Annotated in this window: 49 protein-coding genes, 2 tRNA genes and 2 rRNA genes (1 of these 53 only partly in view); 1 reads left to right on the top strand and 52 read right to left on the bottom strand. The window is 36.5% G+C overall.

Annotated features, from left to right (window positions below):
- Window positions 1–3: 3 nt before the first annotated feature.
- The 41 genes from dusB to metG all read right to left on the bottom strand — a co-directional run bounded on the left by dusB (window position 4) and on the right by metG (window position 38,794).
- On the bottom strand, window positions 4–1,002 hold the full coding sequence (dusB, locus tag AC3EMB_RS00425) for a tRNA dihydrouridine synthase DusB (protein WP_000912249.1): 999 nt from the start codon (window positions 1,000–1,002) through the stop codon (window positions 4–6).
- A 23-nt stretch (window positions 1,003–1,025) separates the two neighbouring features.
- A complete protein-coding gene (locus AC3EMB_RS00420; protein ID WP_000387030.1) occupies window positions 1,026–1,229 on the bottom strand; it encodes a helix-turn-helix domain-containing protein in 204 nt (67 codons plus the stop codon).
- Window positions 1,181–1,696, bottom strand: coding sequence for a 2-amino-4-hydroxy-6-hydroxymethyldihydropteridine diphosphokinase (gene folK / locus AC3EMB_RS00415; protein WP_001059456.1), 516 nt, complete (start codon window positions 1,694–1,696; stop codon window positions 1,181–1,183). Before folK ends, AC3EMB_RS00420 begins: the two co-directional genes overlap by 49 nt.
- Window positions 1,693–2,055, bottom strand: a complete 363-nt coding sequence (folB, locus tag AC3EMB_RS00410) for a dihydroneopterin aldolase (RefSeq protein WP_000358070.1) — start codon at window positions 2,053–2,055, stop codon at window positions 1,693–1,695. The genes folK and folB overlap by 4 nt, the downstream gene beginning before the upstream one ends.
- A complete protein-coding gene (gene folP, locus AC3EMB_RS00405) occupies window positions 2,056–2,916 on the bottom strand; it encodes a dihydropteroate synthase (protein ID WP_002103948.1) in 861 nt (286 codons plus the stop codon).
- Window positions 2,891–3,763, bottom strand: a complete 873-nt coding sequence (gene pabC, locus AC3EMB_RS00400) for an aminodeoxychorismate lyase (protein WP_353810842.1) — start codon at window positions 3,761–3,763, stop codon at window positions 2,891–2,893. The genes folP and pabC overlap by 26 nt, the downstream gene beginning before the upstream one ends.
- Window positions 3,757–4,344 (bottom strand): aminodeoxychorismate/anthranilate synthase component II, encoded by a 588-nt coding sequence (gene pabA / locus AC3EMB_RS00395; protein ID WP_000602297.1) that lies wholly within the window; start codon window positions 4,342–4,344, stop codon window positions 3,757–3,759. Before pabA ends, pabC begins: the two co-directional genes overlap by 7 nt.
- A 5-nt stretch (window positions 4,345–4,349) precedes the next feature.
- Window positions 4,350–5,747 (bottom strand): aminodeoxychorismate synthase component I, encoded by a 1,398-nt coding sequence (gene pabB, locus AC3EMB_RS00390; protein WP_016513294.1) that lies wholly within the window; start codon window positions 5,745–5,747, stop codon window positions 4,350–4,352.
- Window positions 5,748–5,969: 222 nt separating this feature from the next.
- Window positions 5,970–6,893, bottom strand: coding sequence for a cysteine synthase A (cysK, locus tag AC3EMB_RS00385; protein ID WP_001261712.1), 924 nt, complete (start codon window positions 6,891–6,893; stop codon window positions 5,970–5,972).
- A gap of 104 nt (window positions 6,894–6,997) precedes the next feature.
- The gene (gene hslO / locus AC3EMB_RS00380) at window positions 6,998–7,873 is read right to left on the bottom strand and encodes a redox-regulated molecular chaperone HslO (RefSeq protein WP_000656367.1); all 876 of its coding nucleotides are present in this window, start codon (window positions 7,871–7,873) and stop codon (window positions 6,998–7,000) included.
- A 6-nt stretch (window positions 7,874–7,879) separates the two neighbouring features.
- Complete coding sequence (locus AC3EMB_RS00375; protein ID WP_000578365.1) at window positions 7,880–8,668, bottom strand: type III pantothenate kinase; 789 nt, start codon at window positions 8,666–8,668, stop codon at window positions 7,880–7,882.
- A 244-nt stretch (window positions 8,669–8,912) separates the two neighbouring features.
- Complete coding sequence (gene ftsH, locus AC3EMB_RS00370) at window positions 8,913–10,814, bottom strand: ATP-dependent zinc metalloprotease FtsH (RefSeq protein WP_001079669.1); 1,902 nt, start codon at window positions 10,812–10,814, stop codon at window positions 8,913–8,915.
- 85 nt (window positions 10,815–10,899) lie between these two features.
- Window positions 10,900–11,442: a hypoxanthine phosphoribosyltransferase gene (hpt, locus tag AC3EMB_RS00365; protein WP_000981846.1), complete on the bottom strand. Its 543-nt coding sequence runs from the start codon at window positions 11,440–11,442 to the stop codon at window positions 10,900–10,902.
- Window positions 11,439–12,869 carry a tRNA lysidine(34) synthetase TilS gene (gene tilS / locus AC3EMB_RS00360; protein WP_000655457.1) on the bottom strand — a complete coding sequence of 477 codons (1,431 nt, stop codon included), beginning with the start codon at window positions 12,867–12,869 and terminating at the stop codon, window positions 11,439–11,441. Before tilS ends, hpt begins: the two co-directional genes overlap by 4 nt.
- A gap of 230 nt (window positions 12,870–13,099) precedes the next feature.
- Complete coding sequence (gene spoIIE, locus AC3EMB_RS00355) at window positions 13,100–15,571, bottom strand: stage II sporulation protein E (RefSeq protein WP_488517397.1); 2,472 nt, start codon at window positions 15,569–15,571, stop codon at window positions 13,100–13,102.
- A 259-nt stretch (window positions 15,572–15,830) separates the two neighbouring features.
- Window positions 15,831–15,902: transfer RNA gene (locus AC3EMB_RS00350), tRNA-Glu, on the bottom strand.
- 13 nt (window positions 15,903–15,915) lie between these two features.
- Window positions 15,916–15,989: transfer RNA gene (locus tag AC3EMB_RS00345), tRNA-Met, on the bottom strand.
- A gap of 158 nt (window positions 15,990–16,147) precedes the next feature.
- Window positions 16,148–16,633: a S1 domain-containing RNA-binding protein gene (locus AC3EMB_RS00340; RefSeq protein ID WP_000021451.1), complete on the bottom strand. Its 486-nt coding sequence runs from the start codon at window positions 16,631–16,633 to the stop codon at window positions 16,148–16,150.
- An 87-nt stretch (window positions 16,634–16,720) separates the two neighbouring features.
- Complete coding sequence (gene divIC / locus AC3EMB_RS00335) at window positions 16,721–17,080, bottom strand: cell division protein DivIC (RefSeq protein ID WP_001208739.1); 360 nt, start codon at window positions 17,078–17,080, stop codon at window positions 16,721–16,723.
- Window positions 17,077–17,730 carry a spore cortex biosynthesis protein YabQ gene (gene yabQ / locus AC3EMB_RS00330; RefSeq protein WP_000059781.1) on the bottom strand — a complete coding sequence of 218 codons (654 nt, stop codon included), beginning with the start codon at window positions 17,728–17,730 and terminating at the stop codon, window positions 17,077–17,079. Before yabQ ends, divIC begins: the two co-directional genes overlap by 4 nt.
- A complete protein-coding gene (yabP, locus tag AC3EMB_RS00325) occupies window positions 17,727–18,035 on the bottom strand; it encodes a sporulation protein YabP (RefSeq protein ID WP_001059104.1) in 309 nt (102 codons plus the stop codon). The genes yabQ and yabP overlap by 4 nt, the downstream gene beginning before the upstream one ends.
- Window positions 18,036–18,093: 58 nt before the next feature.
- A complete protein-coding gene (locus tag AC3EMB_RS00320; protein WP_001234876.1) occupies window positions 18,094–18,369 on the bottom strand; it encodes an RNA-binding S4 domain-containing protein in 276 nt (91 codons plus the stop codon).
- 14 nt (window positions 18,370–18,383) lie between these two features.
- A complete protein-coding gene (yabN, locus tag AC3EMB_RS00315; RefSeq protein WP_000014278.1) occupies window positions 18,384–19,844 on the bottom strand; it encodes a bifunctional methyltransferase/pyrophosphohydrolase YabN in 1,461 nt (486 codons plus the stop codon).
- A 12-nt stretch (window positions 19,845–19,856) separates the two neighbouring features.
- Complete coding sequence (locus AC3EMB_RS00310; protein WP_488517396.1) at window positions 19,857–21,458, bottom strand: putative polysaccharide biosynthesis protein; 1,602 nt, start codon at window positions 21,456–21,458, stop codon at window positions 19,857–19,859.
- Between the two features lie 230 nt (window positions 21,459–21,688).
- On the bottom strand, window positions 21,689–22,225 hold the full coding sequence (spoVT, locus tag AC3EMB_RS00305) for a stage V sporulation protein T (protein WP_000648306.1): 537 nt from the start codon (window positions 22,223–22,225) through the stop codon (window positions 21,689–21,691).
- Between the two features lie 136 nt (window positions 22,226–22,361).
- Window positions 22,362–25,892, bottom strand: a complete 3,531-nt coding sequence (gene mfd, locus AC3EMB_RS00300; protein WP_000579684.1) for a transcription-repair coupling factor — start codon at window positions 25,890–25,892, stop codon at window positions 22,362–22,364.
- Window positions 25,893–25,997: 105 nt separating this feature from the next.
- Window positions 25,998–26,222: an anti-sigma-F factor Fin family protein gene (locus AC3EMB_RS00295; RefSeq protein ID WP_000399438.1), complete on the bottom strand. Its 225-nt coding sequence runs from the start codon at window positions 26,220–26,222 to the stop codon at window positions 25,998–26,000.
- Window positions 26,223–26,292: 70 nt separating this feature from the next.
- Window positions 26,293–26,853, bottom strand: a complete 561-nt coding sequence (gene pth, locus AC3EMB_RS00290) for an aminoacyl-tRNA hydrolase (protein ID WP_000767702.1) — start codon at window positions 26,851–26,853, stop codon at window positions 26,293–26,295.
- A 72-nt stretch (window positions 26,854–26,925) separates the two neighbouring features.
- Entirely contained in the window at window positions 26,926–27,879 is a 954-nt protein-coding gene (locus tag AC3EMB_RS00285) for a ribose-phosphate diphosphokinase (RefSeq protein ID WP_000107420.1), read from the bottom strand.
- Window positions 27,880–27,897: 18 nt separating this feature from the next.
- Window positions 27,898–29,277: a bifunctional UDP-N-acetylglucosamine diphosphorylase/glucosamine-1-phosphate N-acetyltransferase GlmU gene (glmU, locus tag AC3EMB_RS00280; RefSeq protein WP_053563253.1), complete on the bottom strand. Its 1,380-nt coding sequence runs from the start codon at window positions 29,275–29,277 to the stop codon at window positions 27,898–27,900.
- A gap of 311 nt (window positions 29,278–29,588) precedes the next feature.
- Window positions 29,589–29,882 carry a septation regulator SpoVG gene (spoVG, locus tag AC3EMB_RS00275; protein WP_000454041.1) on the bottom strand — a complete coding sequence of 98 codons (294 nt, stop codon included), beginning with the start codon at window positions 29,880–29,882 and terminating at the stop codon, window positions 29,589–29,591.
- Window positions 29,883–30,034: 152 nt separating this feature from the next.
- Window positions 30,035–30,409: a RidA family protein gene (locus AC3EMB_RS00270; protein WP_000869823.1), complete on the bottom strand. Its 375-nt coding sequence runs from the start codon at window positions 30,407–30,409 to the stop codon at window positions 30,035–30,037.
- A gap of 120 nt (window positions 30,410–30,529) precedes the next feature.
- Window positions 30,530–31,378, bottom strand: a complete 849-nt coding sequence (gene purR / locus AC3EMB_RS00265) for a pur operon repressor (RefSeq protein ID WP_000702467.1) — start codon at window positions 31,376–31,378, stop codon at window positions 30,530–30,532.
- A 54-nt stretch (window positions 31,379–31,432) separates the two neighbouring features.
- On the bottom strand, window positions 31,433–32,302 hold the full coding sequence (ispE, locus tag AC3EMB_RS00260) for a 4-(cytidine 5'-diphospho)-2-C-methyl-D-erythritol kinase (RefSeq protein ID WP_000772104.1): 870 nt from the start codon (window positions 32,300–32,302) through the stop codon (window positions 31,433–31,435).
- A 196-nt stretch (window positions 32,303–32,498) separates the two neighbouring features.
- Window positions 32,499–32,678 carry an acid-soluble spore protein SspF gene (gene sspF, locus AC3EMB_RS00255; RefSeq protein ID WP_002094215.1) on the bottom strand — a complete coding sequence of 60 codons (180 nt, stop codon included), beginning with the start codon at window positions 32,676–32,678 and terminating at the stop codon, window positions 32,499–32,501.
- A gap of 91 nt (window positions 32,679–32,769) precedes the next feature.
- Window positions 32,770–33,030: a biofilm formation stimulator Veg gene (gene veg, locus AC3EMB_RS00250; protein ID WP_000044349.1), complete on the bottom strand. Its 261-nt coding sequence runs from the start codon at window positions 33,028–33,030 to the stop codon at window positions 32,770–32,772.
- A gap of 226 nt (window positions 33,031–33,256) precedes the next feature.
- Window positions 33,257–34,120 (bottom strand): sporulation peptidase YabG, encoded by an 864-nt coding sequence (gene yabG / locus AC3EMB_RS00245; protein ID WP_001173734.1) that lies wholly within the window; start codon window positions 34,118–34,120, stop codon window positions 33,257–33,259.
- A gap of 110 nt (window positions 34,121–34,230) precedes the next feature.
- The gene (rsmA, locus tag AC3EMB_RS00240) at window positions 34,231–35,109 is read right to left on the bottom strand and encodes a 16S rRNA (adenine(1518)-N(6)/adenine(1519)-N(6))-dimethyltransferase RsmA (protein WP_000651548.1); all 879 of its coding nucleotides are present in this window, start codon (window positions 35,107–35,109) and stop codon (window positions 34,231–34,233) included.
- Window positions 35,106–35,663 carry a ribonuclease M5 gene (gene rnmV, locus AC3EMB_RS00235; RefSeq protein WP_000692837.1) on the bottom strand — a complete coding sequence of 186 codons (558 nt, stop codon included), beginning with the start codon at window positions 35,661–35,663 and terminating at the stop codon, window positions 35,106–35,108. The genes rsmA and rnmV overlap by 4 nt, the downstream gene beginning before the upstream one ends.
- A 214-nt stretch (window positions 35,664–35,877) precedes the next feature.
- Window positions 35,878–36,645, bottom strand: coding sequence for a TatD family hydrolase (locus AC3EMB_RS00230; protein WP_488517395.1), 768 nt, complete (start codon window positions 36,643–36,645; stop codon window positions 35,878–35,880).
- Between the two features lie 166 nt (window positions 36,646–36,811).
- Window positions 36,812–38,794 carry a methionine--tRNA ligase gene (metG, locus tag AC3EMB_RS00225; RefSeq protein WP_000134131.1) on the bottom strand — a complete coding sequence of 661 codons (1,983 nt, stop codon included), beginning with the start codon at window positions 38,792–38,794 and terminating at the stop codon, window positions 36,812–36,814.
- A gap of 487 nt (window positions 38,795–39,281) precedes the next feature.
- Here metG and abrB point away from each other — a divergent pair, with 487 nt between their 5' ends.
- Window positions 39,282–39,566, top strand: coding sequence for a transition state genes transcriptional regulator AbrB (abrB, locus tag AC3EMB_RS00220; protein WP_000843036.1), 285 nt, complete (start codon window positions 39,282–39,284; stop codon window positions 39,564–39,566).
- A 20-nt stretch (window positions 39,567–39,586) separates the two neighbouring features.
- Here the strand turns inward: abrB and rsmI are convergent, their stop codons facing one another.
- The 11 genes from rsmI to AC3EMB_RS00165 form a co-directional block, all read right to left on the bottom strand.
- Window positions 39,587–40,462 (bottom strand): 16S rRNA (cytidine(1402)-2'-O)-methyltransferase, encoded by an 876-nt coding sequence (rsmI, locus tag AC3EMB_RS00215; RefSeq protein WP_000267824.1) that lies wholly within the window; start codon window positions 40,460–40,462, stop codon window positions 39,587–39,589.
- Window positions 40,431–40,721, bottom strand: coding sequence for a GIY-YIG nuclease family protein (locus AC3EMB_RS00210; protein WP_000414350.1), 291 nt, complete (start codon window positions 40,719–40,721; stop codon window positions 40,431–40,433). Before AC3EMB_RS00210 ends, rsmI begins: the two co-directional genes overlap by 32 nt.
- Entirely contained in the window at window positions 40,708–41,448 is a 741-nt protein-coding gene (locus tag AC3EMB_RS00205) for a tRNA1(Val) (adenine(37)-N6)-methyltransferase (protein ID WP_001055355.1), read from the bottom strand. The genes AC3EMB_RS00210 and AC3EMB_RS00205 overlap by 14 nt, the downstream gene beginning before the upstream one ends.
- An 82-nt stretch (window positions 41,449–41,530) precedes the next feature.
- Window positions 41,531–41,881: a DNA replication initiation control protein YabA gene (yabA, locus tag AC3EMB_RS00200; protein WP_000412063.1), complete on the bottom strand. Its 351-nt coding sequence runs from the start codon at window positions 41,879–41,881 to the stop codon at window positions 41,531–41,533.
- Window positions 41,882–41,895: 14 nt separating this feature from the next.
- Window positions 41,896–42,723 carry a PSP1 domain-containing protein gene (locus AC3EMB_RS00195; protein WP_000272429.1) on the bottom strand — a complete coding sequence of 276 codons (828 nt, stop codon included), beginning with the start codon at window positions 42,721–42,723 and terminating at the stop codon, window positions 41,896–41,898.
- Between the two features lie 5 nt (window positions 42,724–42,728).
- Entirely contained in the window at window positions 42,729–43,712 is a 984-nt protein-coding gene (holB, locus tag AC3EMB_RS00190) for a DNA polymerase III subunit delta' (RefSeq protein WP_000978578.1), read from the bottom strand.
- A gap of 35 nt (window positions 43,713–43,747) precedes the next feature.
- Window positions 43,748–44,374, bottom strand: a complete 627-nt coding sequence (tmk, locus tag AC3EMB_RS00185) for a dTMP kinase (protein WP_000677220.1) — start codon at window positions 44,372–44,374, stop codon at window positions 43,748–43,750.
- Between the two features lies 1 nt (window position 44,375).
- Complete coding sequence (locus AC3EMB_RS00180; protein WP_488517394.1) at window positions 44,376–45,797, bottom strand: aminotransferase class I/II-fold pyridoxal phosphate-dependent enzyme; 1,422 nt, start codon at window positions 45,795–45,797, stop codon at window positions 44,376–44,378.
- A gap of 71 nt (window positions 45,798–45,868) precedes the next feature.
- The gene (locus AC3EMB_RS00175) at window positions 45,869–46,048 is read right to left on the bottom strand and encodes a sigma factor G inhibitor Gin (protein ID WP_000776279.1); all 180 of its coding nucleotides are present in this window, start codon (window positions 46,046–46,048) and stop codon (window positions 45,869–45,871) included.
- Window positions 46,049–46,237: 189 nt separating this feature from the next.
- A 5S ribosomal RNA gene (gene rrf, locus AC3EMB_RS00170) occupies window positions 46,238–46,353 on the bottom strand.
- Window positions 46,354–46,402: 49 nt separating this feature from the next.
- A 23S ribosomal RNA gene (locus AC3EMB_RS00165) occupies window positions 46,403–47,500 on the bottom strand; it runs 1,824 nt beyond the window's last position.

Raw genomic sequence — 47,500 nt, 5'->3', positions numbered from 1 at the left:
TTATTAACCAACGTAAATTGTTTGTTGTTTCGCCTCTACTTCTTCTACAAATGCACCTAATACATTCGCAAGGTCTTCACGCGTGTTGCAAGTATTGATACCATTACGCACACTCGCATTACCACGAACACCTTTTAAATACCAAGCCGCATGCTTTCTCATCTCTCTTACAGCAACATTTTCGTTCTTTAAATCGATAAGACGATCTAGATGCAACATACATACATCAATTTTCTCACGGACTGTTGGTTCCGGCATTAATTCACCTGTCTCTAAATACTTTACCGTACGATAAATCATCCATGGATCCCCAAGAGCTGCACGACCAATCATAACACCATCTACACCAATCTCATCAAGCATACGCTTCGCATCTTGCGGTGTTTCGACATCACCATTTCCGATAACCGGGATATTCACAGCTTGCTTTACTTGTTTAATGATATCCCAATCTGCTTTCCCTTCATACATTTGCACTCGCGTACGTCCGTGAACCGCCACAGCTTGTCCGCCAGCACGCTCAACAGCTCTAGCATTTTCTATTGCGAAAATATGTTCTTCATCCCAACCGATACGCATTTTAACCGTAACCGGCTTTTCAACAGCATCTACAACCGCTGCTACCATTTCGTATATTTTATTTGGATCTAGAAGCCACCTTGCCCCCGCATCACATTTAACGATTTTCGGTACTGGGCAACCCATATTAATATCAATAATGTCTGCTGTCGTATATTTATCTACGTATTTCGCAGCATCTACAAGCGTTTCTTTCTCTCCACCGAAAATTTGTAAACTTAATGGTTTTTCTCTCTCATCAATATATAACATATCTAATGTTCTTTTGTTATTCAGTAATATTGCCTTATCACTTACCATTTCAGCACAAACTAAACCTGCACCAAATTCTTTAACTGTTAAACGGAATGCAGAGTTACACACTCCCGCCATCGGTGCTAATACAACCGGATTTTTCATCTCAATATTTGCAATCTTTAACAATCAACCTACTCCTTCCTGCACAGTCACTTTGGCATTAATTCATCTATCGAAACATTTAACGCCTTAGCAACTTCTACTACAAAATCTTGAGAAGGCGATCGATTCCCTCTCTCAACTTCACCTAAAACAGATACTGATACCCCTAATTCTTTAGCAAAACCTTCTTGCGTGTAGCCTTTTAGCTTTCGAAAAGCACGAATGCGTCTTCCCCATTTTTCTGCTTCCATACCGTTACTCCCTCTCGCCTTTTCATTTCTTCTACTTGTGAACGTGAAATGTTTTGTTTTATATCTTGATTAATCTCTAACAACGGAACGATAACAAAAGCTCTTTCGAACATCCGCGGATGCGGAACAATAAGATTCTCTGCTTCAATATTCTCTTGATTATAAAGTAAAATGTCAAGGTCGATAGTCCTCGGCCCCCACCTAATTTCCCTTTTTCTTCCTAGGTCATTTTCTACTTTTTGTGTTACTTTCAATAATTCTTGCGGTGATAAATTGGTAGAAATTTTTATAACTAAATTTAAAAAACAACTTTGGTCAGTATAGCCAACTGGATCAGTTTCATACACTGACGAAACATCATCAACTTGAATATACGGACTTTTATTTAAAAACTGAATGGCTTCAGTTAAATACGTATAACGCTCTCCAATATTTGACCCTAATGCAATGTACGCTATATTATTCATGGACGTTCTCTCGTAATTTCTACTGCTACAGCGCGATAATGGCCCGGTATCGGCGGATCTGGTTTAATCACCTTAATTGTACACCGTGAAATACTTTTATATTGCTTTAATATATCTGCAGCAATATTTTCAGCGATACTCTCCACAAGCTTATACTTTCTATCCTCAACAACTTTTCTACATAATTCGAAAAGCTCTCCATAATTGACCGAATGCTCTAAGTCATCACTTTCCCCTGCACGCTTTAAATCCAACTCCACCGTTAAGTCAACTTTAAATCTCTGACCTAATCTATTCTCCTCTGGAAACACACCATGATAACCATAAAATTCCATATCATGGATATAAATTTTATCCAATTACCTTACCCCCTTACCAATCATCGCATCCATCATTTTAGCCATACGCGCCATTTCTTTCACATCATGGACACGAACAAACTCACAGCCCTTTTCAATACCAAGACAAACAGTAGCTCCCGTTCCCTCAAGGCGTTCCTCTACCGGCAAATCTAATACGTGCCCAATAAAGGACTTTCTCGAAGTACCTAAGAGAACCGGATAACCTAGCACATTTAACTGTTCTAAATTACGCATCGCCTCTAAGTTCTGCTCCGGTGTTTTAGCAAAACCGATACCTGGATCTAAAATAATATTCTCATCTCGCACACCAGCATTTTTAGCAATTTTAATACTGTCATACAAATCAGCAATCATATCCGCCATTAAATTACGATAATTCATATTATCACGGTTATGCATTAAAATGATGGGTACATCATAATGGGCTGCGACTTCAGCAATTTTCGGCTCCGCCTTCGCCCCCCAAATATCATTAATAATATGAGCACCAGCCTCAATTGCTTGTTTTGCAACTTCAGCTTTATATGTATCGATAGATATAGGTAATTTTACTTCTTTTGAAACTGCTTGAATCATCGGGACGACTCGCTTTATTTCTTCTTCTACTGATACTTTAGCAAAACCTGGGCGAGTAGATTCGCCACCAATATCAATAATATGAGCACCTTCACCTTGCATTTCTTTTGCGTGACGTACCGCAGCATCTACCTCGTTGTAACTCCCACCATCAGAAAACGAATCTGGTGTTACATTTAAAATCCCCATAATTAATGTCTTTTCATTTAAATTCAATGTATATTCGCCGCAGCGTAAATCATAATCCCACTTCAAACTACACATCTCCTCTTCGTAATTCATTTCTGCTCCATAATTTCTCTCTTTGCATTCCATAAAGGTACATTAAACTTTTTGTAACCACTCCTACTTTACCCGGGAAATCCTGCGCTTCTATACGATAAAGCGGAACAATTTCTTGAATGGAGTTTGTTACGAAGACTTCATCCGCTGAAAGTAGCTCATCTTTTGTAAAGAAACCTTCCTTTACTTCTATATTTAATTCTTCAGCACTCTTTATAATAAACGCACGAGTGATACCATTTAAAATACCTGTCTCTAACGAAGGTGTATATAAAACATCACCTTTCACAAAAAATAGATTCGAAACAATACCCTCTGCAACATAACCTGCTTCAGTAAGGAAAATACCTTCCTTGCTCACAACATTTCCAATTTCACGCTTACCTAAAATATTATTTAAATAGTGATGAGACTTCAGGCGAAATGTCCCTTCCGGTGTATTTCGCACTTGTTTTAAAATAACACCTTCTTTTTCTACTACATCTCCTGGAGCTGTTAAAGGTTTTATAAAAACAATAACCGAAGGCTCTTCGTATATTTCCGTTTGTAATCCTATTTCTTCTATACCCGCCGATACATTAAAACGTACATATGCATGCTTCAATTCATTCTTAGCGAGTAAATCTTTCAAAATAAGCATCACATCATTTTTTGTCATTGTCCATTTAATTTGCAATGTATCCAGCGCCTCTATTAAACGGTCATAATGATCATCCAATAAGAAAGGATGACCATTATAAATACGAAACGTTTCAAAAACTCCAAGACCATATAAATAACCATGATCATAAGGAGAAATTCTCGCTTCACTTGCTTCTACATACTGACCATTTACGTAAATTAACATAATGTCGCACTTGGACTGTATTTACGAATGAAATTCTGCAATAACTCTTTCCCATGAGAAGTCATAATAGATTCCGGATGGAATTGCACACCCTCTATCGGCAATGTCTTATGACGAAGTGCCATAATTTCCCCTTCCTCCGTCCAAGATGTTACCTCTAAGCAATCTGGTAACGTCTCTTTCTTAACAATAAGGGAATGATAGCGCGTCGCAGTAAACGGATTAGGAATATCCGAAAAAATCGTCTTTCCATCATGATGCATAAGCGAAGTTTTCCCATGCATTAATCGCTCTGCACGAACAACCTCTCCACCAAACACTTGTGCAATAGATTGATGCCCTAAACAAACTCCAAAAATCGGAATCTTCCCCGCGAAGTATTTAATAACTTCCATACTAATCCCCGCTTCATTAGGACTACATGGACCTGGAGAAATCATTAGAAAATCTGGTTTCATATTCTCGATATCTGAAATCGTCACTTCATCGTTACGTTTAACAACGAGCTCTTGTCCAAGTTCTCCAAGAAACTGCACTAAATTAAATGTAAAAGAATCATAATTATCAATCATTAATATCATTTCTCTCACCTAACCGTTTCTTCGCTACGTTCTTTTGCACGCCATAAAGCAATCGCCTTTTTTAACGACTCTTTATATTCATTTTCTGGATTTGAATCAATTACAATTCCCGCCCCCGCTTGTACATGAGCTTTTCCATCTTTAGCAAGAAGTGTTCTAATTACAATATTCAATTCTGTATCTCCAGAATAACCAATCCAACCGATTGAACCTGTATAAATCCCTCGGCGAACAGGTTCTAATTCCTCAATAATTTCCATTGTACGTATTTTCGGGGCACCAGTAATTGTTCCACCAGGGAATACAGCCTTCACTAAATCAAAAGCATCTTTATCTTCTTCCACCTCACCACGCACATTAGAAACAATATGCATAACATGTGAGTATTTCTCAATTACCATAAATTCATCTACTTCTACAGTGCCATATTTACAAACACGCCCTAAATCATTTCTTTCTAAATCCACAAGCATTACATGCTCTGCTCTTTCTTTTTCGTTCTCAATTAATTCTCTTGCTAATTCTTCATCCTCTTGCTCATCCGCGCCTCTAGATCTCGTTCCAGCAATTGGTCTTGTACTTACTTCAGTTCCTTGTTTCTTAATTAACAACTCTGGCGATCCACTAACAATTTGAAAATCCCCAAGCTCCAGGTAACCCATATATGGAGATGGATTAATTTCACGAAGACTTGTATAAATTTCTAGTGGATGCGTTTGTAAAGTTCTTTCTTGTCTCGTCGACAAGTTTACTTGGAACACATCACCCGCCCCAATATATTCTTGAATACATTCAACTGCCTTCATAAAGCCTGTTTCTGTAAAGGCAACCGCTTCATTTTTCTTTTTAGGACGTTCAAACGGCATAGTCACTTCAGGCACTTCTGCCACCCAAAGATCCTTCCATTCATTTAAACGTTCTTCTGCTTCTGCATGCTTATCTACATAATGTGTAATAATCCACAATAGCTTTTCTTTTTGATCATAGACAAATACATCGTCAAATAATAAAAAGTATATATCGGGTATATTCAGATCATCCTCTGCAAGAGAAGGGAGTTTTTCGATATAACGGATACAATCATAACTAAAGTAGCCAATTGCACCACCTTGAAAAGGCGGGTACTCTGGATTGTAGTCTGTTTTCCATTTCTCCATATATTCTTGCATTAAATCTAATGGATTCCCTCTTTTTATTGTTTCCTTACCGCTTTCACTTATATGTAACTTTTCACCCTTCCCTTGGATTACCGCTACCGGGTTTAAACCCACTATGTTATAACGACCGCCACGTCCACTTTCCAGCAAAATATGTTGCGGCTTATCCTGAGAAAGAAATTTATATTGCTTAAAGAAATCTAACTGATATGGAATAGAAAGCGCTAAAGATTTTCTTCGTTGCATATCAACACCCCGTCTTCTTTTATCCCACCCTCTTAGATGAACCAGCTCCAACTACATAAGTTATTTATATAGAGATTGATTATACTCGAAGGCTAGTGAAAATAATTTAATTATACTACCTCTTATTTTACATGAAGTTTTCTAGTCATTCACTCTTTTCCTATTTCCAATCCAAAAAGAAAAAGCATCCTTTTTCAAGGATGCTTTTTCAATCGCATTTAATTATGATTCAAATTGATAAAGTGGTGTACTTAAATAACGTTCACCGTTACTCGGGATAATAACAAGTACCTTTTTCCCTTTACCTAACTTTTTCGCAACTTCTGTTGCTGCATAAATAACTGCGCCTGAAGAGATACCAACTAAAATACCTTCCTCTTTAGCCACTCTTCTCGCATATTCAAATGCTTGCTCTGTTTTCACTTGAATAATTTCATCATATACTTCTACATCCAACGTCTCCGGAACAAATCCCGCCCCAATTCCTTGGATTTTATGTGGACCTGGTTTCCCACCAGATAATACTGGTGAATCTGCAGGTTCTACTGCATAAATTTTAATATCTTTATACGCTTCCTTCAGCACTTCACCAGCACCAGTAATCGTTCCACCTGTACCAATACCTGCAATAAACGCATCTAATTGGTCGCCCATTTGTTCAATAATTTCTGGACCTGTTGTTAAACGGTGAATTTCTGGATTCGATTGGTTTTTGAACTGTTGTGGTATAAAGTAGCCATGCTCTTTCGCTAATTCAGTCGCTTTACGAATTGCTCCACCCATCCCTTCAGGACCTGGAGTCAATACTAATTCAGCACCGTAAGCACGTAATAAATTACGACGCTCAATACTCATTGTTTCTGGCATTACTAAAATTGCATTATATCCTTTAGCAGCCGCTACCATCGCTAAACCAATCCCTGTGTTACCACTTGTTGGCTCAATGATTGTATCGCCCTCTTTTAACAATCCCTTTTTTTCAGCATCTTCAATCATAGCTAGTGCAATACGATCTTTAACGCTACTCCCTGGATTCATAAATTCTAGTTTTAAGTATATATCTGCGCTGTCTGATTCTACGATGCGGTTCAACTTAACGATCGGCGTTTTCCCGATTAATTCTGAAACTGATTGTGCCACTCGCATTCCTGTCACTCCTAACACCGAGTATTTTTATTGGTTTTATCTATATTTAGATTTTGTCAGAAAATTCCCTGTTTGTCAATCTATTCGGAGGGTTAATCCCCTTATTACAAATTCTCAATTAAATTTGTAATATCTTCTTTAGAGAACTTGTATCGTTCATTACAGAAATGACAATGAACTTCTGTTTCTTCTTCTTCTTCACGAATTTGCTCTAACTCTGTTTTACCTAAACTAATTAACACACTCTCAATACGTTCACGTGAGCACGTACAATTAAATTGAACATCCATTGTTTCTAATACTTTTACTTTATCTTCTCCAAGGACTGCATATAGTAGCTCTTCTGGAGAAAGACCTTGTTCGATCAATGTTGATACAGGCGGGATTTTTTGCAAACGATCTTCAATGAATGAAATTGTTTCTTCCTGTGCGCCCGGCATAATTTGAAGGATAAATCCACCCGCCGCTAATACGCTGTCATCTCCATTTACAAGTACACCCACACCAACAGAAGAAGGCGTCTGCTCAGAAACTGCGAAATAATACGTGAAATCTTCCCCTAGTTCTCCCGAAACGATTGGAGATTGACCGATAAACGGCTCACGCATACCAATATCTTTAATTACTGTTACAAACCCTTCTGTACCTACCGCTTGATATACACGTAATTTCCCTTGTTCCGTTCCTTCAAAATCAACATGTGGATTCGTTACGTAGCCACGTACATCCCCATTTGCATGAGCATCTACTAAGATAGGGCCAATCGGACCATTACCTTCTACCTTAATCGTTAACTTTTGATCACCTTTTAACATCGCACCCATCATTGTACCTGCAGTTAAAGAACGACCAAGTGCCGCCGAAGCTGTCCTCCATGTATCATGACGTCTTTGCGCCTCACTTACTGTATTCGTTGTACGTACACTATACGCACGTACTTCTCCATCAAACGCTAACGCTTTTACTAAATAATCTTTCATACTTATTTATTCACCTTTCTCATGCTGTAAATTTGCATTACGCTCATATAACATATACAAGCCTTTTAACGTTAAAAATGGATCTACAATATCAATTACATTCGATTCTTCTGAAATTAATTTCGCCAATCCACCTGTTGCAATAACTTTCGGTTCTTGTTTAGCTTCTTCTTTCATACGCTTAACAATACCTTCCACTTGTCCTACATAACCATAAAGAATACCTGATTGCATCGCACTTACTGTATTCTTCCCAACAACACTGCTCGGTTTTGTAATTTCAATACGAGGAAGTTTTGCTGCCCTACTATATAAAGCCTCTGCTGAAATCATAATTCCTGGCGTAATAACTCCACCCATATAATGCTTTTCTTCATTAATATAACAATATGTAGTAGCCGTACCAAAATCAACAATAATAAGTGGACTTCCATACAATTGGATTCCCGCTACTGCATTTACAATTCGATCTGCGCCTACTTCACGTGGATTTTCATATTTAATATTTAGCCCCGTTTTTATTCCAGGCCCTACTACAAGCGGTTTAATTTTAAAATATTTTTCACACATACGTTCTAAAGCGAACATAATTGGTGGTACGACTGAAGATACAATAATACCTTTCACATCTTCAAACGAAAGACCCTCATGATCAAGTAACTGTTTTACAAGCATTCCATATTCATCTTCTGTCTTATGACGATCTGTTTCCATGCGCCAATGCTGACGAAGTTCCCCCTCTTCAAACACGCCTAGTACAGCATTTGTGTTCCCTACATCCAATACAAAAATCATATTCTCACCACTTATCTTATTTAATCTATATTTGTGTAGTATGTATAAAACTTATAAAAACATCATATCACACATACTTATATAATCAGCTTTCCTATCCTCATCATTTTACAAAAAGATTGCTCTCTATTTCAATTTTTAATACTAGTTTTACTTAAATTACTTTATCCACTAAGCCCTTAATAGTAATTAACAAAAATCTTAACAAACAAAAAAGGAGTGACGATAGTCACTCCTTCATTTCTTACTTATCTTCTTTATCTTCATCGTCTTTCTTCATATTGATGTTTACTTTCACATCATCTGAAGATGTTGGACGCTCAGGTAATCTGCCATAATCATATAAATGATTAATTTGCTCTGCGTCTAATGTTTCTACTTCAAGTAACGTTTTAGCGATAATATCAAGCTTATCTCGTTTTTCAGTAAGAATATGTTTCGCACGAGCATAACATTCTTTAATAATTGTTTGCATTTCCACATCAATTTCATGTGCGATTGCATCACTGTAGTTTTGTTCTGAATGGAAGTCTCTTCCTAAGAATACCTGACCACCTTGTGAGCTACCAAATTGCATCGGTCCAAGCTTATCACTCATACCGAATTCCGTAACCATACGTCTTGCAATACCAGTTGCACGTTGGAAATCGTTGTGAGCACCTGTACTTGCTTCACCAAATACAATCTCCTCAGCTACTCGACCACCAAGTAAACCAGTGATTTTATCAAGTAACTCTGGCTTTGTCATGAAGTAACGATCTTCCTTCGGAAGCATTACCGCATATCCACCAGCTTGACCGCGAGGGACAATTGTTACTTTATGAACGACATCAGCTTCATCAAGAACAACACCAATTACAGTATGGCCTGCTTCATGGAAAGCAACGATATTACGTTCTTTTTCAGAGATAACACGACTTTTCTTAGCTGGACCTGCAATAACACGATCCGTTGCTTCATCGATATCACTCATATCAATCTTCTTCTTATCTCGACGTGCAGCTACTAAAGCAGCTTCGTTTAATAAGTTTTCAAGATCCGCACCAGAGAATCCTGGTGTACGAGTCGCAATTGCTCTTAAATTAATATGCTCATCAAGCGGTTTATTACGCGCATGTACTTTCAGTACAGCTTCACGGCCATTTACATCTGGACGATCTACTGTAATTTGACGGTCAAAACGACCTGGACGTAATAACGCTGGGTCAAGAATGTCTGGACGGTTTGTCGCAGCAATGATAATAATACCTTCGTTTGCACCGAATCCATCCATTTCAACAAGTAACTGGTTCAATGTTTGCTCACGCTCATCATGACCACCACCAAGACCTGCGCCACGTTGACGACCTACTGCATCAATTTCATCAATGAAAATGATACAAGGAGCATTTTTCTTTGCATTTTCAAATAAATCACGTACACGTGATGCACCGACACCGACAAACATCTCTACAAAGTCAGAACCACTGATAGAGAAGAATGGAACGCCAGCCTCACCTGCAACAGCACGTGCTAATAAAGTTTTACCTGTACCTGGAGGTCCAACTAATAGGACACCCTTCGGAATACGGGCACCAACTTCAGAAAACTTACGAGGGTCTTTTAAGAATTCAACTACCTCGACAAGTTCTTGTTTCTCTTCATCCGCCCCAGCAACATCTCTGAAACGAACTTTTTTCTTTTCATCATTATATAACTTCGCCTTACTTTTCCCGAAGTTCATAACACGGCTACCGCCGCCTTGAGCCTGGTTTAATAAGAAGAAGAATAAAATGAAGATGATGACAAACGGAATGATTGAAGTAAAGAATGTTACCCAAGCACTTGTTTCTTCTGCTGGTTGATACTTAACTTCGGCACCTTTCGCTTTATCATTGATTTTCTTTTGTAATTCCTCAGTATTTGGTGCATAAGTAACAAATTGTTCTCCTTGGCTAGAGTTATTGAATTGTCCTTTTACCTCAAATACACCATTTTTCGGTTGAAGTTGCACATTACGCACTTCACCGCTTTCTAGTTTAGTAATGAATTTGTCGTAGCTAACTGATGTCGTTTTTTGTGTCGAACCATTAAAATAGCTCACGATTCCAATTACTACTAAGAATATCAGTAAATAAAAGATGGTATTACGGAAGATACGATTCATTCCTAACCTCCTCTCACGGCATAAACACTATAGTAAATCGTAACATAGAAAAACTTTCCTATACAATTGTAAAGCCTGTATTTAATTAATTTGAGTAAACGCTTGGTTTTAATACGCCTACATAAGGAAGATTACGGTACTGCTCTTTATAATCTAATCCATATCCTACTACAAATTCATGTGGAACAGTAAATCCAACATAATCCGCTTTCAGATCAACCTTACGGCCTGTTGGCTTATCTAATAATGTAACAATTTTTACAGACTTCGCTTTACGATATTTGAATAAGTCTACTAAGTAGCTTAGTGTAAGACCACTATCAATAATATCTTCGACGATTAAAATATCGCGACCTTCTACAGAAGTATCAAGATCTTTTAAAATTTTCACTTCGCCTGTTGAAACTGTAGAGTGACCATAACTAGATACAGCCATAAAATCCATTTCAAGATATGTATCTGTTCTCTTTAATAAATCTGCCATAAATGGCATTGCGCCTTTTAATACACCAATTGCAAGAGGTACTGTGTTTTTATAATCCTCTGCAATAACTGCACCTAGTTCGCGCACCTTTTCTTGTATTTGTTCTTCAGAAATTAATACTTTTTCGATATCTTGATTCATCATTTCATTATCCTCCCGGAAGACTCCTTGCTTTTGTAGTGAATAATCATATATTTACCCTTCTTTGCCATCTCTTTCGAAATTGCAAATGCAGATCGCTTCAACAAGGGTACCCAAATAATGTTCCCACTTGCATCACAAACGACCGGCCATTCTTCTCTTTTTTCTTTTGGTACTTTCGCTTCGATAAAAATAGCTTTTATCTTTTTCGTGCCATCCATACCTTGTATTGACATGCGATCTCCATTTTCCCTAGAACGAATACGAAGTGGATATGATATATCATTATACTTAGCAACAAATACTGTTTCATTCATGTTACTTGGTATATCTTCGCTCACCTCTGTTACAAATTCATCCCCGTTCAATAGTGTAATGGTCCCGGGTACTGATAAATCTTGCAAAAAAGGAGAGACAATTTCTTGTTTAAATCTAAAGCTACACTCCTCGTATGTGCGAACAATTTTCAAATCACCTGGAAAATCAAGTGAACCTGAAGGTTGTGTCCGCTTAAAAAACTCAATCACCTTGTCAATATGTATAGAAGAAAGAGAAGATGGAATCTTATATTCATAAAGATAGTTTAATATTAGTTGAATCCCTCTTCTTTGTAAAGGCATAGACATGGATTCAAAGGCAGGAATTGATAAGCTAATTTGTTTATCACTTTTTTTTGTAATTACTTTATTCATTTTCTCAAAAGCTAATTCCTGCAAATAAGCCTCATCCTCTTGCATCTGCACGCTAAATTTTTGGAATTTCTCATGCATTTGTGGATTTTCTTCTTTTAAGTGAGGAAGGACATATTTACGTAATCGATTCCTTGTATATACTTCCTTTTTATTACTCGGATCTATACGTGGAATTAAATTTAGCTTATTACAGTAATCAACAATTTCTTCCTTCGTTACCCCAAGTAACGGCCTAATTAAATATCCATTATGAAAAGGACGCTTCACTGCAATTCCTGCATATCCTTTCGGAGTACTCCCTCTTACAAGACGCATTAAAATTGTCTCGACTTGATCATCTCCATGATGTCCAAGAGCAACATATCTTGCATCATATTTCTTCATTATTCTTTCCAAAAATGCATATCTGCATTCTCTAGCAGCAACCTGTGCATTCATTCCGTATTGCTGTTGATATTGTGATACATTAATCCTTATCGTTTCACAAATAATTCCCAGTTCTTCACAAAGGTCCTGCACAAACTGTAAATCCTCATGAGATTCATCACCTCTAAACATATGATCCACATGAGCTACTACAATTTCCAACTGTTTTTCCGCTCTTTTTTCTAATAAATAATATAAAAGGGCTAACGAGTCAGGACCACCAGAAACTCCCACAACAATTGTTGAATCATTCTTTAATACATCATGCTGCTTTACAAAGTCATCTACTTTTTCAACAAATGTATCTTTCAACTTCGCAATCACCTTTCATTAAACAAGAACAGCAACGTTAGTTACCTTGTCTATAATGGTACAACTTTTACAAACATTGTGCAAAAAAAAGATATACAAAAATTACATTTTTATCTTACATCCTCCGTGTATATTCATAAAATCAATAACATTACCTTTTCCCACAAAAAAACCTAGGTATTCACCTAGGTTTTTAAAATCAAATTATAGATAAACATTCCACTTATATTTTACTGCGCCTGCATTCCTACAATCGGAATCGTAGCCCACTTCGGCATATTTTTCTTCACTTTTGCCACCACAATAGTCATATCATCATTTATATAACCATCACAAGAGCGAATCACTTCTTCCATAATGATATCAGCAATTTCTTGCGGGTCTTCGGTTTGCAATTCTTTAATTTTCCGCTTCATCCATAATTCATGATTCTCTACATGCTGCGCGCCCTCAAAAATCCCATCGCTCATCATAATAAGGATATCGCCCGTTTTTAATTGTTCACCCACCACATCAACTTCAACATCTTCGATGATTCCCATCGGCAAATTACTTGCTTCAATTTTCAAAATATTATTCGCGCGTTTAACAAAACTCGGCGTTGATCCAATCTTTAAAAACCTAGCACTCGCATCCCGCAAATCTACCATAGCTAAATCTAATGTTGTAAACATCTCTTCTGTCGTTCTCAAAGAAAGGATTGAATTGATAGACTTAATAGCTATTTCTTCATCAATACCCGATTGGAGTATTTTTTGTAATAATTTCACCGTTTCCTTACTTTCCATATGAGCTCTTTGCCCATTACCCATACCATCACTAATCGCAAGTGCGTATTTACCAACACTTAAATCCATCATCGCATAAGAGTCACCCGAAACAAACCCACCGCCTTTTGCGGCTGTAGCCAATCCTGTATCAAGAGAATACGTCTTCGCCGAACCAAATGATATTAAACTGTGACCATTCGGATAAGAAGACTTTTCTTCATGTTTAACGACAATATTTTCTTTAAGGATATCCGAAAGCATCGGTGCAACTAACTTTTCACATTCACCATGTTCATTAGATGCAACTGGAATCAACATTTCAATATCAATACTTCCTCTATCTAAACAATAAATATCAACATGCTCTACTTCGACACCAAAATCACGGAACGCTTGCATAATCTGCTCTTCCTGCACTTGATGATTTTCACGCTCTCGTTGTATCTCCTTAGAAAAATCTTCCATAACTTTTGATACACCTAATAGTTGCTCCGCTACTATTCTACGATTTTCCTTCATTTGTTTTCGCAATTTTTGTCCCTCATAGAAGTGATCTAATTCACCCGCTACTAAATCCGTCACTTTTTTCCCTCTCACACAATGCTTGTCCCACTCACGAACTAATTTACGATTATGTTGCAGGGTTCCTTCTTCCGTTTCATTCATTATTTGTTTCATATAATCGTACGTTTTATCGAAATTCACTACCCAGCATTGATCCTTTTTAAAGCACGTTTGACATGTTTTCGCAGTAATTGTACTCAAAAACAAATCTGCTTCTGTATCTTTATCTTCTTCCTCTACATACCCATATACAGAAAAACTATTAGATAAAGCAGCAAATACATTTGCGAATTGGTTGATTTTGTTCGCTGTAACATCACGCATCCTTCTTAAATATTGTTGTTGATCTTGCGAATGCTCTTGTGTACCTGGCATAAATTTAGCAATACGATCCAAAACAAGCTTTGGCGTTAATAAGAAGATAGCAATCGCTACACCTGACTCAATTAAAGTTGTTACAATATTTGTCTGCTTGTCTACATATAATGTAATTAAGCTTGTCCCTATTAATAAACCTAAACTAACACCTAAACGCTTCCCTTCTTTTAACAACCCACCAAGTAATCCAGAAAAAGCGAGAAGGCTAAGCTGAGACAAACTAGACACATTTGCTAAACTTAATATCAATCCTGTTACGACCCCCACTGTAGATCCTGTAGCAGCACCCGCAATAAATGCAAATACTAGTACTAAATACCTTGTAAAAATATGTTGAATAGAAGCATCATATACAAACCAATCTGTTGTACCCGTTAAAACAGATGCTAGTAATATAATCAAACAAACAATTTCTTCTGTCTCTAAAGCCTGTTGTTTTCCTTTCCTTTCCACTAAAAGCGGGACACTTTGTAAAAATATCATAGTTAATACGAAACTAAGCCCAGCCTCAATGGTACTAACGAGTAAATCGTACATGGTGACAGTTTGTTGCGCAAAATATACAACAACTAAGTGTGCGGTTAATGCGGAGATAAATACTTGAAATGGAACAAGTCCAACGGTTTTACGTGTAAATCTACTAAAGAAGATATTATAAATGAAGAAAGTAAAGATAGATGCAAAAGTAAAAAACAAATTATCTATCGAGACTGAAAGAGCTCCTCCCATTAGAGCTAAAAATGCTAGCGGCATCTTATCCCGCTTCATAACATAAACAGCAGCAAAAAACGGTAGTGCAAACGGTAAAATATTTGTTAATATATATGCTCTTCCCAAAAGAAAACCAATAACAACAATAATAAATCCCCATCTAAAGAAAACTTGTTCGAATTTCATTCGCAACTTACTCGTCCACTTTATTCCTCCAAGCTGACTCTCATTCATTGCCAATGCACTTGTATTCATAGTATTCCTTCCTGCTTTAGGCATATTTTTAACACCACCTGCATAGTTTAATTACTGTCATTATAAAAGATGATTGTTGGGATTTTTGTCAAAACAACAGTTTTCACTTTTATAATCGTTCGACTTTTTATTCGAAATAACTCTACAGATATACACGGTATGTAAGTTATCCTTGATTTTTTAATTAAATATTCAGAAAATATAGGGTGATTTTGTAGAAGTGTTGTATGTCTTAATCCATTTAACAAAAAAAGATCATGCAAATTTGCATGATCTTTTTAGATGACCCGTACGGGATTCGAACCCGTGTTACCGCCGTGAAAGGGCGGTGTCTTAACCACTTGACCAACGGGCCGTTAAAATAAATATAGCGGCGGAGGGGATCGAACCCCCGACCTCACGGGTATGAACCGTACGCTCTAGCCAGCTGAGCTACACCGCCATGTCGTCTTATTTAACGGACAATTAGTATCTTACATCAGATATTATTTAAAGTCAACACATCTTGAAAACTTTTTTAAAATATATTTTCACATATAAAAAAGCACCCTGAGCCATCACTCTGGGTACCTCTCTATATGTTAAAAACTAAACGCCTTATTATCCGCGACGTGCGCCACGGCCACCACGTTTAGACTCTGTGTTACGCTTTAAAGAAGTTAAACGATCTTCGCTATCCTTTAAGAAGCGTGCCATCTTTTGCTCAAATGTTTCTTTTGGAGCTCGGTCGTTACCGCCACCACGATTATCTCTGTTGAAAGAGCGATTATTACGTTGTGGACGTCCAGAACGTTGTTGATCACCACCGCGTTGGTATTCACCGCGTGGACGATCTCCTTCTGTTTTTTCACGTTCTTTCGCTTTTTTGATAGATAAACCAATCTTTCCATCTTTTTCAACATTAATAACTTTTACTTCTACTTGGTCGCCCACTTTTAAGTGATCGTTAATATCTTTTACATAGTTATCAGCAACTTCACTAATATGAACAAGACCAGTTAAGCCTTCTGGCAGCTCCACAAAAGCCCCAAAATTTGTAATACCTGTTACTTTACCCTGTAACTTGCTGCCTACCTCGATTGACATAAAAAAAATGCTCCTCCTTAGTGGTTAAAAAGTCAAATTTTACTTTATTATATATAATCCTAAAATATAGTGTCAATAAGACATACTCTACTTCGAAACAGGAAAAATTATCTCCCCTTTACCAGAGAAGAAATAATCCCTTCTAGCAATCTTTAATACGTACTCTTCATCATTTAACTTTTGAACTTCGTCTTTTAGACTTTTTTCTTTATTCGTTAATGAATCCAGTTCTTTTTTCATGTCCTTAACTTTTGCTTCTTTTGCTTTAATGGAACTGTTTTGTTGATAAAACGTTACACTAATACTCGCAATAATTGTAAAAGTAAAGACAAGAAAAACCGCTAAACGGCGATAAAGTCGCTTCCTGTTCTCATCCGTTTGTATTATATGCTCTTTAACAGGATTTGGACTCTGTTTTTCGATTGTTCTTTGTCTCAGTTCCCTCATTTCCGAGGTCCCCCTAACTTCTTTTTTATACGCTCCCATATTTGGAAGATATGTCCCTTCAATTTTGCTATATATTGCAGGAACCCTATATGTTTCACTATAAAAAGTTTAACACGATTAGGGAGAAGTTTCCATATGAGCGAAGCAATAAATCGAACAGGCCAGAAAAAAACTTTCCATATGAAAAGTAATATCCAAATCACAATTTTCCATAACACATGTCCAATTGAAAGCAGTATACGAAATAAGAATAATATAAATGCAATAAATAGCTGCGCTATAATAATAACAGGTTTTATCATGAGTAGCTGTATAATTCGAACAAAAAAATATGTTGTTTGCATAAAAATATAGATGAGAAAATTTAACAGCTTCATGTATAGTGCTTTCAGTAAGCTTTGATATGCCGCAAAACCACATAACAATGCCAAAAACACATATATACGTAGTTCAGCTTCATTTACGAGAAGCAATACATAAAAGACGAATAATGCTTGGACAATCCAAAATAATATATCTTGTATAAATACAAGCCAACGTTTACGTTCTTGGCGCTTTAAAAAACGTTGATATGTATCTAAAGACGCTCCAATCCAAGCACCCATTCCAATCATTGAAAGCATTGTATACAACTGAATTGTTAGACTCATTTAAACAACTTACTAAAGAAACCTTTAGTTTTTTCTCCTTGATTTTCATCAATATACAGCATCTCATTAACTTTCCCTTTAATCGACACAATACCTTTTTCTACATCTAAATTTTTCATTTGTAAATTTTGACCACGAATCGTTAAAAAACCCATTACGGTCTCTAGCAAAAACTCTTCGCTATCAAAACTCTCTACCTGCTTCACACCGGTAATATCAATTATACGCCTGCCACGCATAATAATGTCATGTTCTACAGAAACATTTTGTTGATTAGAAGACGTAGGTGAGTAACCATTATTCACGTAAATCCCCCCATAGGTTTTTACTAGCTAATAGTAATGTATGAGGGGATACATAATTTTAGAACAAGCCTTCTTCCGCTTTTACTTTTTCTTCACGAACTAAGCTATACATATTTGCTGCATCTTCTTTTTTAGTTGTTTCTTTCAATTCATTTATTTTTACAGTCACTATTTTTTGACCAAAACGAATTGTTAATTCATCAGCTACTTTCACATCAGAACTCGCTTTTGCCACTTGACCATTAATAGATATTCTTCCTTGATCAGCTACTTCTTTCGCTAATGTTCTTCTTTTAATTAAACGTGACACTTTTAAAAACTTATCTAGACGCATATCAAATCCCCCTATTAACGCTCTGTTTGTTTCGCTTCTTCCCATAAAACATCTAACTGTTCTAATGATAAATCTTCCATCTCTTTATTCATTTCAGCTACTTTTGCCTCCATGTATAAAAAACGACCAGTAAATTTCTCATTAGTTGAACGTAACGCCTCTTCTGGATCTATTTTATAATGACGGGCTATATTAACAAATGCAAATAGTAAATCACCAAACTCACCTAGCATCTTTTCCTCATCCATGTTTGTAACTTCTTGCTGGAACTCTTGCCATTCTTCCAAAGCTTTCTCTATCATCGGCTGCACATCAACCCAATCAAATCCAACCTTACCAGCTTTCTTCTGAATTTCAAAGGCGCGTAGTAACTGCGGCAAACTTTTAGGAACGCCATTTAAAACAGATTCTTTCACGAATCCTTTTTCTTGTTTTTTAATTTCTTCCCAATTGGCAATCACTTCATCAGCATTGTTTACATCCGTATTTCCAAATACATGTGGATGGCGACGAACCATTTTCTCAGATAGAGTTCGAATGATATCATCTATAGAGAACCAACCTTCATCTTCTCCGATTTGAGCATGAAGCATAACTTGTAATAATATATCACCTAATTCTTCTACTAAGTGATCATCATCCTCTTCATCAATTGCTTCCAACACCTCATAAGCTTCCTCAATTAAATATTTCTTTAATGATTGATGCGTTTGCTTTTTATCCCACGGACAACCATTTGGACCACGCAGGTCTGCAATAATTTCTCTAAGAACATCAAACTGTTGATACAAGGACGCACGCTCCTGAACAGGTGGCACGTACACACTTGTTAAATTATTCAATTCCGTTTCATGATCTAACATGTACAACGGTACCTTCTTTACTTGTTCAAATGAAGTTCCTGCAGCTGTTACGATATACACTTCATAATCATCTGGCAACATCTCCATTAATGTTAATTTCACATCAGATGCAACGAATGCATCATATACTTGGCAAAAGATTAAATGTTGACGTAATTCTAATTGCCCTCTTTCAAATGATGTAGCATCAAGTAATTGAAATCCTTCAATCGGGTCAATTTTTAGGCTTGCAAACATAGGATCAAGGAAACTTTGTCCACCCTCAATTCGCACTTCAACATTTGAAACGTCTCCTTTTTCCAACAATAGCTGAACTGTTCTTTCTGCTACAAGTGGATGTCCCGGAACCGCATAGATAATTTCTGTACCTTCAGCTTGTTCTAGCAATTTATTCGCAATTGTTTCATATACAATTTCAAACGTATCATGTGCTTCATATACAGCATCAAAAGCCGTATATTGTATGCCTTCTTTCTCTAATTCTTCTATAACCGGATGTTCCTTCGTTCTAACAAACAGATGGTCTGCTTCTTTTATTTTTCGATATACACCCATCGTTAGCTGATCTAATTCACCAGCACCTAAACCTAAAACAGTAATGATTCCACTCACAACCTGTCACCTCTATCCACTCTTCTTCAATGAACCTTCTTTTTTCTCTTGTTTCATAACAGTTCCTAATTCTTTTTTTGTAAATACACGTAATTTTAAAATAAAAAACATATATGTCAATCCGCCGATGGCTACACCTAACAACGCTTCAAGCGTCGCGCTCGCTCTATGTTCCGTATCAATTACTAATCCAGACATCTGCAACACACGCGTGAACATCATTAATACAAATCCCATACAGATACCACTAATTACTACACCTAACATATTTCGCTTATTGATAAGTGACCCTGATACAGCTCTCATAAGCAACAAACTATTTAGTCCAGAAATTATGATTAACGCACATAAAGTCGCTAAGGCTGCCCCTTTCACACCAAAATAAGGCATGAATATATAATTTAACGCTAACTTTAAGCAACCTCCAAATACAACAAATAATGCTGGCTTAAATGTTTGTCCCAACCCTTGTAAAATAGAAGCCGTCGTAATTGACAATGAACTAAATAAAATAGATAAAGATAAAATAGATAAAACATCTGATCCATCACTATTTTCAAACAACATAATATTCGTAGGTTGAATAATACAAGTTAGTCCAATAGCTGCTGCAAATCCAATAACAAATGTTATTTTCATTGCTAACTTTACCTTTTCTTGAATAAAGGAAAGATCTCCTCTTTCCTTCGCCGCTGTAATAATTGGAATAAGTGATAACGAGAAAGAAGTCGTCACAACAGTACCTAATTGCATTAGCGGAATACTTCTATCATAAACACCCTTTAATACTTTTGCACTTTCAGCCTGTTCTCCCGCACCAATAAGTAAAGTGTACAAGGACATTGAATCAGCCATCTGTATAAAAATAAGCACTAAATTACTAACACAAATCGCTAACCCCTGCCAAAAAAGGATTTTAATTATCTTCCTTTTACCCTTAATTCTCGCTACACGTTTAAAAAATATGGAACGAAAATCTCGACGCATATACAACATAAGTACAATAATCCCAATAAGTCCACCCGCAATTGAGCCTAACATAGCCCCTGCACCAACTGTATATAAATCAAATCCGTGAGCAATTAGGAATAGCGATAAAAATACAATAATAGAAACTCGAATTGTTTGTTCTATTACTTGCGAAACAGCCGTTGGCATCATATTATTGAACCCTTGAAAATACCCTCTTGCTACAGACAAAAACGGCATCAATAAGAACGAAAATGAAATAACACGTAGCAACTTATCTAAGTGCATATCGCCCATAGCTATCGCGATTGTTTCGGCCCCAAAAAACAATGTAAAGAAACCTATCAAACCAATTCCTAATAAAAACCAAAAAGATACACAAATAATTTCTTCTGCTTCTCTCTGTTTTCCCCACTCTAGTCGTTCTGCAACCATTTTTGAAATGATAACAGGAAATCCATAAGTAGCTAAAATTAAACAAAATCCATAAAACGGGTAAATTTGTTGGTAAATATAAAAACCAATATCCCCTGCTATATTTTGATATGGAATACGGTAAAAAGCGCTTAATACTTTTGTAACAAAACTTGCAATCGTTAATATAATAGCCCCACGCCAAAAGGCTTGATACTTCTTCGCTTCCATACAAGAAAACTCCTTTTTCTATTCTCACCTCTCGTATTATATCATAAAGAAAAGTACAAACTCCCTTACCACCACGGGTAATACTAGGTCCCTACACGTTAAAAATATTCAACGAAAAAAGGTAGCAAAGCGCTACCTTCATTCAATATACATATATCTCCAAATAATTGATTTCTCAAAAAGAAAGATCATAATTAGGAAAGATTGCTACTTCTAAAACCAATATACCCTTACTGTTCCATTTGTTTCGCTAAGAAACTGGCAGCAGTATTAACCGCTTTATGCTCGATTTCGCTTATAATAGCTTCTTTTGAAAAAATAATGACGGCTCCAATTGGGTCTCCGTTTGCAACAATCGGTCCAACTGTATAAGAATGAACCTTTTCTGTTACACCATCGATAATGGAAATATCACTTTCGTCCGTCATAATAACAGACTTTCTTTCTTCCATCGTTTTTTCGATTAGATCGCCAACACTTTTATTTAAGTATTCTTTTTTCGATACGCCTGATACTGCGATGATAGAATCTCGGTCACAGACAAGCACATTATGTCCTAAGCTGTCATATAAAGCCTCAGCATATTCCTTTGCAAAATCACCTAGTTCACTAATTGGAGAATACTTCTTTAAAATTACTTCTCCATCGCGATCAACAAATATTTCTAGTGGGTCTCCTTCTCGAATACGTAAAGTTCTACGAATTTCCTTTGGGATTACTACCCTGCCTAAATCATCAATTCGACGTACGATTCCAGTTGCTTTCATTCTAATGCTGCCTCACTTTCTACTGATGATCAAAGTGGTGAATTTACCTGTTCATGTAAAAATCACCAACTGTTAGACATAGTATTTTACACATTAGTTCTTCTATGCACGTCGAATTGTATTTTTTTATCTTATTTTAGGCATTTATTACTTCTTTTTTCACATCTGGTAAGCCTTTTAATAAATTTTCAGCAATTGTTAACCACTTCGATGTCTCTAAGCCATTTGTTTTCATAACAATTTTCAATTGTGATCCTTCCATTCCTAGACCGATCATACGCCCAAAACTATTTCCGAGCATGAATAATTTTCCACCATCAATATTTTGACTTGCTTGTTCAGAAAACAGGAATGTTACTTCAAATTTATTCTGCTTAATTAACTCAATTTGTTCTTTCATTGCCAACACTTTAATATTTGCAATTTGTAATAAATAACCAACTTCTTGTGGGTAATCACCGAATCTATCGATCATTTCTTCCTGCAATTCTTCAATATCCTCAATTGCAGAAACACCTCTAAATTGTTTATACATCATAATTTTTTGCTTACTATCTGAAATATAAGCATCTGGTAAGTATGCATCTACCTCTAAGTCAATTTCAACATTAACTGTATTTTCAGCCCCATCTGTTCCTCTTCGCTGTTCAATTGCATCTTTTAACATTTGAGAATACAGATCAAATCCGACAGAATCAATAAACCCATGCTGTTCTGCTCCTAACAAATTACCTGCTCCACGAATAGATAAATCTCTCATCGCAATTTTGAAACCAGATCCAAGTTCTGTGAACTCTTTAATTGCTTGCAGACGCTTCTCTGCAACTTCTGACAGCACTTTGTCACGTTTATAGGCAAAGTATGCATATGCAACACGATTAGAACGTCCAACACGCCCACGAAGCTGGTACAACTGTGATAACCCCATACGATCTGCATCAAATACAATTAACGTATTTACGTTCGGAATATCTACACCCGTCTCAATAATTGTTGTACTTACAAGAACATCATGCTGTCCTTCTAAAAATGATAGCATAACAGACTCTAATTCACTTTCGTTCATTTTCCCATGTGCGTACGTTACGCGAGCATCTGGAACTAACATCGAAATTTCATCTGCTTTTCTTTCAATATCCTCTACACGGTTATATAGGAAGTAAATTTGACCGCCTCTTGCAAGCTCTCGCTCTATCGCCTCTCGCATTAATGCTGGATTATACTCTACTACATACGTTTGGACTGGGAAACGATTTTCTGGCGGTGTCTCAATAACAGATAAGTCGCGCACACCAAGCATAGACATATGAAGCGTCCGCGGAATCGGAGTTGCCGTTAATGTTAATACGTCAACATTCGCCTTCAATTGTTTAATTTTTTCTTTATGCGTCACACCAAATCTTTGTTCTTCATCAATAATAAGAAGCCCTAAATCTTTATAAGTGACATCTTTAGATAAAATACGATGTGTTCCGATTACAATATCTATTGTGCCATCCTTTAAGCCCTTAATCGTTTCATTTTGTTGCTTTCTCGTACGGAATCTACTTAATAATCCTATATTGATTGGATAATCTTGAAAACGCTCTCGAATTGTTTCATAGTGTTGCTGCGCAAGAATCGTTGTCGGTACTAAAATCGCAACTTGTTTTTCATCCATAATTGCTTTAAATGCCGCACGAATAGCCACTTCCGTCTTTCCATACCCTACATCACCACAAAGGAGCCTATCCATCGGGCGTCCGCGTTCCATATCTTTTTTAATCTCGTCAATAGAACGTAACTGATCCTCTGTCTCTTGATATGGGAAAGATGATTCGAACTCTTGTTGTTCTGCCGTATCTGGCGTATATGCATAGCCTTTTGAAGCTTCGCGCTCAGCATATAGTTTAATTAGGTCATCCGCAATGTCTTGTACAGATTTTTCAACTTTCGTTTTAACCTTTTTCCAATCATTTCCGCCTAATTTGTAAACTTTCGGATCCTTACCTTCAGACCCTACATATTTTTGGACTTGATCAATTTGTTCAATTGGAACGTATAACTTATCATTACCTTGATATTTAATATTTAAATAATCTTTATGAACACCATTAATCTCTAATGTCTCAATACCTAAAAATTTACCTATACCATGATTTACGTGAACTACATAATCTCCAACTTTTAATTCCGAATAACTTTTAATACGTTCAGCATTCGATAACTTTTGTTTACGTTGTGATTTTTTAACTTTCTTATGAAAAAGCTCCTTTTCAGTAATGACAACAAGCTTTTGCATCGGCATTTCAAACCCTGCATGTAAATCACCTACAGCAATTTGTAGCCTTCCAGGCAATAAGATATCTGTGCCTTCTACAATATCTGCCTCAATATCATAATCACTTAAAATATGTTGTAATTTCTTCACACGTTCATCATCTGTTCCAAGTACAACAGTCGTAAAATGCCCTTCATTCCATCTATCAATTTCTGTTTTTAACAAATTCATCTGTCCATGGAAATCTTGCATTGTTTTACATGTTACATTTACAATATTTTGCGGATGTGTGTGTGCGATATGACGCAAGAATAACGTTAAATATACAAAACTTCTTTTTTTATGATGAAGAAACCCCTCAAATGCGTGAGAGAAAGATAAATCTTGAATAATTGTTCCTTCACCAAGAAGTGATATATACCATTCCGCCTCTTCTGTTTCAAGATGTGATGCTGTTTCTTGAATACGGGAAATCTCATCTAAAATTACAACACCATCTTCTGGTAAATAATCTATCAGACTAGCAGGTTCTTTATAGAAAATAGATAAGTATTTAAACATCTGTTCTATACTTTGCCCGTTTTTCAACATCTCAATTTCATGACTTACCGTCTCAAGCACTGTAGTCTTTAGTTTATCATCAGAAAGTTTTTGCATCGTCTTAGTCAAACCTTCTTCAAGATGCTGAATTCCTGATTTTAATTCTTCCTGTGAAAATAAAAACTCTGTTGCCGGACCAAACCTAACGCTTTCTTTTTTACCTTGAGAACGCTGTTCATCCACATCAAATAATCGAATAGAATCGACTTCTGTATCAAAAAATTCAATACGAAATGGTAGTTCTTCAGTTAAAGGATAAATATCTAATATTCCCCCGCGTAAACTGAACTCCCCTGGAGCTTCTACCATCGACTTACGTTCATAGCCAATATGATGTAAAGTATGCAAGAGCGCATCTAAATCAATCTCTTGCCCTAGATTGATTTCAACTTGCTTTTGCTTCCACAATTCTTTTATTGGTAAAAATCTACGCAATCCTGCCACTGGCGCTACAATGATTCCATTCTCTCCCGCAGCCAAGCGATTTAACACTTCTATACGTTGCGCCTTCAATTCTGGACTTGCAACCCCAATTTCCGATGCTATCAGTTCATTCACTGGATATAGCCACACATCTTTTTCACCAAGTAACGCCACTAAATCTTCATGTACTTTTTGTGCTTGGTATAAGTTATGTGTAACGATTAATTGTGATTTTTTTGTTTTTTTATATAAAGCCGCCATTAATAATGAACGAGAAGACGTTGCCATCCCTGATATAAGTTGTTCTTTTAACCCATCTTCTAATCCATTAATAACCGATTGTATCTCTTCATTTTTATAAAATTGCTCTAATAAACCTATCATTTTTAAAACTCCTCTCAACATAAAGAGCAAGTCATTCTATTTTATGCAAATATTTTGGAAAAGGAAAACAGAAAAATGCTTTGGACATGCCAAAGCGACAACATTTTATTGCAGAAATTTTTCATACTCATAATACTCAGGATAAGATGCGAGCGTTTCTTGACACGATTCACAAATTGTTTTTATATATATATTTCCATTCTCATGAAAATGAATCATCTCTACTACTTCTTGCTCTGTTAGTTGAAATAAAACGTCGCTATATACTTTTTCTGCGTTAATAGAGCCTACATTACCTCCGCAGTGTCTGCAATAATAATACCCTTCCATACTAGCCTCCTAAAAATTCAATTACTACTAGTATGGGTAAAACAAAAGAGAAATATTCCCAATCTCATTTTTAACTATTGAAAGTATTCATGATTTGGAGAAAAGGCTTATTTAGCCACTCTTCACATGCATCCGCTGCTTTTTCAATAGAATGGTTAACATCCGGAATCTCTTCAGATGTAAAGCGTCCTAATACATAATCGACTACCTTCATTCCATTTTTCGGGCGATCGATTCCCATACGGATACGTTGAAATTCTTGTGTTCCTAGGTGCGAAATCGTTGACTTTACACCATTATGTCCACCAGCACTACCTTTCATGCGAAGACGCAATTTACCTACAGGAATGTCTAAATCGTCGTACATAACAACGAAGTCCTCAACATCAATTTTATAATAATCCATGAGTGGACGAATACTTTCCCCAGATAAATTCATATATGTTAGCGGCTTTAATAAGATTACCTTTTCTCCATTAACAAACCCTGCACCAAATACACCTTTAAATTTTTGTTCATTCAAAGAAATGTTCCAACGCTTCGCAAGTTCATCAATGGCCATAAATCCAATATTATGCCTTGTTAATTCATATTCTCTACCTGGGTTCCCAAGTCCTACTATCAATTTCATTCTTGTACCACTACTTTCTTTTTTCGATACGAAAAGACGTAACCAAAATTGGTTACGTCTCATTCTATCCAATTAATTGAATAATACACTCACAGATTCTTCTTCGTATACACGAATGATTGCTTCTCCAATTAATGGAGCAACTGAAAGTTCATGTACTTTGTCGATTTTCTTCTCTTCTGGTAATACGATAGAGTTCGTTACAACTAACTCTTTAATATTTGAATTTTGAATACGCTCAATTGCTGGGCCAGATAATACTGGGTGTGTACAGCAAGCATATACTTCAGAAGCACCGTTCTCAACAAGAGCGTTTGCTGCTAATGTAATTGTACCAGCTGTATCAATGATGTCATCAATTAAAATCGCTGTTTTTCCTTCAATATTACCGATAATGTTCATTACCTCTGATACGTTCGGGCGAGGACGACGCTTATCAATAATAGCGATTGGCGCTTTTAGACGATCTGCCATTTTTCTTGCACGAGTTACACCACCATGATCAGGAGACACGATTACGATATCTTTAAGACCTTTTGTTTCAAAGTAATCAGAAAGAATCGGTACACCCATTAAGTGGTCGATTGGGATATCAAAGAACCCTTGAATTTGTGGAGCATGTAAATCTAGAGTGATTACACGAGTTGCACCTGCTGTTTCAAGCAAGTTTGCTACAAGTTTCGATGTAATTGGTTCACGAGAACGCGCTTTACGGTCTTGACGCGCATAACCATAATAAGGAATAACAATATTAATTGTTTTCGCAGATGCACGTTTTAATGCATCGATCATAATAAGTAATTCCATGATATGTTCGTTTACTGGGAAGCTTGTAGATTGAATAATGAATACATCGCAACCACGGATACTTTCTTCAATGTTAATTTGAACTTCTCCATCACTAAAACGATCAACAGAACATTTTCCTAGTCCTACTCCAATATGCTTTGCAATCTGCTCAGCAAGTTCCTTATTAGAGTTTAAAGAGAATACTTTCAAATTAGAATTTAGATATTGAGTCGACATCTAGATTAACCCTCCACATTATGATTTTTTCTTATTCAGCAATTGATCAACATAGTCTTCTTTGTTAACTTGACGTGCACGTGCTACCGATAATGCTTTTGATGGAACATTCTCTGTAATTGTAGAGCCTGCTGCCACATAAGCACCATCTTCAACTGTTACTGGAGCAACAAGGTTTGAATTACATCCAATAAATACCCCATTACCAATCACAGTTTTGAATTTATTCTTACCGTCATAGTTCACCGTAATTGAACCACAACCAAGATTCACGTCTTCTCCAACTTGTGCATCCCCGATATAACTCAAGTGTGAAGCTTTACTTCTATTACCAAAGACAGTTTTTTTGATTTCCACGAAGTTTCCAACGCGTACTTCGTCTCCAATAACTGAATCTGGGCGAATGTGTGCAAATGGACCAATCGATACTTCTGTACCAAGTTTACTATCATGTACAGTAGATTGACGAATTGTCGTACGATCTCCAATTTCACTATCACGAATTACTGTATGCGGTCCAATTTCACAATCAGAACCAATTACAGTGTTCCCCTCAATAATTGTTCCTGGATGAAGAACTGTATCACTACCGATAATTGCATCAGCAGAAATATAAGTGTTACTTGGATCAATAATTGTGACACCATTTACCATGTTCTTTCGGTTGATACGGTTTTTCATAATAATTTCCGCTTGCGATAGAGCGACTCTGTCGTTAACACCTAACGTTTCATCGAACTGCTCTGTTTGATAAGCTGATACGATATGACCTTCATTTTTTAAAATCTCAATAACATCTGGAAGGTAATATTCACCTTGTACGTTATCATTTGAAACTTTAGAAAGTGAAGCAAATAAAGCCTTATTATCAAAACAATACGTACCTGTATTGATTTCTTTAATAGCTAATTCTTTCTCATTTGCATCTTTATGCTCAACAATCTTTTCAACATGACCATTCTCATTACGAACAATACGGCCATATCCAGCAGGTTCTTCTATGTACGCTGTTAGCACCGTCGCCATTGCTCCTGCTTCTTTATGTTGCTGAAGTAATGCTTCCATCGTTTCAGCAGTTATTAGCGGCGTATCCCCACAAATAACTAAAGTTGTTCCTTCTTCATTTGCAAGTACACTTGCAGCTTGATCTACAGCATGTGCTGTACCAAGTTGTTCTGCTTGTAATGCAAACTCACTTACGTTTCCTAGCTGTTCTTGTACCATTTCAGCACCATGCCCAACAACCGTTACAAGTTTCTGCAATCCTAATTGAGATACTTGATCGACTACGTGTTGTACCATAGGTTTTCCACATACAGGATGCAGCACTTTGTATAGCTTAGACTTCATACGTGTGCCTTTACCTGCAGCTAGAATCACTGCAAATCTGTTTGACATATAGACCCTCCATCGCAACCTATTTATCCATTAAAGATATTATCCTAAATCATCATATATTTCAAGAAACACATTTTAACTATTAAATTTTACCATAATTCTTATAAGATGTTTTACTCTTTAGTATCTTTTTTAAGAAATAAGCTATACTATTTAAAATGATTTTGAAAAAATTAGTAGTTTCTTCTTTTTATGTTAATGAATTATGAAATTTTCAAATATAAAGCAAAAAAAACAAACTCCTGTAAATGCTTACAGGAGTTTGCTACAAAATTATAAGGCTTTTCGTCAAAGCCCTTTTCATTCGAATTTTACGAAGCACCTGCTTCTTCAAACTCAACCTCTTCTAACTCGCCTAAACGATGATACTCTGTTAAAACCGCATCTTGAATTTTAGAGCGTGTACCAGAATTAATGGGATGTGCAATGTCACGGAACTCTCCATCTGGAGTACGTTTACTTGGCATTGCTACAAATAATCCATTATTACCATCAATTACACGAATATCATGAACAACAAATTCATGGTCCAAAGTAATAGAGGCAATTGCTCTCATGCGGCCTTCTGTGTTTACGCGGCGTAATCTTACGTCAGTCACTTCCATCTTGTGTTCACCACCCTTTTCTAAATAAGCGATATATTTGTATAAATTCCACAAATTTTCTATTTTCCCTTTAATTTTTTAAAAATTTTTAAGATAAAAATTTTTAATGTAGTTGAATATAGAGATTAGTGGAGGTTATCGCTTACAAAAGGTTACTTAACTAGGGCGATTACTTCAATTTCAACGGAAACATCTTTCGGTAATTTTGCTACTTGCACACAAGATCGAGCTGGTTTATGAGTAGAGAAATAAGAGCTATATACTTCATTCACAGCATTAAAATCATCCATGTCCTTTAAAAATACTGTTGTTTTTACGACTGTATCAAATGAAGCACCCGCTTCCTCTAATACCGCTTGTAAATTTTGAAATACTTGTTCTGTTTGTACTGTTACATCTCCTGTTACAAGCTCCCCATTCTCCGTTAATGGAATTTGTCCTGAGCTATAAAACATATTATTTACAATAATCCCTTGTGAGTAAGGTCCAATCGCTTGTGGTGCCTTGCTTGTTTGAACAACTTTCATACTTTTCACCCTTTTATTATTTATTTTACTCTTTAAAAATAGTGTACGAAAGGCAGTTTGTCCATCTATTTTATAATCTATAAATAAAATAAAAAAAGATAGAGCTATCTGCTCTACCTTTTATTCAGCCTCTACAAGCCCTTCATCAAATGGTGCAAGAGAATAATTCCCTTTTTCCACTTGAATCGTTTTTTCTTTCACATCAACTTCCGATAGACGAATTAATGATACAAAATTATTAATTAGTCGTTCTTCAATATCTGTGGATTCTACTAATACACCAATACCAACAACATTAGCCTTGAACTCTTCTAACATACTCATCATACCTTGAATCGTTCCGCCAGCTTTCATGAAGTCATCAATAATTAAAACATTCGATCCTTCTGGAAGGCTGCGTTTTGCTAACGTCATTGTTTGAATTCGTTTAGAAGAACCCGACACATAGTTAATACTAACAGTCGGACCTTCTGTTACCTTATTATCTTTCCTTGCAATTACAACTGGTACATCTAAGTAATTTGCCACTGCATAAGCAAGTGGAATCCCTTTCGTTGCCACTGTCATAACCGCATCAATTGATTGCCTAGCAAAAACAGAAGCAAACAAACGACCTGCGCCATTAATATGGCGAGGATTACTTAATAAATCTGTCATGTATAAGTAACCGCCAGGCAAAATACGATCTGGATTTTCAAATAAGCCACAAAGCTCATCAATAATTAGATCTGCCTCTTCTTCACTTATATACGGTATATATTTCACTCCTCCTGCTGCTCCTGGTATCGTTTGCAATGTGCCGACCCCTTGTTGTTCAAACGTTTGCTTAATAATAACTAAATCCTCACTAATGGAAGACTTAGCCGATTGATACCTTTCAGCAAAAAAAGTGAGAGATACTAGCTGACGAGGGTTTTGTAGCAAGTAATAAGTCATATCGACTAATCTTGTACTTCTTCTAATTTTCATACTCTCACCTCAAATCACGAATATTCTAAACAAATCATAACGTATTATACGTCTTTATTCAAGCGTTTCTCGCTCTCCTAATAAACGTACCGCATAGACCTGTTCACAAAATCCTTTTAATCCGTTATAAATGCGATGCATTCGAGAATCATGGTGTACAAGTCCAAATACAGTTGGACCACTTCCACTCATCAATACAGCATCCGCTCCGAATCGCTTCATCTGTGATTTAATACGTGCAACTTCAGGATGCATTCCAAATGTTACATCTTCTAAAACGTTACCAACAGTATCACAAATCCCTTTATAATCTCCAGAATTTATGACATCAACCATTTTATCTACATTTGGATGTGTAACTCGATTTAACTTTAAATTTCCATACACATCAGCAGTAGATACACCTATATGTGGTTTCGCTAAAATAACCCAACAAGAAGGCGGAGTCTTTATATGCTCAATTTTCTCTCCTCTTCCAGTGGCAATTGCTGTGCCGCCATATACACAGAAAGATACATCTGATCCAATTTCTGCGCCAAGCTCTGCTAACTCATCAATTGTAAGCCCTAAATTCCATAATTTATTAAGACCACGTAATGTCGCTGCTGCATCACTACTTCCACCTGCTAATCCAGCTGCTACTGGAATCGTTTTTTCAATAGTAATAGATACACCTTTTTTTACATTAAACTTCTCTTTTAATAATTTCGCTGCCTGATAAGCTAAATTTCGTTGGTCGTCTGGGACATACCGATTATGGGATAAAATTTCAATACGGTCTTCTGCTAATTCCGTTAGTTCTAGACGATCTGCTAAATCAATGGTTGTCATAATCATTTTCACTTCATGATATCCGTCTTGTCTTTTTCCCAGTACATCTAACGACAGATTAATCTTTGCTGGTGCTTTCACTAGTAGCTTCAATCTATTCACCCACTCTATGTACTCAATCTTTTATCGTTTATTTTACCATAAATTTATAGTAAGACGATGACACTTCCCTAATTATAACGAAAAGCATTCAGAATGAAACTACTTATGTAAAATGATGGCACCTTTTAGAGTACAAAAAGCCGAGGAATGTCTCCTCGGCTACCGTAGCATAGAAAGTATCTTACAACTACTGGTTTCGTTTCATTAATTGCTGTTCTGCAATTTCTATAGCACGTTTCACCATGTTACCAGCATCTTTCGCACGAATTCCGCCCCATCCTTCTTTCTGAACAACATCATAAAAGCCAAGCTCTTTTGCTAGCTCTTCTTTAAATTGGTTTGACATGACACCTCTTCGTCTACTCAATGCAGAGTCCCTCCTTATTTTGCTACGGTATAGTTAGTATGCAAAATAATATAGCTTTTCATTTATGGGAATATATGTAATGATATACGGATTATAAAATGACCTCATTATGAGGTTCTCCATAAAATGTTAACTCTACTGTCTCTGTTAAAACATCTGCATAACTATAAGATACACGTTGCAACGCATCTTCTTGTTGATCCAATTGTACAACAAAAACAGAACGGTATGTTTCTGCTAGTACACCTGATTGCTCCACAGTTTTTCTTCTTCCACTATTTGCTTTTAACATAAGTCGCTGTCCAAGATGGTGATCTAATTCGCTTTTAATTTCATCTAAACGTTTTGACATATACTTCGCTACACCTCGCTGTAATTTAGATTGAACACTTAAAACACGATATATCTATCCTAATTATTAACCGCGATTCACAGCTAATATCATCTTGCGTTTGAATAGATAGAAGAAATACTATATTGTAAAAGTATCATTACGTAGTCTGTACGTTCTTGTCTCTTTTTATCCAAATTCATTTAAATCCTTCCATACAAAAAAGCAAGATACATATGTACCCTGCTTACTCTTCGTAATGTTGAAAAGGTAATCCCGTTCGTAAAATCCCTCTCGTTTCAATTCCACCTAGTCCCTTTTCACCAGTAATTGTATTACGTACGACATCCCATACATTGACTCTCTCCATAAATGAAGTAAAACTAATTTTACCAACTACATATACAGGATCTAGTGCATGAATATTAATTCTAGATGGTGAACTAGCGAAATTGGCGCCTGCACGAATTAGTGCCTCAAAGTGCGATTGACATGCCCCAGCAAAAATAACAAGTTGATCCAATGATGGATATTTTTTTCGCACTTCTCGAACAGCCTGTACAAAATGCCTTGAATGCCTATATGCCGCTAAATCTCCCTTCACTCCTTTCGATTTTGTATATGCATCATGCCCCGTAATAACGAGAATGTCTGGGCGAAAGTGATCTATTAAGTCTACTACTTTTTCATGCATCTCCGTTTCTTTACAATGAATACCTTGTACAGGAACGCCAATTTTGTTATATAAGTCTAAGCACTTGCGCAAATATAAAGGGTCTCCATCTATATGCAATACACGTCCCGGCATTTGAAAATAATTCACCTCACTTGTGTATCCACCAGTTGAAGTATGTTCATGCCTTTGTTTCATTAACACATAATCTTGTTGAAACAAACGATACGTGCGCTCCATTGTTTCTTTCTCACGCTTCACCCTTTTTTTATGTTCTCGTTGATCTATACTAATTAAATCTTCAAGTGGCGCATCCGCCACCAGTCTAATTTCCTCTCCAAACAATATAGCTATCTCGCCTTTTATTTCTATAATACGAAAAAGAATATCCCTCTTATGAGAATATCGTTCCACTAATTCTCCAACATGTAAAGCCATTCTCCTACCTCCAAACTCATTAGGCCATCTTACCTGTTTTTAAAATATGAATTTAGAGGGAGAAAGGTGACAAAAGGGACAGTTCAAGTTGAACTGTCCCTTTCATATTCTTATGATAATTTATGAAGAACCAATGCATTACTTAATGTTGCAAACTCTTCAATAGATAGCGTTTCGCCTCTTCGCTTTGGATCAATTCCTACTTCTGTTAAAATTCGATCCAATAATTCCTTATCTTTCGGGAAACCATTTAAATTATTTGATAAATTATTCATCAAAGTTTTACGGCGCTGTGCGAAACTTGCTCGTACTACTTCAAAGAAGAATGTTTCATCTGTCACCTCTACAACCGGTTTCGGACGCTTTAGAAGGCGAATAATTGCAGAATCAACATTTGGCTGTGGTACAAACACTGTACGTGGTACAGTCATAACTGTTTCAACTTCTGTATAATACTGAATAGCAATCGATAAAGAACCATACTCTTTCGTTCCAGGTTTAGCAGCTAAACGATCTCCAACTTCTTTTTGCATCATAACAACAAATCCACGAACTGGTAACTTTTCTTCAAGCAATTTAAATAAAATTGGCGTTGTAATATAGTATGGCAAATTAGCTACTACCATTACATCTTGCCCTTCTTCAAATTGCTCATTAAATACTTCATGTACATCCGCTTTTAGTACGTCTTTATTAATAACTGTAACGTTACCATATGGTGCTAACGTCTCATCTAAAATTGGTAATAGTCTTTGATCAATTTCAAAAGCCACTACTTTTTTAGCACGCTTCGCTAATTGCTCTGTTAATGCACCGATACCTGGTCCAATTTCAATTGCACCACTTTCTGAACCAATTTCTGCATGATCGACAATACGATTTAATACATTTGTATCAATTAAAAAGTTTTGTCCTAAACTTTTTTTGAATGAAAATCCATACTTTTCAACAATGTCTTTTGTACGATTTGGTGTTGCGATATCCTTCATTTTTTTTCCTCCTGTATTACTTGCTTATAAGCTTCTCCAAATGATTCCTTTGAAACTTGAAACATCTGTAATCGTTTATGTAACTGTTTTGCATTTGTATAACCAATCTTTAATAGCTTACCCATTCTTTCTCTGCGGCTCTTTGCCATTTCTCCGCCCACTAAGCCTGCATCGACTAAATCACTCCAACTAATTTCACTTGTATAAGCTTCCATTTCTTCATGTATATTCTCTAGAGCACGGCGAATCGACTCATTAGAAGCATGTTCGATCCCAACTCCCTTTTTCCTTTTAGCAAGCGCTTCTTCCTTCGGTAAAAAGGCATGCTTACAGCCGGGAACCTTGTCAGAAATAATTTTTCGAATACGCTCTCCAGGATAATCTGGATCTGTGAAAATAATAACGCCCCTTTTTTGCTGCGCTAATTTAACTTGCTCAATAACATGATCACCGATTGCTGAACCGTTCGTTTCAATTGTATCCGCATCAACAGCACGCTTAATCGCAACTGTATCATCTTTACCTTCTACAACGATAATCTCTTTTATTTTCATACTTGCCTCCACACTCGTTTCGTCTCTACTTAGTAAAACAAAAAAATGACGACTTTTCCATTATTATTTTCCTCATTCTTATATTTTAAAAAATAGAATAGAAAAATCTTTGTTCTCTGTCCTTATTGTAACACTTCATCATTCACATTTATTTTCTTCATCACTTCTACTAGTGTTTTTTCAAAATAAAAAAGAACAGGTTTCCCCATTCTTTTTATTCAACACCAAATAAAGCTTTTGCATTTTTGGTTGTCATTTCTGCTACTTCCTCATAAGAAACACCTTTTAAATTCGCAATTTCTTCTGCTACGAGTTTTACATAACTCGGTTCATTTCGTTTCCCTCGAAATGGATGCGGCGTTAGATATGGACAATCCGTCTCTATTAACAATTTCTCTAATGGAATCTCCGTAGCAACCTCTTTCGGCTTTTTAGCGTTTTTAAATGTAACTGGTCCGCCTAACGAAATTAGAAAGTTCATATCAACACATCGCTCTGCTACTTCTACGCTGCCGCTAAAACAATGCATAATGCCTCCTACTTCAGCTGCATTCTCTTCTTTTAGAATATCAACAATATCTTGAGTTGCATCGCGATTATGTATAATAATCGGCAATTTCACTTTTTTCGCTAATGCAATTTGTTTACGAAATACATCTTTCTGTATTTCTTTTGGAGACTTATCCCAATGATAATCTAAACCCATTTCTCCAAGTGCAACGACTTTAGGATGAGAAGCAAGTTCTTCTAACCAAGCTAAATGTTCTTCTGTCATGTCAATTGCATCAACTGGATGCCATCCAACCGCAGCGTAAATAAAATCATAAGCTTCAGCTAATTCCATCGCCTTTTTTATCGTTACTTCATCAAAACCAACAACAACTGTATAAGTAACTCCCGCTTCTTTCATTCGGGCAATAACTTCTTGCAAATCTTCTTCAAATTGCTCTGCATTCAAATGCGAATGTGTATCAAACAACATAATACATAACTCCTTTTATATTGAAATCCAGTTTATTCTACAAAAATAAGTTCTTTAATAACTTAACGATAACAATACTACAATCTTAATGCAAAAATAGAGAATGTAAAAAGAAAAAAGACGCTTCACACATGTTACACGTGAAACATCTCTTTTCTTGTCTTAATTACTTGATTTTTGTACCATTTGGTAGATTTTGGTCAATTGATGCTAATGACAATACGCCATTCTCTTCACCCGCTAAAATCATACCTTGCGATAATTCACCGCGTAATTTTACAGGTTTTAAGTTTGTTACACAAATAACCTTTTTACCTTTTAGGTCTTCTGGCGAATAGAATTTTGCAATTCCAGAAACAACTTGACGCTTTTCTGTGCCTAAGTCTAGTTGAATTTTTAACAACTTGTCTGCTTTTTTCACAGGTTCAGCAGATAGTACTTCAGCTACGCGTAATTCTACTTTAAAGAAATCATCAATTGTAATTTCTTCTGCCTTCGGCTCTTCTTCTTTTTTCTCTTCTACTTTAGGGGCAGAGCTTTTCATTTGTTCTTTAATGTACTCTACTTCCACTTCTATTTCTAAACGAGGGAAAATCGGGTTTCCTTTTTCTACTTTTGTTCCAGCTGGAATACAGCCAATTGTAGATAGACTTTCCCAAGATTTATGAGCCTCATCAGTAAGGCCAAGCTGAGCAAACATCTTGCTTGGTGCTACTGTTAAGAATGGCATAAGCATAATACCTGTTTGACGAAGTACTTCTGCTAAATGAGCCATTACGGAAGCTAACTTTTCACGATCATTCTCATCTTTTGCTAATACCCATGGTTGTGTTTCATCAATATATTTATTCGTACGACTAACCAATTGCCAAATAGATCCTAACGCTACAGAGAACTCCATATTCTCCATTGCTTCTTCTACTTTTTTCAAAGTATCTTGTGCAAACGCTACTAACGTTTCATCAAATTCTGTTACATTTGCTTTAAATGCAGGGATTTCTCCGTTAAAGTACTTATCAATCATAGCTACTGTACGATTTAATAAATTACCTAAGTCATTTGCTAAGTCGAAATTAATACGCTCCACAAATCCTTCTGGTGTAAATACGCCATCAGATCCAAATGGAACTTCACGAAGTAAGTAATAACGTAATGCATCCAATCCATAACGATCGATTAATGTAACTGGATCTACTACGTTTCCTTTTGACTTACTCATCTTTCCATCCTTCATTAAAATCCAGCCATGAGCAAAGACTTTCTTTGGAAGAGGTAAATCTAATGCCATTAAAATTATCGGCCAATAAATTGTATGGAAACGAACGATTTCTTTCCCAACTAAATGCACATCTGCAGGCCAGAATTTTTTATATTTCTCTTCATTTGCTGTTCCATAACCTAACGCCGTAATATAGTTAGATAATGCGTCAACCCATACGTAAATAACGTGTTTTGGGTTACCAGGAACACGAACTCCCCAGTCAAATGAAGTACGAGAAACTGCTAAATCTTCTAATCCTGGTTTAATAAAATTATTAATCATTTCATTTTTACGAGACTCCGGCTGAATGAAATGTGGATTATCTTCATAGAACTTTAATAGTCTGTCGACATATTTACCCATTCTAAAGAAATAAGATTCTTCACGAACAAGTTCTACATCATGACCACTATCTGGGCTTTTCCCTCCAACTACTTTGTCACCTTCCATAATTGGATCTACTAATTGATGCTCTGTATAGAACGTCTCATCTTGTACAGAATACCAACCTTCATATTCATCAAGATAAATGTCACCTTGATCTACTAATTGCTTAAAGATTTTTTCGACAACATCTTTATGACGATCTTCAGTTGTACGAATAAAATCATCATAAGAAATATCCATCTTCTCCCAAAGCTCTTTAATTCCTGCAACAATATTATCAACATATGCCTGTGGCGTAATATTTAACTCTTCTGCTTTCTTTTGGATCTTCTGTCCATGCTCATCAGTTCCTGTTAAATAATGCACATTATATCCTTGCATACGCTTATATCGTGCCATCGCATCTCCTGCTACTGTCGTATAAGCATGTCCAATGTGTAATTTTCCACTTGGATAATAAATTGGGGTAGTAATATAAAAGGACTTATTTTCCTCTGTCATTGTTTTGGACCTCCCGAATAACCTCATATGTATTTATAAACAGTATATCAAAAACTCATATATAAAGTGAAACTTTAATCAGTGGGGTTTTTCTTCATCCCCACTGATTATTAGCCCACATCAATCGGGCTTTTACGAGCAGCCCGAATCTCACTTATCTTCTTTAAGCCAACCTAATTTTGAATTCTGGGTCTTAATGCTCGATATCTTTATCATCTATTGCTCATATTTCAAAAAAATATACAATCTCCACTTGAAATTTGTTATTTTTTTCTGAAAATATTGTAAATAATTGTGGAATTTCCTCTCAATCTATTATATATAAGAAATAAGAAATCTATAAATCTTTTTAAAAAATATAGAATTTAAGAATTGACGGAAATGTAAATGATTGGTATCATATGTCCATAGGGTATTTTGTCGAAAAATGACGAATCTAAAAATAGACTCGAAACTTATAAACTATTTATTTAGGAGGAAAAAAATTATGAAATCTACTGGTATTGTTCGTAAAGTTGATGAATTAGGTCGTGTAGTAATTCCAATCGAATTACGCCGTACTTTAGGTATTGCAGAAAAGGACGCTCTTGAAATCTATGTTGATGACGAAAAAATCATCTTAAAGAAATATAAACCAAACATGACTTGCCAAGTAACTGGTGAAGTATCTGACGGTAACCTTTCTTTAGCTGAAGGTAAAATCATCTTAAGCAAAGAAGGCGCTGAGCAAATCTTAAACGAACTTCAAGATTATATCGAAACAGCAAAATAAGCTTCTCAATTATGAGAAGCTTATTTTTTATCGACATGATAGATTTGATATACATCTCTTTTCGACAAATCTCGATCTTTAGCGACTGTTTTAATCGCTTCTTTTGAATTCATACCTTTTTCATTTATATAGTGTTCAATATGATCATATACTGAAAGAGATTCCCACCATTGTTCTTCTGGAGCAGGTTCTTCTGTTGAACCAGCTACTAAAATACAAAACTCACCACGTACTTCATTTTGCTTCGTCCACTCAATTGCTTCTTGAATTGTCCCTCGAATAAATTCCTCAAATTTTTTCGTTAACTCTCGACACAATACAATCTCTCTATTTCCCAACACTTCCTGCATCGAAATTAAAGTATCATCTAAACGATGAGGCGCTTCATAAAACATCATTGTAGTTTGTACATAACGAAGCTTTTCTAACTCCATCTTCCGTTCCTTTTTGTTTCTCTGCAAGAAACCATAGAAATAAAACTGCTTTGTTTCAAGACCGGATGCAATTAATGCTGTAAGGGCTGCATTTGCTCCAGGAAGCGGAATTACATGATATTGCTCAGCTACTGCCTCAACAACAATATCGTAACCCGGATCAGAAATACACGGCATACCAGCGTCACTAACAAGTGCTACATTCTTTCCATCCTCTAACTTCTCTAATATTCTCTTTCCACTTACTTCTTTATTATGCTCATGATAACTCGTGACAGGTGTTTCAATTTCAAAATAATTACAAAGTTTTTTCGTTTGTCTCGTATCTTCAGCAGCAATTAAATCAACTTCTTTTAAAATTCGGATTGCACGAAATGTCATATCTTCTAAATTTCCAATAGGAGTTGGTACTAAATATAAAACTCCCTTTTCATTTTGTTGAAAGCTTTTTTGTTGCCACATAGCGTTCTCCTTTTTGCATATATGCCTCTTTTTGTTTTCTCGTTAATTGCTTAAAGTAATACTCCGCTTGCATAGCTGTACGCTTATCATCATGGGTCTCTACATATTTTAAAACGACAGGAAGCCTGACGCGTGTATACTTAGCTCCTTTGCCGCTATTATGAGTCTGTATTCGTTTTTCTATATGGTTTGTATATCCAGCATAATAACTTCCATCAGAGCACTCTACCACATAAAAAAAATGCTTATTCTTCTCCATATAAAATTGAACGTATCTCCTTTGTATATTCGTTATTGTTCTCATATACAACGAGAGGTGGTAAAATTTTTAAATCTGCATTTCCATCCTTAATTCCTTCAATTAACAATGTATTTGCTTCTTTTCCAACCTTAGGATAAACAAATCGCACACGCTTTGGTTCAATTTTATATTTACGCATTAATGTGACAATGTCGAGTAATCGCCCTGGACGATGTACAAACGCCACTTTCCCACCTTGTTTTACTAACTGACTACTTGCAGATACAACATCTTCTAATGTACACATAATTTCATGACGAGCTATCGCTAAATGTTCATTCATATTTTTCTCTGAAGTTTGAGGTGTTTGAAAATATGGTGGATTACATGTAACAACATCATATTGATGACGTCCGAGTTTCTCTGGCATATCTTTCAAATCTCCATGTATGAGGTGAATTCTTTCTTCCAGCCCATTATATTGAACACTTCTTACTCCCATATCATATAAGCGTTCTTGAATTTCCACACCAGTAATCTTTCCTTTTGTTCTTGTACTTAATAGAAGGGGGACAACTGCGTTACCTGTACACAAATCAAGTAAATTCCCCTTTTGAATTGGTACCCATGCAAAATCTGCCAGTAAAACAGCATCTAAAGAAAAATTAAATACTGATGGGCTTTGTATAATCTTCATGTCTTGCGCTAATAAGTAATCTAAACGTTCATCTTCATATAAATTCATATACTGCTCCTTTTCTTACCCTTAACCTACCCTATTTCATGTATAAAAAATTACCTTTCCAATTATAATTGGAAAGGTAATTTCACTTTTTATTTAAGAATGACAGACAGAACAAACAATCTCCCTCTTTACGTACACTTCCATAATGTAGATTGCAAATATGAAAACCTTCTTGATACAGTCTCGCTAAATTGTCATAGCCTTCACCAATATCTGTTTTCGGCTTCACTTCTTTACGCTTTTGAGTTTTTTGTTTTTCTTTATTCTGCACTTCTTCAAAACGGTGTCGCAAATTGTTATTTTCCATTTTTATATGCTGGTTTTCTTCCAACAACTCTGCAAGATGCTGTTTTAACTCTCCCAACTGTTTGTATAAATGTCCAATTTGCTCTTCCATACTAGAAACCGATTCAAAAATATCTTTTTTCTCCACAAGCACCCACCTCATTAATCTGTGGTTTGACTCGAAACGACCCCTTTATTCACTAACTCATCTAACGTATATTCTACTATCCGTTCCTTGTCTACTAGTTCCACTTGAATTAATCTTTCTAAAATATTTAATCCGATCACACGGCCAGTACCATGCGGGGTTTGTATACGTTGATCTAAATCAGGAAGTTGTTCCTTTGCTGCCTCATATTCATCATTCTCATATTTTAAGCAACACATTAAGCGACCACATAAACCAGAGATTTTTGCAGGATTTAATGATAAATTTTGATCCTTTGCCATTTTAATGGATACAGGTTCAAAATCTCCTAAAAAAGTAGAACAACAAAGCATACGACCACATGGACCAATACCACCTAGCATCTTCGCTTCATCACGAACACCAATTTGTCTTAGTTCAATTCTTGTTCTAAAAATTGCCGCTAAGTCCTTCACTAGTTCGCGGAAATCAATCCGACCATCCGCAGTAAAATAGAAAATAATCTTATTACGATCGAATGTATACTCTACATCTACAAGTTTCATATCAAGATTATGCTCTACTACCTTTTGCTGACAGACTTGATATGCTTCTTTTGCAGCATGTTTGTTCTCTTCAACAATGGTACGATCATTTTCATTTGCAATACGAATAACCTTTTTTAGCGGTAATACAACGTCGTTTTCATCAACTTGCTTTTTGGTAATAACTACTTTTCCGTATTCAATACCTCTTACCGTTTCTACAATAACAAACTCATTTTCAGAGATATCGAACTGATTTGGATCAAAGTAATATACCTTTCCGGCCTTCTTAAAGCGAACACCTACTACATCATACAAAACGGTCATCCCTCCTGCAACCGCAACACTAACTGTTCGAACACAAGCTGCGCATTTACATTAGCGTTGATTCTATTTTTTGCCTCTAATATATTAAAGAGAGCTGATACAATGCGCTTCTGAGCATAGGAAAACGATTCAAACATCTCTTTCTGCTCATGAAAAACAAGACGATCTTCTTCTCCAAGTTGAACATATAGTAAATCCTTATAAATAAGGAGTAACATATCTAACCCTTGCTGTAATTGTTCTTTCTCTCCAAAGTGTTTTCCCCATTTTTCTTGTACAAAAAAAATAGAGGTTTTATCTTTTTCGAGCGCTTCACATAATTTTATCACTAAAGCTCGTGCTTGTGCAAACCATTCATCACTACATAAAGCTAAAGCTTCATCAAAACTATTTGTGAGTTGAGCAGCAAGTGTCGATAAAGATGCTGTAATACCTTCTTCCTGTAATCTTCTAATTAAAGATTCTGTAGGTAACGGTCTAAACGTAACAACTTGGCAACGAGATAAAATCGTATTTAAAATTTGATGACTTTGTTCAGTAAGTAAAATAGCGGTTGTATCACTACTTGGTTCTTCTAAAAATTTCAAAAGTGTATTTGCCGCATTTGCCGTCATACGATCTGCGTGCTCAATAATATATAATTTTTTATTTGCCTCTAATCCTGTTTTTGAAAACTCTTCTTGTAAATCATGAATTTGCTGCTTCTTAATAGATAATCCGTCTGGTTTTACAATATGTAAGTTAGGGTGGTTACCTGAATCAATTCGCTTACAATTTGTGCATACATGACAGGGCTCTACTCCATTCCGCTGAGAACAGAGGAAACTCTTTGCCATTTGAATTGCTGTCGCAAACTTTCCCGTACCTTTCCCTCCCTCTAACAAGTAAGCGTGGGATATACGCTCTTTTGCAATGCTATTCATCAACATTTTTACACCGATGGGTTGTATAGCAGAAAGCTGCTCCCACGTCTTCATCATAATGCATACCTCACTTATTTCATTCTTTCCTTCTATTATAACAATTTATCTTCTATAATCTGAACAACTTCTTCTATAAGTTTTTCCATCGGCTGATCAGCATTTACCAATACAATACGCTCCGAGAAACGTTCTACAACTTGTAAATACCCTTCGCGCACACGTTTATGGAAAGAGATATCTTCCATATCTAGTCGATTTACTTCACGTCCTGCATCTTTTTCAATCCGAGCCAAGCCAACCTCAGGCTCAATGTCTAGATAAATTGTTAAACTAGGCATACAGTCCTCTGTTGCGAAACGATTTATTTCAAATACCTTATCCATACCCAATCCTCTTGCATAGCCTTGATATGCTAAAGAACTATCTATAAAACGATCACATAACACGAGATAGTTCTCATTAAGTGCTGGCATAACTTTTTCTACTAAATGTTGTCTGCGCGCAGCAGCATAAAGAAGCGCTTCTGTACGTGCTTCCATCATCGTATATTCTTGTTTATGTAAAATCGTCCTAATGTCCTCAGAAATTGCAATACCACCTGGTTCCCTTGTCGCCATTACCTTTTGTGCTTTTTGTTCAAAATATGGCAATAAGCTTTTAATTAACGTTGTTTTACCTGAACCTTCTGGGCCTTCAATTGTTACAAATAATCCCTTCATCCTAAAACCTACTTTCTATATCATACACTTTCATATATTTCGTATTACCTTGAAAACGAGCTCCTGCTCTCTCTAAATACATAATTTGCTCTTTATGCTCTGAAGTAATTCTCTCTCCATACATAACCAATGGAATCCCAGGTGGATACGGAATCACCATTTCCGCCGCTATCATTCCAACAGCCTCTTCTATAGATACTATCCTTGTTCCATATCTTTCTAGTTGTTTATACGTATACGGCAACGGAGAGAATTCACCTTTATAAGTATAACGAATAGATTCCCTCTTGTCTTTCACGTCATAATGTTGCAATGCTACTCGGATCATCTCTATAACCTTCATATACCCCTCATTTGCTTGCAGGGGTAAAATAAATAGGACATTGTACGGATCAGCCATCTCTGTATATATACCGACCTTTTCAAATACGGACTGTAATTCGTACCCTGATAACTGACAACGAGTTTGTACGGTAACCTTTAACTCGTCTTGCAACGGATATTCTAAAATGGCGATTTGGGGAATAGAACGTAACCGTTCCTTAAATCTCCGTAAAAACTCAACAATTTCACCATGACCTTCTTCTTTTATACGCGCCATTGTAAAGCGTGCTATATCCAAGGAAGCCATAATTGGATACGATGGACTACTAGATTGTAGCATACTTAAATAAGTAGTAACCTTCTCTTCGTCTACTAAGTAACTATTTATATGTAAATAGGAACCCATTGTCATTGCGGGTAATGTCTTATGTGCAGAATGCACTACAATATCTGCACCATATGTTAACGCTGATTTCGGGAATGGTTCTCCTAAACAAAGATGTGCCCCATGTGCCTCATCTATCAAAACAGGGATTTCATGTGCATGTGCAAAAGCGATGCTTGCCTCTAAATCCATGCCCATACCATAATAATTAGGATGCGTTAGAATGAGTGCTTTCGCATTTGGATATTTTCCAATTGCTTTCTTAATAATTTCATTACGAACTCCCACTGGTACGTTATAAGTTTCATCAATCCATGGATCTAAAAAAATGGGATTTGCTCCCGCTAGTTTTAAACCATTAATAATTGATTTATGACAATTTCTTTGTACAAGAACAATATCATGTTCCCCACAACAAGACAAAATCATCGCTAAGTTCCCGACTGTTGAACCATTAATTAAAAAATAACTTCTCTTTGTATCATACAATTCAGCCAATAATTGTTGTGCCTCATCTATACATTCAAACGGACTATGCAAATCATCTAGTCCTGCTAACTCAGTTACATCAATAGATAGAATATCTTTAAACTCTCTTATTGCCTTCTGAGGGAAGTTTAAACCATTCTTATGACCTGGGACATGAAAGGATAACGGCCCTCTTTCTTTAAACTCGATTAACGCCTCATATAAAGGCATATGATTTTGATTCATCTACATCTCTTCCTTATTATTCATTCTCCATCTATTATACAGAACAAAAAAAATAATAGGCATATGCCTATTTAAAAATATGATACTTCTAATTTTCGAAGTTGCTTTAAATAATGTATATATTTCGGATCATCTGTCTCTGTATTCACCATATCCTTTTCACATTCATAACATATTAAATTATTATAAACATATATACCTTCTTTTCTTTTTGTCTCACAAACAATACAAACTTCACTTTGTAATTTCATAACCTTCCCTCCCTATTTAAGTGAACCTATTTTATACTTCTAATCCTTAACAATTTCCAGAAAAATATACACCCATCTCTTATATAATATGATTAACTCTTGGGCAACGTGTTTGTATTACCATTACTTCTTTCCCATTCTTTTTAACAATACAAAAAAACACAAGTCAAAAGACTTGTGTTTTTAGTTGCTTGGCGACGTCCTACTCTCACAGGGACAAGGTCCCAACTACCATCGGCGCTAGAGAGCTTAACTTCCGTGTTCGGTATGGGAACGGGTGTGACCTCTCTGCCATCATCACCAAACTATGAAGGCATATTCCTTCAAAACTAGATAACATTTGCTACATATTATATGGTTAAGTCCTCGATCTATTAGTATTCGTCAGCTCCACATGTCACCATGCTTCCACCTCGAACCTATCAACCTGATCATCTTTCAGGGATCTTACTAGCTTACGCTATGGGAAATCTCATCTTGAGGGGGGCTTCATGCTTAGATGCTTTCAGCACTTATCCCTTCCGCACATAGCTACCCAGCTATGCCCTTGGCAGAACAACTGGTACACCAGCGGTGCGTCCATCCCGGTCCTCTCGTACTAAGGACAGCTCCTCTCAAATTTCCTACGCCCACGACGGATAGGGACCGAACTGTCTCACGACGTTCTGAACCCAGCTCGCGTACCGCTTTAATGGGCGAACAGCCCAACCCTTGGGACCGACTACAGCCCCAGGATGCGATGAGCCGACATCGAGGTGCCAAACCTCCCCGTCGATGTGGACTCTTGGGGGAGATAAGCCTGTTATCCCCGGGGTAGCTTTTATCCGTTGAGCGATGGCCCTTCCATGCGGAACCACCGGATCACTAAGCCCGACTTTCGTCCCTGCTCGACTTGTAGGTCTCGCAGTCAAGCTCCCTTATGCCTTTGCACTCTACGAATGATTTCCAACCATTCTGAGGGAACCTTTGGGCGCCTCCGTTACACTTTAGGAGGCGACCGCCCCAGTCAAACTGCCCACCTGACACTGTCTCCCGGGTCGATAAGACCCGTAGGTTAGAATTTCAATACAGTCAGGGCGGTATCCCACCAGCGCCTCCACCGAAGCTAGCGCTCCGGTTTCAATGGCTCCCGCCTATCCTGTACAAACTGTACCAAAATTCAATATCAGGCTACAGTAAAGCTCCACGGGGTCTTTCCGTCCTGTCGCGGGTAACCTGCATCTTCACAGGTACTATAATTTCACCGAGTCTCTGGTTGAGACAGTGCCCAAATCGTTACACCTTTCGTGCGGGTCGGAACTTACCCGACAAGGAATTTCGCTACCTTAGGACCGTTATAGTTACGGCCGCCGTTTACTGGGGCTTCAGTTCAGAGCTTCGCTTACGCTAACCCCTCTCCTTAACCTTCCAGCACCGGGCAGGTGTCACCCCCTATACTTCGCCTTACGGCTT

Source organism: Bacillus sp. LQ16 (assembly GCF_057784645.1).
Note: the sequence above shows the minus strand (reverse complement) of the source record. Positions and strands in the feature narration are given on the sequence as shown.

Coding starts and splice junctions, on each gene's coding strand:
- AC3EMB_RS00420 (WP_000387030.1), bottom strand. CDS start 1,229: ATGGAAGCAGAAAAATGGGGAAGACGCATTCGTGCTTTTCGAAAGCTA.
- folK (WP_001059456.1), bottom strand. CDS start 1,696: ATGAATAATATAGCGTACATTGCATTAGGGTCAAATATTGGAGAGCGT.
- folP (WP_002103948.1), bottom strand. CDS start 2,916: ATGAATTACGAAGAGGAGATGTGTAGTTTGAAGTGGGATTATGATTTA.
- pabC (WP_353810842.1), bottom strand. CDS start 3,763: ATGTTAATTTACGTAAATGGTCAGTATGTAGAAGCAAGTGAAGCGAGA.
- pabA (WP_000602297.1), bottom strand. CDS start 4,344: ATGATATTAATGATTGATAATTATGATTCTTTTACATTTAATTTAGTG.
- pabB (WP_016513294.1), bottom strand. CDS start 5,747: ATGCAACGAAGAAAATCTTTAGCGCTTTCTATTCCATATCAGTTAGAT.
- cysK (WP_001261712.1), bottom strand. CDS start 6,893: ATGCGAGTGGCACAATCAGTTTCAGAATTAATCGGGAAAACGCCGATC.
- hslO (WP_000656367.1), bottom strand. CDS start 7,873: ATGAAAGATTATTTAGTAAAAGCGTTAGCGTTTGATGGAGAAGTACGT.
- AC3EMB_RS00375 (WP_000578365.1), bottom strand. CDS start 8,668: ATGATTTTTGTATTGGATGTAGGGAACACAAATGCTGTACTAGGCGTG.
- ftsH (WP_001079669.1), bottom strand. CDS start 10,814: ATGAATCGTATCTTCCGTAATACCATCTTTTATTTACTGATATTCTTA.
- hpt (WP_000981846.1), bottom strand. CDS start 11,442: ATGATGAATCAAGATATCGAAAAAGTATTAATTTCTGAAGAACAAATA.
- spoIIE (WP_488517397.1), bottom strand. CDS start 15,571: ATGCCTAAAGCAGGAAGGAATACTATGAATACAAGTGCATTGGCAATG.
- AC3EMB_RS00340 (WP_000021451.1), bottom strand. CDS start 16,633: ATGTCAATCGAGGTAGGCAGCAAGTTACAGGGTAAAGTAACAGGTATT.
- divIC (WP_001208739.1), bottom strand. CDS start 17,080: ATGAGGGAACTGAGACAAAGAACAATCGAAAAACAGAGTCCAAATCCT.
- yabQ (WP_000059781.1), bottom strand. CDS start 17,730: ATGAGTCTAACAATTCAGTTGTATACAATGCTTTCAATGATTGGAATG.
- AC3EMB_RS00320 (WP_001234876.1), bottom strand. CDS start 18,369: ATGCGTCTAGATAAGTTTTTAAAAGTGTCACGTTTAATTAAAAGAAGA.
- AC3EMB_RS00310 (WP_488517396.1), bottom strand. CDS start 21,458: ATGGAAGCGAAGAAGTATCAAGCCTTTTGGCGTGGGGCTATTATATTA.
- spoVT (WP_000648306.1), bottom strand. CDS start 22,225: ATGAAAGCAACTGGAATCGTACGTCGAATTGATGATTTAGGCAGGGTA.
- mfd (WP_000579684.1), bottom strand. CDS start 25,892: ATGATAGGTTTATTAGAGCAATTTTATAAAAATGAAGAGATACAATCG.
- AC3EMB_RS00295 (WP_000399438.1), bottom strand. CDS start 26,222: ATGGAAGGGTATTATTATTGCAGACACTGCGGAGGTAATGTAGGCTCT.
- pth (WP_000767702.1), bottom strand. CDS start 26,853: ATGAAATTGATAGTAGGACTTGGGAACCCAGGTAGAGAATATGAATTA.
- AC3EMB_RS00285 (WP_000107420.1), bottom strand. CDS start 27,879: ATGTCGACTCAATATCTAAATTCTAATTTGAAAGTATTCTCTTTAAAC.
- glmU (WP_053563253.1), bottom strand. CDS start 29,277: ATGTCAAACAGATTTGCAGTGATTCTAGCTGCAGGTAAAGGCACACGT.
- spoVG (WP_000454041.1), bottom strand. CDS start 29,882: ATGGAAGTGACTGACGTAAGATTACGCCGCGTAAACACAGAAGGCCGC.
- AC3EMB_RS00270 (WP_000869823.1), bottom strand. CDS start 30,409: ATGAAAGTTGTTCAAACAAGCAAGGCACCACAAGCGATTGGACCTTAC.
- purR (WP_000702467.1), bottom strand. CDS start 31,378: ATGAAAATTAGAAGAAGTACAAGATTAGTCGATATGACTTATTACTTG.
- veg (WP_000044349.1), bottom strand. CDS start 33,030: ATGTCAAAACGTTTAGATGAAATTAAAAGCGAATTAGATCACCATCTT.
- yabG (WP_001173734.1), bottom strand. CDS start 34,120: ATGGCTTTACATGTTGGAGAATTAGTGGAACGATATTCTCATAAGAGG.
- rsmA (WP_000651548.1), bottom strand. CDS start 35,109: ATGAAGGATATCGCAACACCAAATCGTACAAAAGACATTGTTGAAAAG.
- rnmV (WP_000692837.1), bottom strand. CDS start 35,663: ATGAAAATAAAAGAGATTATCGTTGTAGAAGGTAAAGATGATACAGTT.
- AC3EMB_RS00230 (WP_488517395.1), bottom strand. CDS start 36,645: ATGTTGTTTGATACACATTCGCATTTGAATGCAGAGCAATTTGAAGAA.
- metG (WP_000134131.1), bottom strand. CDS start 38,794: ATGACAGAGGAAAATAAGTCCTTTTATATTACTACCCCAATTTATTAT.
- abrB (WP_000843036.1), top strand. CDS start 39,282: ATGAAATCTACTGGTATTGTTCGTAAAGTTGATGAATTAGGTCGTGTA.
- rsmI (WP_000267824.1), bottom strand. CDS start 40,462: ATGTGGCAACAAAAAAGCTTTCAACAAAATGAAAAGGGAGTTTTATAT.
- AC3EMB_RS00210 (WP_000414350.1), bottom strand. CDS start 40,721: ATGGAGAAGAATAAGCATTTTTTTTATGTGGTAGAGTGCTCTGATGGA.
- AC3EMB_RS00205 (WP_001055355.1), bottom strand. CDS start 41,448: ATGAATTTATATGAAGATGAACGTTTAGATTACTTATTAGCGCAAGAC.
- holB (WP_000978578.1), bottom strand. CDS start 43,712: ATGATGAAGACGTGGGAGCAGCTTTCTGCTATACAACCCATCGGTGTA.
- tmk (WP_000677220.1), bottom strand. CDS start 44,374: ATGAAGGGATTATTTGTAACAATTGAAGGCCCAGAAGGTTCAGGTAAA.
- AC3EMB_RS00180 (WP_488517394.1), bottom strand. CDS start 45,797: ATGAATCAAAATCATATGCCTTTATATGAGGCGTTAATCGAGTTTAAA.
- AC3EMB_RS00175 (WP_000776279.1), bottom strand. CDS start 46,048: ATGAAATTACAAAGTGAAGTTTGTATTGTTTGTGAGACAAAAAGAAAA.